Source organism: Aminobacter carboxidus, assembly GCF_014863355.1.
Lineage (GTDB): Bacteria > Pseudomonadota > Alphaproteobacteria > Rhizobiales > Rhizobiaceae > Aminobacter > Aminobacter carboxidus.
This window is the reverse complement of sequence record NZ_JACZEP010000017.1, coordinates 1-53,809: the sequence shown is the minus strand read 5'-3', so window position 1 is coordinate 53,809 and position 53,809 is coordinate 1. Positions and strand designations below refer to the sequence as shown.

Genomic DNA, 53,809 nt, shown 5'->3' with positions numbered 1-53,809 from the left:
GGAAAGACCAGATCTCGGCGGTCTATGAAGGCCTGACCAACAAGGAATTCTCTCATCGTCTGAAGGACCTGACTTGGAACCGCGTCAAATCGTGGTTTTATGGCGAAGCCCGTCGGGCCGACTATCACGAAGTTCTCGCGCTGCAGGAACTGCGCGCGATCCAGGAGGCCAGACGTGCCAAGCTTAAACTCGCCGCCACGGCGAACATTCTGGCAGCTCATCTTGCCGCGGAAGGCGCGCCGCTGGATGGCCACCAAATGCGTGCTCTGGGCCGACTCGCTGGCGCACTGGATCTATCCGGAACTGGCGGAGACGCCAGATGACGGCTTGGATCTACATGGACAGGAAGGCGAAGGAAGCCGCCGTCCAGCCTCTTCTGGCGAAGGGTCTCACCTATAGCGCCATTGCGGAACGCCTTGGTGCGACGTCCAGGAGCGCCATCGGCACCATTGCGGCATCGTTGCGCGCCAAGGGCGCGTTGAAACTGAAGCCACGGACTCCGGGCCCGGAGCCAAAGGCGGCGCGTGCCAAACGTGCCGGCAAGGCTCCAGCAAAAGGAACACCACGGGCCACAGCGCCGAAGCGGGACAAGGTCCTGCGGAAAAGCGCCGCCGGTACCGTCGAGGCCGCCCCAATGCGCGGCCCCAACAATCCCCACCCCTTCGATTTCAAGGCCCGAGCCGAGCAGCGGGCCGCTTCGCCTGGTGTCGTCATCGCCACCAAGAACGCCTTCGATCCGATTCCCGGCGTGCTCCCAGTCCATTTCGCGGTGAACACCGGCTGCAAGTGGCCGGTCGACGGGATCGAAGGCAAAGGCCTGCTGTGCTGCGGCGCCGATAAAGAGCCCGAACGCAGCTACTGCGGCGCACATCAACGGCTTTCCCATGCCGAATACAGCCAACGCCAGCGCGCCGAGCTCCGCTCGGCTGAAAGGAAGTTCGCGTGACCGCGATTCATGAACGTCCAAACCGGGCATCTTCCAAAGAAGCGGCCTCTTTCGTCGAGGAGTTCGATCGCCTCGAGCAGATCCGAGAGGAAAAGCTCCGGCTCCTCGACGCCGATTTCAAGGTGAAGAAGCGGGCGATCCAGAAGGAAGTCGATGCCGATCAGAAGACGCTGCTCGCCGACGCCAAGAAGCAGGGCGTCAACAAGGGCATCATCCGAGCGATTACCGACGCCCAGAAGATCAAGCGCAAGGCCGAAGCCATGCTTGAACGCGCCGAGGGCAAGGTCGACGATCTCGAGGATGACGACCGCGAGTTCGCAGTCGATATCCGGACCGCCCTTGGTGACGACTTCGCCAACTTCGGGCTCGGCGCCGCGGCAGTTGCCCGCGAGGAAGCCGACCCTGAGAAGCAGGACGAGACCACGGCCGCGGTGGTCAACGCCGTTAAGAATTCGATGAGCGACGAAGACTGGGACAAGGCTGCGCTGCAGCCGAACTGATCCGCGCGAGCGGACCGAGAAGGGGCGGCGGTTTTAACGACGCCATGGGTGCTGCTGGCAAAGCCGAGAAACGTCAACGTGCAGCGCCCTGACCGGGTCCCAAAACCCGGTCGCCCCGATCAACGGAGTGGCCGCTTGTAGGTAGCAGCCGACCGTCCAAACGACTGGAAACCTTCTGACCAGGCCGGGAAAGCAGCGGCCATCAATTTACGAGGCTATGATGACGACCCCGCGCATTCTTGCAATCGATGCCGCCGCGCATTTCGGCTGGGCATATGGTCCGATCGGCGAGACCCCTAGATCAGGTTCACAGTTCTTCGCGAAGTCCGGCGCCGGCGCCAGTTACGCCAACGTCATGTTGGGCGCGATGCGGTGGACAACCGAATTCCTGACCACTTATCCGGCGGATTATGTGGTCGTCGAACGGGCCCTCCCCGACACCGGCGTCAAGCACACCACCAATTACGAAACCTCGGAAATGAAAAACGGGCTGATCGGCGTCATCGTTGCGACGTCGCGTCTGCTCGGGGTTCGTAACCGCGACCTGGTCGTCAAGGAAGAACGTGGGGAGCATCGCCTTTGGCTCTCCACGGTCCGCTCAAAGTTCCTGCCGAAGAAGCCCAAGGATGACGTCGCCAAACCTTTGGTGCGTCAGAAGTGCATCGATCTCAGCTGGGTGACCCCGGAAGAGGCCGAGGCCGACAAGGGCTTCGATCGCACCGATGCGCTGGCGATCTGGTACTGCGGTTGCCTCCTCGTCGATCCGAAGAATGCACCGCCTGTCGATCCGCTGTTCCTGGCCGCAGAGCGACGGAAGCGTGAGGCCGAGCGTCTCGCCGATCGCTATGCGAAGCCAGCAATCCCGGAGCGGTTCTGATGGATTGGGATCCTCGTCCAGGGATGCTTGTCATCTGCGTCGATGACGCCAAGCAAAACGCGCTTGGCGTCAAGGAGATCGTCCGAGGGCATGTCTACACGGTTCGCGCAGTCACCGAGCCCGACGTTCTCCTGTTGACGATTTTCGGCCGGCCACTCGACGAGCTCGGAATATTGCTCGTCGAGGTCCTCCGTCCCTCCAACGACCCCGAACTCGGTGAGATCCCCTTCGGAGCGTATCGGTTCAGGCCGGTCGATGAGAAGCGCCTCGCGGTCCTCAGAAAGGCTCAGGCTCCAACCGATGAGGTCTTGGCATGACCCGTCCGCTTGGCGGCCGAGTCCGCCGCACCAACAATCTCCCACCCGCGCTCTGCATCATGCTGTTCGTGGCATCGGTCGCGTTCATCACGTTCGTGATCTTCGGTGGTGCGAGATGAAACGCGTCATCGTCCTCGCGCCATCACGTGACATCGAGCATTCGCTGCGCTCCGCTGCCGAAGATGCCGGCTTCGAATCCGACGGCCAGCCACTCCCACCAGAATTTTGCTCCGCGCTCTACCGGGATCCCGATGCCATCGGTGTGATCCGAGCCACCTATTCAAGCTTCGCGGCATTGACCTGTCGGAATTACCGCAAAGCTGGTGTCCGCAACATCCTGTTCGTGTTGCTCGACAAGCAGGAGGCACATCCCGGTCCGATGTCGCTGATCTTGAGATGCGGCGCCGACGACGTCCAGCCGGCGCCGATCGACCGCAACGAGTTCATGGCCCGCCTCAAGATGCTGGCGCGGCGCGGCGTCTACAACGACCACCTCATCATCCAGATGCCTGGCTGCGTCCTCGATGCCGAAACCGGGAACGTCGAGGGCGGCGGCAAGAAGCAGCACCTCACCACTACGGAAGCCAGGGTGATGATGGCGCTGGCCCGGGAGCCCGAACGCGCGCTGTCAAAGGACGAGCTCATGGACCGCCTCTACGGCGGCGAGGACGAGCCGGAACGGAAGATCATCGATGTCCTGATCTGCAAGTTGAGACGGAAGCTCGTCGAGATGAACGGCGGCCTGGATGTCGTCGAGACCGTCTGGGGCCGCGGCTACCGGTTCGTGCCCAAGGGTTTCGAACCGCGGTACCGGAAAAATGTGAGGGCGCCACGATGACAAGTTTCAAGATCTCGATCGGCATCAGCAACGTGTGTGCGCTGCCTTTCGCCGTCAGCTACGAACGTGACTTGGCCTGGGGGGACACCAGCGTGGCTTTCCATGCCGGACCGCTCGTCATCGCTTTCACATGGCAATGGCCATGAGGGAGGTCCGCGACATCCTCGCAGAGGCGATGCGCCGCGAACGCCTCGGCTTGATCCGGCCGCTCTGGGAAGACTGGATTCGGTTCGACAACGATGGTGGCTGCGAGCAAGTCAGGCTCCGTGCCGACCATTTGATCCGCCTTCTCTCCGAGCTCGGCATCACACTCGTCCAGACCGGGGAGCCGCAGTCGACGACGCGACCCGACAACCCAGTATTCTGGCGGTGGAAGATCAACGGGCAGAACGCGGAGCGCATCGCCCGGGCCGGTGCCAACGGCATCGAGGTAGCCAAGCTCGACGCCGGCACCGAGACTGTCCAGCTCACCTTTGGTCTCGCCGAAGCTCACGATCTCGCGAACCGCGGTCTCTCCGGCGATCGCGACCTCATCAAAGAAACCGGCGTCATCACCAAGTTGTCCGCCGCGCTCGAGGCCTACCGCGTCGGCGCCGCCATCCTCGCCGCCCCGGAGATTCGCGATGCGCAGTGAGCTCGCAGCTGTTGGTCTTGCCTGGGAACAAATGATCGACGGCTTGGCATCATCGCAGGTCGGCGCGCTGCGCGCCATGGCCGACCGGATGGCCACCGAGCTCGACGATGAAGCTCGTGATGACATCGAGGGCGCCAAAGATTGGCGGGACCTCACCGCAACCCGATCAGCAAGGGAGGTTTCTGATGCTGCATGCTGAAATCAGACAAACACCGGAGCGTCCGATTAGCCGGGCGTTCGGGCTCGTGTTTCCGAAACCTGAGGATATGGCCAAGTTGAGCCCAGCCGATCGGCGTCTTGGCTCTCTGCTTGCCGCGGAAAGCGGCGTCGGCAACGTCACCATCCCTGATCGTGAAACCGCACCGGCAGGCCAAGCCAAATCCGCAGATGTCGTGATGGGCGCTACCGAACTCGGCGAGATCATCGGAATCGATCTCGCCCGACTTCTCGATGGTCGCATGCTGGTGCAGGGAACCTCGGGGGCCGGCAAATCCTGGACGCTTCGCCGGCTGATCGAACAAACCCACGGCCGGGTCCAGCAGATCATCATCGACCCCGAAGGAGAGTTCAAATCCATCGCGGAACGCTACGGCCATTTTCATGTCGAAGCGCATAAGCTCGACACCGCCGCGCTCGCGCTGCTCGGCGCTCGGATCCGGGCCCATCGGCTATCCGTCCTCATCGACATGTCCGAGTTGGATCGAGAAGGCCAGTTGCAGGCGATCGCTGCATTCTTTGAATCCCTGATCAATGCGCCGCGCGCCCACTGGCATCCCTGCCTTGTGTTTGTCGACGAGGCTCATCTCTTCGCTCCCTTCGGCGGACAGTCAACCGCGGCGACGTCGGTCCGAAAGGCAGCCATTGGTGCCGTCACAGATTTGATGAGCCGAGGCCGCAAGCGTGGTCTCTGCGGGATCCTGGCGACGCAACGCCTGGCTCGCATGGCGAAGTCTGTCGTTTCCGAGATGCACAACTTCGTCGTCGGATTGAACACCCTCGATCTCGACATCCGACGTGCCGCCGAAACGATTGGTTGGGATGCCAGCAAGGCATTCGATAGGTTGCCCATGCTGGAACCCGGCGACTTCGTTGCCGTCGGGCCGGCATTTTCGAGATCCCCTGCAGTGCTCCGCGTCGGCGGCGTCGAAACCCACCATCGCGGCGCCAGACCAGCGCTCAGTGCTCCAGACGATATCGACGCAGAGGAGGCCGCGCAGCTGCTCGACCTCGAGGCGCTTATGGAGGCCTCCGCCGAGGATGACGAAATCCGGGACGAGAACGCGCTGATCCCAAGCCTCAAGGCGATCCGGGCATTCATCCGCGATCCCGCGTTTGCCGTTGCTGGCAGGATCTATGCGGAGTTGAAGGCGATCGCACCCAGCGGCGCCCGTGTATCGGACATGCCAGCGGGACTGCAGAGCACCGCCGAAGATATCGCCGCGGGCCTCGCCTTGCTGGACCAGTTCGGTGCTCTCGAATTCATGGGTGACGGCGAGGATCGCGCCGCCCGTATCGAGAAAGGCATGCTGGCATGTCTTTGACACCGGTTTCATTCGCGCGGCCGACAATTCCAGAGCCCCGGCTTTCCAAGCCGTACGTTCCCGGCAAGCACAGCAGCCGTTTTTGGACTGACGCCGAACGCGAGATCATTCGCGAGCATTTTCCAAAGGGTGGTTGTGCGGCTTGCCTAGCCCATCTCGGTTCTCACCGCACACCGAGCGGTGTCTACCAGGTCGCGCACAAGATGGGTCTCAGTGCTCCCGCTGGAACCGGGTCCGACAAGTCAACGGTGAGGTCCGCGAAGATCGATGTGCCTGCCGGCTTCGATGACGCACTGCGGGCCTTCTATCAAAACGGCGACGGCAAGAAGCGTGGGGAATGCAACGCCTTTGCAGACAAGTGGCAGCTCCCACGCTGGTGGGTAACGAAGCGCGCGACCGCGCTGTGTCTTGTGATGCCGCACAAGAAGGAACCGCAATGGACTGCGGCCGAGCTCGCGCTGATGTCGAAAGTGCCGTTGCATAATCCCGAAAGATGCGCCGAAATCTTCCGGGAACATGGCTTCAAACGATCACCGACGTCGATCATCGTGAAAGCCAAACGCCTCAGTTTGTCCCGCCGTGCGACCCGCGAAGAGCTCTCGGCCACGCAAGCGGCGAAGCTGCTCGGCATCGACGGGAAAACGATGACCCGCTGGATCATCGAATGGGGTCTGCCGGCAACAAAACGTGTCGACAAAAGGTTGCCCCAGCAGGGCGGCAGTTCCTGGGACATCAAGCCCGCAGACCTCCGCCGCTTCATCATCGACCACCTCGAGCACATCGATCTCCGCAAGGTCGAGAAGTTCGCGTTCGTTGCGCTTGTCGCCGACGAGCTCCCCACCGACGAAAGGAACCCGAAATGACCGGTACAATCAGCATGACCGTGGATCTCGTCGACTTGATGCCCGACGATGCCATCAACGCCCGCCGCACCCGCAATGACGAAGGCATCGACGAGCTCAAGGCTTCGATCCGTGCCCATGGCGTCGCGCAATCGCTACGCGTCCGCCGTGGTGACGACGGCAAATACAAGATCATCGCCGGCAGCCGCCGGCACCGCGTGCTCTGCGAGCTCGCCGTCGACGGCGATAGCGCCGCCGGTGTCCCGGTCGACGATTGCTTCCAGGTCCCGGTCCTGATCGGTGAGGACGACGACACCACCGCCCGCGAGATCAGCCAGGCCGAGAACTTCATCCGCCTCCCCCAGCATGAGGCCGATACCTACGAAACCTTCCGCGAGCTCGCCGACCGCGGTCTCGACGAAGGGCAGATTGCCAGCCGTTTCGGCATCGATCCCAAGCGGGTGAAGCGGATGCTGGCGTTGGGGAGGCTGTCGCCAGTGATCCTTGATGCCTGGCGCTCAGGCATATTCAACGAGCGCGGGAGCGGCGTCGAGACCGTTCGCGCCTTTACATTGGCGCCGTCGATCGCGGAGCAGGAGCGCGTCTTCAACAAGCTGACGAAGGATCGCAATCTGCACAGCCATGCAGTCATGCGCGCGTTCGGCGGCGCCGACGACGATATCAAGAAGTGGGTCAAGATCGCCGGCCTCGACGCCTACAAGGCGGCCGGCGGCGCGGTAACCACTGATCTATTCGGTGATGACCACATCGTGGCCGACAAAGCCCTGATGCATCGTGTCGCTGAAGAATCGATCAAGGCAAAGCTTGACGGGCTGAAGGCAGAAGGCTGGTCCTGGGTCAGCACCAACTCCGACCTAGGCTATTACTGGGAGCACAGTTGGAAGCGCGAGAAACCCGGCGACGGCCAGGCGACGGCTGACGAAAAGAAGCTGATCAAGAAACTTGAAAAGGCGGTGGCCAAGGGAACCGACGGCACTGCCGGTGAACTCGCTCGCCTTCAAACCGCGATCGCCGGCCGGCAGTGGACGCCTGATCAGCTCGCCAAAGCCGGTAGCGTCGTCAAGATCGGCTATCATGGTGACGTCGAGATCGTGCGCGGCGTCGTGAAACCGCAAGCGGAGAAGAAGGCGTCATCAGCGTCCGACGAGCCGAAGGAGAAGGGTCCGCCGACGATCTCGAATGCACTGCATCAGCGTCTGAGCGCGCAGGCCACGCTGGCGGTGCGCCAGGCGCTACAGCAAGAGCCGCGCGTAGGTTTGGTTGCGCTGCTCGCCGGCTTCATCACGCATCGTCATCTGCACACCGACAGTCCGGTCCGCGTCTATCATGAAGGGTTTGCCAAGGTGCGCGGCGAGGACAAGGAGACATTTGCCAGCGTGTTCTCGCGTCTGTCCGTGATGTCGGACCAGGAGCTGTTTCAGGTGGCGGCCGGGTGCGCCGGCGACGCCGTGCACATGGAAAGACCTCACAACGGCAAGCTGCCCTTCGATAGCAACGCGGCGCCGCTCGCCGCTTCGATCCAGCCCGACCTACTGACCACCGCGTTGCGCGCGACGTTCGACGCACCTGATTACTTCGGTGGCGCATCGAAGCCCTTCGTGATCGAGGCCATCCGCGAAGCCATCAATGACGACGAGGCCCGCAAGGCCGAGAAGCTGAAGAAGGCCGAGCTCGTCGAGTTCGCGCTTGCGAACGTCCCGCAGACAGGCTGGCTTCCACCCGAGCTGCGCGCCCCGACCTACTCCGGTCCGGGTAAGCGGCCGGCCATCGTTGCCCCAACCCTCGATGACGATCCCGACTTCGCCGAGATCACCGAGGAAGAGGTCGCCTGATCATCATGCCAGTGCCAGTTGAGTTTTCGGGTTCCGATGCGGTGAGATCATCCCACTTTCGGAAAGGCATCCGCTTCGATCTCGAAGATGCGATGTACGTTGCCGAGCATCTGGACTGTCACCGTGACGACAGCATCCGGTGGAAACGGCACAGCCTTGTCGGCCATCCAGCCGGCTTCAGTGCCCGCCTTTTGTCGGAGCAAGAGAAGGTCGATCCTGGCGAATCCAGGCCTTTGCTGGCGGTCTTCCCACCCCTTAATTTGGAGTGGCAGCGAATTGCTTTCGATCTCGCCCTTCTCATTTTCTGCACTGAAGAATGCGACTTGGTCTTCCATGTTGGCGGGTTTGGACTTGGTGGAGACGACAATCTCCCGGACGAAAACCGCACGTCTGTTCCAGTTTACTATGCGGATTACGAGCGTGTCCTTTTCCTTGAGGTGCTCGATGACATCGAGCGAAGGGTCATCGTCGCCGAGCACGAACGACGTCTGTTTCTTCTGCTCCTCGTTCTGCCGGTAGAGGTAGATGAGAGTGGCGCCGCCGAAGAGGACTGCCAGCGTTCCAACGATTGTGCTGGCCCATTCGCGGAAGCAACTGAGGCTTCCTTCGCCGGCATGGCAGACGTCGTCGTAGTCGAGATGGTAGTTGAGATATCCGTAAAGGAGCAAAAGCCCGACCAGCGTCAAAAACGCAGGCACCGCCCAGTTTCCGTGTTTTTCCCACCCGCCCATGCCTCCAGCCATAGCATGTCGGAGGTGTCCCGGTGAAGGCGATCGCCCGCGGTAAGTCTACACCCCCGCGACCACCCGTATCCTCTGATCAGTATCGGAGGATATCGGCATGAACGAAGTCAACGCACGCGCGGTCCCGGTGAGGGGCGGCTTCGAAGGTCATTTCCGGAAGGTCCACAAAGCGGCATGGGAACCGGTGTGCATCAACGGCATCGCTCAGCTCTACCCCACCGAGTTCGAGGCCGAGGCGATGGCCTGGCGGGCACTTCGATCACATCTGCAGGGCGACATCGTCGGCAGTGGTGACAAAGCATCTCCGATGCGCTCCAAAGCCGAAGCTCAGTTCGGCGCGATCTTCAAGAAGGGTCGCAAGATCGAGGTGGAGCGGCGGTGAGCGAGAGAACACGATTCAGTTCAGTTGTGACCCCACGACATCAGGAGCGCATGCTCTGATGTCATCGGACTTCAATGTGCATATCGAGCCAGTCGCGCTCAAGATCCTGCCCGAATTCATCGGGGACCCCAACCGCGCGCTGTCGTCGAAGACGGAGCTGCGCTGGGGTAAAAACGGCAGCTTCTCCGTCGATCTCGTCAAGAACACATGGCACGACCACGAGGATCAGACCGGCGGCGGCGTTCTCGACCTCCTCCGCGCCTTCAAGGGCTTCGAGAAACCGGAAGCCGTCGAATGGTTGCAAGAGCAAGGCTATCTGGAACGCCGGGAGCGTCCGAACGGCGCCGCCGATGGGACATCACCACAGGGCAAGTTCGCCGGGTTCATGGACACCTGGCCAGTGGCGACATTCGAGTATTTCGATGATCGCGGCCGCCTCGCCTATGAGATTCTGAAATTCGCGAAGACGGCACCACGCCGGTACATGCAACGGCGTCCGCATCCATCGGGCAAGGGCTGGATCTGGGCACTGCAGGAAGGCCTCTACGGCAAGATCAAGTCGGGCGACTGGTTCAAGGCCAAGGAGGGCAAGCATTACGAAACCGAGGAACAGTTCCCGGAGGCCCCACGCTGGCTGTATCGCCGCGACGAGGTCCTCCAGGCGAAGGCCGAAGGAAAACCCGTCATCCTCGCCGAGGGTGAAAAAGACGTCGAAACCCTGCGGGCTTGGGGCTTCGTAGCGACCACTAATGCTGGTGGCGCCAAGTACTGGCAGGAGAGCTTCGACGAGGATCTCGATGGAGCCGACGTTATCATATGCGGCGACAACGACGACTCCTCGAGACAACGCACTCTGCTGCGTGGCGCCGGCCTGAAACCACGGGCGAAATCGGTCCGCGTCCTCGACCTTGCCCTGCACTGGAAAGATTGCCCACCGAAGGCGGATGTCACCGACTGGAAAGACCAGCACGGTGGCACCGCCGAAAAGTTTGCGGTTCTGCTCAAGAAGGCACCGCATTGGACCCCGGTGCGACCACGCGAGTTCGGGGCGTATTATCACGACGAGATCGACGGGCCCGGGCTCGAGTACGACTACGTCATCGACGGCTTGCTGACGGCCCGCGGTCGCTCGGTATTCGGGGGACCATCGGGATCAGGGAAATCATTCTTCGCCCTTCATGCCGCATACTGCATCGGTCGCGGCCAAGAATTCTTCGGCCACGCCGTCGAGCGTGGCGGCGTCATCTACCAGGCCGGCGAAGGTGGCCTCGGTATGAAGAAGCGTCAGAAGGCCTATCGGAAGCACTTCAAGGTCGACGACGACGAGGATATCCCCCTTGTTGTCCTACCAGCCAAGGTCGACCTCTTCGCCCGCGAAGGCGACACCGACAAGCTGATCGCTACCATCAAGGCCATAAAGATCACGATGTCGGTGCCGCTGCGCGTCGTCTTCATCGATACGTTGGCGACGGCCACGATCGGCGCCGACGAGAACTCCGGTAAGGACATGTCGGTGGTTCTCGCGAACATCGCCCGCATCGAGCACGAATGCGGCGTCCACGTCTGCTTGGTCCATCACATGAATGCGGATGGCAAAAAGCTGCGTGGCCATACCAGCATCCACGCCAACGTCGACACCGTCGTTGTGATCACCATGGATGACAACACCAGGATCCGTACCGCCCGGCTGGCGAAGCAGAAAGACGACGAAGACGGCTTGAAGATTCCGTTCACGCTTGCATCGGTTGAGGTCGGCGAGAACCCGAAGACCTCGAAACCGATCACCAGCTGTGTTGTCCTCACGGTCTCCGAAAAGGATGCCCTCAAGAAGGAGCAACAGCAGTTCGGCTACTCGGTGCGCCCCACCGAGGAAGCCCTGCTGATCCCGATGTTCCGAGCCATCAAGAAATACGGCCGGTTCGTCGCCGAGGAGAAGGATGGGCCACCGGAGGCCGTCGGGAAACATGTCGTCGACTTCGGGCACTTCCTCGACGTCGCCGTCGAGATGGATGCCAGCGAGAACGACAAGATCGCGGCTCGAGCAAAGATCCGTAAAGCGTTTGAACGCAACACCAGCTATTTGATCAAGCATCAGGTCATCGCGTTCAAGCGGACCTCGGAGAAGGCTGCATTGGTGTGGTGGACCGGGAAACCGATCAGGGGCTTCCCACACACGTTCCCCGATGACATGCGGAACCGGACAAATACAGGACAAAGCCCGGACATTTCCGAGACATTCTCGCCACCACCGATCTCGCCCGGTCTCGCCGATATGATCGATTCCGACCAGGAGATCCTGCTTTGAGCGATCTCCGTGTCGAGGCAATCGGGTTCCCTGGCTACTACTGCGCGGTCTATCGCCGTGACGGCATCCCGGACCGGTTGCTGGATGGTGCCGACGGTCGGCCCGAACAATTCCCTTCGGCCTGGGCCGCGGTGCAAGCCGGGAAAGCTGCCTTGGTGCAGAGGCGCGATGCCGATGCGCCGTTCGTGGGAGCTGATCCCCTTGGGGTCGAGACCTGGCTGGCCGATCGTGACGCCGCGATAGCAGCGGAGCGCCACAAGGTTTTCGGACCTGATCAGCCCCGTGATCGCGGTGGCCGTACATTCGTTGTGGAGCGGAGGCGGCGCCGATGACAGTTCACGACCTCTGCGCCGAATTTGGGATCAGGATCATTGATGGCCACCGCTACCCGGAGATCGGGGAAACCCGGGCCGTGGCCACACTGGAACGGATCCTGCGTCGGTACGGTGAAGGCCATCTCCGGCTGGTGCTGACCACCCTTGCCGAAACCGCGAACAACAAGGTGTTGCTCGACGAGGTCGGGTTGTGGATGGCGTCGGATCTCATCAGGGCTTGCGCCGGCATCGTCGAAAACCGCGCCGATGACTGGTTGCAGACCTGGGATGCGATGCCCGTCGGCGAGCTCCAATTCATCTGCCAGGACCTCCGCGGGTTCGTCCCGCAACGCACCGCGCTCGGCGGCATGGTCTACGAGCGAATATTTAGAAGATTCGGGCAGAATGCCGGCCAGTTCGATCTCTTCGACGACAGGCGGACGAAGTGAGTACGACCGGAATGAACATCGGAGATATCGCGGAGCACTTCATACGCGCCGCCGAGATCGATCGGGCGACCCGCGAGCATGTGGGCCCGGCGCTGGTCCGCTCGTTGCCGCTGCCATATGTGCATAGCCGTGCCGACAAGAACGGCTGGGGTAAGGAAGATGGTGACCAGCTCGTCGATGGCGCCGATCCCCTCGCCGAGGAGCGCAAGGCGTTCTGGGAGCGGATCGGGGTGTTGCCGTCGGCGCATGAGATCACGGAGCTCGAGGCGATCCATGACTGGCTGACATCGGTTGGCAACGACAAGGAACGTCGTGCTCTGCTGGCCTGGGCCCGTTCGAAGGTTGGTGGCAAATCCTTCCGGAGCTGGTGTTTTAAGACAGAGGGCATCCATCCCAACACCGGTCGCGACAGGAAAAACCGGGCTTTGGAGCAAATCGCGGCCATTCTGGCGCGCAAGGGTTCCCACAATAGCGAAACCGGCGATTCCGGGGAGTTGCTTCGCACCCATGAAATCGACGATGTTTCGCATACGATCGCGGAAGATGCGGGCGAACGGGACACCCTGAATTCCTGGCTCGCCGATGGCGCCTTCGCGAAGGTTCTTTCACCCGAATTCGACGACTTCTCCTGGGCCGCCAAACGCAACGAGCGCCGGCGCCAACGGGAGAAGCAGAAACGGAAGAAAGCCTAGTCGCAGTATCTGAACCTTTCATTCAACTACTGTTGTTGTTCAGACATCCTCTATCGCCGTATTGTCCTCTCAATTGGAGGGGGAATCATGGCGGAAGACCACTTGGACAGGGAAACAGCTATTTCGGCGGAACTGACCGAAAGAGGTGTCAAGGCGAGTGCAAAGAGCAGGTTTGTAGCAGCCTTCGATAGGCTTTGCGGGAATTTTATCGACCTTGCGAACGCGCCGATTGAAGCGAAGACAGCTGAATCGCGCGCACTTTCAGCTGCCCGTGTGCGTGAAATCGAGGCCCTGACCCAAGTTGGCATCGAAAAGATGAAAGTGGATCCTGATTTCGCGGATCGGGCAATGCGTACCCGCCTGGGCACAGTATTCGCCAGGCAAGAAAACAAGGATGCCGTTGTCCAACAAGCTCTAGAAGACTTGCGCCATAAGCCGCCGACCGAGCAAGAGGCCACGTCCGGAACTGAAAAGCTGGATGAAACTTTTCTGAATCGCTTTGAACGCTACGCGGAAGACGCATCAACCGATGAGCTACGGGCGCGCTGGGGTCGCATCTTAGCGACAGAAGTCAGAAAACCAGGTACTGTTTCCAACAAAGTCCTGCGCATCGTCGACGAAATGGATTCGGTGACTGCAACGCTATTTGAAACCCTTTGTAGGTCTCGGATCGCCGATATTATCCCGTCATGCTTAGTGCCCGCTCTGGACGTAGCTGAGTTGCAGAAACTACTTTCAGCTGACCTGATGATGGATCCGGGCACATTCGGTCTCCGGCGGCGACTGGTAAGCAAGAACAGCACAGCCGGCGCTGAAATTTGGTATGGAAACCTGGGTGATTACGCCATCGCAATACTTAAGACTGCAACAATAACATTGGGTAGTCCTTTCGAGACCGATCTGTTAGCCGAGGACGACGGCGCAATATCATACATGGCGTATTTTCTTACAGACGCAGGAAAGGCGATTTCGGCAATTCTTGACGACAACCAACGATCAACTATCGATCGGTTGGAGGTAGCTTTGAGGGCGATAGTGAGCCCGCCGGAGTCCATCATAAAGTACGAGCTAAGAGGTGACACTTACCAGCGCATCACATGACTATCGCTGTGCGCCTTTGGCCAACAACTCATTGAGCTCAAGGACAAGTTCTCTGAGGTGATCTGGGAGCAGCCCGGCCTCGGACTTACTACGTGCAAGGGTGAGAAGCGCCATCTCGGCGGCGCGGCGATGAATGGGGCGCCAGTTCACTCGCGATGCCACCAGGTCTTCGTATGTGCGCAGCGGGACGTTCATGGCCTCGGCCATTTCAGGCTGGGTGAGCTTGAACATCTTGCGCGTGTTCTCGATGTCGTCGGGGCCGACCGCTGTGCGGGTGGTCATTGAAGCCTCCTCTGGTGTGGTCTATATTCAGGAACCGGAGAGAGGTGCTAGCTCTCCCCGGCCCCCGGAGTTACCGGCTAATGGAGATTGTCAGTCTCCACTTGCCGATCCGGACTTGGAAGGTGAGCTTTGCGCTCATGGGTTCCTCCTAGTCCTGCCGAAGCGGGATTGCTTCGGTGATTTGTTATCCCACGAAAACCGTGGGAGTGCAAATGAAAACCACGAAAACCGTGGTAAAAATTGAAGCCGCTCGGACTTCATCCGGGCGGCTTTTCATTTGTCAGGACGGTGGACGGACGAGGCTATGGCCCGTGAGCGCGCCGGCAAGGCGTGGGAGCACTCGAAAGCGATTTTACAGTCGTTGCGAGTGCCTATACCACCGAATCCGGCGCCAAGTCGGGGTGGGAAGCGAGCGGTCCAGCCGTCCTGATCAGTCGCTGTGCAGGCAGTGATCGCATAGCGGAACCGAGGTATTCCCGCCGCTACCGGGACCGAACGTGCAGCCACAATGGATGCACTGGAACTTGAAGTTCTGGTGCGTTTCGGCGGTCCTTGCGCGCCGCCTTCGGGCATGCTCGGCCTCGACTTCTTCCTTGGTGAACCCCGACTTCGACGACATGAGCCACGCCTCCCATTGACGCCGTCATCCTTCCATCACTTGCGTCGCAGGTTCAAATCCTGCATCCGCAATTAGTTAACCGCTTCTCATCCTTTCCGTTTTCATGATGTGCCGACGTGCGCATGCAGGACGGTGGGATGACAGAGCAACTTGACTGGCAAAACGAAGCGGTCTGGGCCGCGATCGACGAGATCGCTGCCGCAAGCCAGATGTCGGCATCCCGTCTAGCGATAGTCTCGGGGTTCGATTCCACCGCCTTCAACAAATCGAAGCGCGTCATTCGCGGCCAAAAACGGTGGCCGTCGATGGAAGTCATCGCGGCTGTGCTCCGGACTGCTGGCATGACCTATGCTGAGTTCGGCGCCCTGGTCGACAAGAGGATGGGGCGGCGCTGATATTTTCCCGAGAAGTTGGATGGGGCGCTGACGCCCCATCCGTGACTGATGTTACTTGCGTGCCGACGAGAACAGGCCGCCGTTAAGAAGGGTAGCCAACCCACCCTCTTCAGGATTCAGCTTCGGCCAATCCTTAAGGAACTGGCCGAGGCCGCCCCCCAGGCTTGCATTCAGCCTATGGTGAAGAGGACGAAGGTTGAAGATCTCGTCGGATCCACCAGCAGCCCTGGGGATGATGTGGTCTTTCTCCCATCCGTGGATCGATGCCCTGTCGCCGTAGTCGTGCCAGCAGATACGATTGCCGAAGCAATCGCACCTCCAGATGGCAGGGTCTTCACCGAGAATGAGTTCGCCCTTGCTCCAGACGGCAATCCGCTGGAGAAGGTCATGCAGGCTTGGTCTATTCATGGACGTTTCCTTTTTGGAAAGCGTCCTATCCGGGTTGCCCAGCATCTAGCCCTGATGCTACCGTCCCCGTTGTAAGCGGGAGGATTGGTAACAGCCAGTTCTTCGAGGCCAAGGCGATCCCGGAGAGGATCGCCATGGTCACTAAGAAGGCCCGGCCTTGGGTGGTGAGACACCCTTGGTTCGGGCCTTGCAATTCGGACAATCCGAATCGCCATTAGAATCTACCAGCAATCGGGACTAAGGCGAGGCAGCCTACGCAATCGTTACCATTGTTCACATCCGTCCACAGGCCGCGAGCCGTCGACGAAAAGTGCGCTTGCGTGGCAGAATCACAGATCTCGTCAAGCCGAAATCGCCTTTTCAGGATCGGACAAACCCAGGACATTTCCCGGACATTCCCGGCCGATTTGACAGCGCCTCGAAAAAGGTTTCGGGTCTCTCGCGACCCCTTCCCTCGCGTAGACGCCAAGGTTTGATATCGCCTGCCTCCGGGCGGCCTCAAGGCCGACCCGGCATCGAGGAAGCGCTCTACGATCTAAAGGTCAGTGCTAGGAAGAAATGGATCATGGCAAAGCTCCGCATGATCGCTCCAACGCTGCGCACCATGGACACCCGTACGGTTCGTCCTCCAGCGAAGACGGCTGACGCCTTCTATCTCTCCACAGAATGGCGTGCGCTGATGTCGTCCCTCATCGCTACTCGTGGTCGGATCTGTGAGGACCCGCATTGCAACGGCAGAACCCACAAGCCAGGCATGCGCGTCTTCGGTGATCACATCGTTGAGCTCCAAGACGGCGGCGCCCCGCTTGATCCCAAGAACGTGTTGTTGAGATGCGGGGCATCGCACACCAAGAAGACTGCGGCTGCTCGGGCTAAACGGATGAAGCAGACCTTTTGACGGTCGTCGCTAGGAACTTGATTTTGAACTGTGTCATGACGCTTCTGGGTACAGTGAATCTCAGCACAACGGCTGCTTGCTCGACCAGCTGACCGCTTTCTTTGATCATCACTACGCCGAGTCGACGAATTGAATCCTTCACATGCCCCGGCAATCTACTGAGATCTGACTTGTGACTGGCCGTGCCGTCCTTGTTGATGACGCAGACATCGTTGTTCCTCAGCATAACATGTAGGTGGTCTTGTTGATTTGGTGCGACAGCGCGATCAAAGCGAGCGTGATAGCCTTTCTTAAATGAGTAGGTATGGCCCTCTTCAATGAGGCCCTGCGCAAGAGCTGCGGCTCGTTCATCGCCTTCGGCGTACCAAGCCACCAGTGACTTCGGCCGTGCCTGCTGGTCCTTGTCCAAAAACTCTTTGAAGCTATCGATCATGTCATCTCCCCCGTGAGGGCCGAACCATCGCCCATAAGGGAGGGGGGGTGTCAATCTCTGGCACTTCCGGGGCCCCCAACCGCATGGGGGTCATTCGCACAATTTTTTCGAGGGCCCGGAAAAACGGGCCGGTTTGGCTGAAACGGCCAAAATAACCCATCCTTTCGGAGTGCATGCACATGGCTGGACGTGGTCGGCCGCCGTTCAAGCCGACGCCGGCGCTTCGTCGCAAGGTGGAAGAGCTGGTGTCGTGCGGGATGTCGAAGGACGAGTGCGCCCGCGCGATCGGCTGCTCGACACCAACGCTCGAAAAGTACTTCGAAGAGGAGCTCGCCAATGGCGTCGCCAAGAAGCGGGCTGAGGTCATCGGTCTCCTCTATCGCGAAGCCAAGAAGGGCAACGTAACCGCTCAGAAGAAGCTGGAGGAGATGACTCGCGTCGCCTCCGCCGCCGAAGCCGTTGGTGCCAGGTCGGGTACGAAGCCGGTCCCGCAGGAGCGGGCGCCGAAGCTGGGCAAGAAGGAGGAACGTCAGGCCGCAGCTGGTCGTGTCGGCGGCAAATATGCGCCACCGGAGCCGCCAAAACTGGTCGTCGATAACCGGTGAAGCACTGGGATACGTCCTGCGTCGATTGGGAACGCAGGATCATTGCCGGCGAGACGCTGATCCCGTTTGAGCCGCTATTCCCCGATGAGGCCGAGGCCGCCCTTGCCGTCTTCAAGTCCCTCAAGATCGTCGACGCCCCTCATGTCGTAGATCCCTTAACCGGTGAAACCCGCGCTCCAACGTTCGGAGAGGCCTGCGAGGAATGGGTTTTCGACTTCGTCAGGGCGGTGTTCGGGGCTTACGACCCGGTCAACGCCAAACGGCTGATCCGCGAATTCTTCCTGCTGATCAGCAAGAAAAACGCGAAGTCGACGATCGCCGCCGGCATCATGTTGACCGCGCTGATCAGGAACTGGCGGCATTCCGCGGAATTGCTGATTCTGGCGCCGACGCTGGAGATCGCAAACAACTCGTACAAGCCGGCCGCCGATATGGTGCGCGCCGATCCTGAGCTGATGGATCTGCTGCAGATCCAGGACAACTTCCGCCAGATCACGCACCGCCTCACTAAGGCGGTGCTCAAGGTTGTCGCTGCCGATACCGACACCGTCGGCGGCAAGAAGGCCGCCTTCGTCCTCGTCGACGAGCTCTGGATCTTCGGCAAACGCCTCGGCGCCGATGCCATGTTACGCGAAGCCACCGGCGGCCTGGTGTCGAGACCGGAAGGGTTCGTCATCTATCTGACGACGCATTCCGATGCGCCGCCGGCCGGCGTCTTCAAGGCCAAGCTGGACTATTACCGCGACGTCCGCGACGGCAAGATCGTGGATCCGAAGAGCCTCGGCGTCCTCTACGAGTTCCCGGCGCACATCCTGAAAGCCCAAGGGTACCTCGATCCGAAGAATTTCGGTATCACGAACCCGAATATGAACCGGTCGGTGAGCCAAGAATGGCTCGAGGACGAACTCAAGAAGGCGAGCTCGCCTGATACGCGCCGGACATTTCTGGCGAAGCATCTCAATGTCGAGATCGGCATGAACCTCAGGGCCAACCGTTGGCCCGGCGCCGATCACTGGGAGCGCGCTGTCGATCCAGAGCTCGCCGCGATCTATGCGCGGTCACCGTTCGAGGCGTTATATGCGCTGCTCGATCGCTGCGAATGCGTGGTTTGCGGCGCCGACGGCGGCGGCCTCGACGATCTCTACGGCTTCAACGTGCTCGGCCGGGAACCCGACGAGATCGAAGTCGAGTTCGAGATCCTCGGCCGCAAGGTCGTCCAGAAGATGAAGCGCTGGCTGTCGTGGAGCCATGCCTGGTGCCACAACGGTGTGCTGACGCGCAGGCAGTCCATAGCGACGCAGTTGCTGGGCTTCGAGAAAGCCGGCGAACTCACCATCGTCGGTGATGATCTGATCGACCTCGGCTCAATCGTCGAGATTATTGGCATGGTGAAGGAACGCGGGCTGCTGGGCGGTGTTGGCGTCGATCCTGCGGGGCTCGGCGAGCTCGTCGAACTTCTTGCCGCCAAGGATGTCACCGAAGAAAACGGCCTGCTTCACGGCGTCCCCCAAGGTTTCGGCATGATGAATGCCATCAAGACCTCGGAGCGGCGTCTCGCCAAAGGTCTCCTCCGTCATTGCGGCGGTCTGTTGATGCCATGGGCGGTGTCGAATTTGCAGATCGAGCCCACGGCGACGGCGATCCGGGCGACTAAGCAGAACGCCGGCGATGCCAAGATCGACCCTGTCATGGCGCTTTTCGATTCAGCCACCGTAATGGTCAAAAACCCTGAGCCGATGGACGGCGACGTCCTCCCCGAAGACTACGACATTCCAGTATGGGCGTGAAAACATGGTCGATGAGCCGAAAAATCGAGGTGGCGACGTCGCCGACATCGCGCGCCTTGTCGTCGCGCTCGTTGGTTCCGCCCTCGTCGGGGTCGGCGGCTGGCTGCATTATCCCCCGCTTGGCTTTGCGGCTTCCGGCTTGATGCTCTTCACCATTGCCGTGCTGGGCACGGTCAGGGCGCGTTGACATGAAGCTTTGGTCAAGTCTGCTCGGTGGGCCGTCAGCGTCCGATCAGGAGCGATATCGCGATGTGACCGAGGAAGAATTCCTCAATGGGATCTTCGGCGGTTTTGTCAGCGCCACCGGGCTCCGGATCACGACTGGCGATGCACTCACGGTTCCGGGCATCTCGGCATGCATCCAAGTTCTGTCGGAAGATTTGGCCAAGGTCCCCCTTATCCTTTACCGCAAGATGAGCAACGGGACGCGGATCAAAGCCGAGAGCCATCCGCTGTACGCACGATTGAAAGAATCGCCGGCGCCATGGTTGAGCTCCTTCGCTTGGCGGCGCGCCCTCGTTGCGAACGCACTCTCCTACGGCAAGGGCCATTCCAGGGTCTGGCGCAACGAACGAGGATCAGTAGAAAGGATCACGCTGCTCAAGCATGGCCAGACCACAACCCGGTGGGCCGATGACACAGAACCGTTCTTCGATATCCAGGGCAAGAACGGCTATGAACGCGATCTATCCTGGCAGGATGTGATCCACGCGCCTTACAGGGGCTCCACCGCCAACGGAATGTGGGGCGGTGTCGACGGCATCTCTCCGATCGACCAACATCCGGAAACCATTGCCCTCGCGCTCGCCGCGGAACGGTTTGCTGCTCGATTTTTCGCCAATGGTGCTCGCCCCTCGATCGCGCTCGAGATGGACAAGAAGCTACCGAACGATGCGGTGGCCAAACGCATCAGGACGGGCATCGAGCGCGCCTATTCCGGTCTCGACAACTCGTTCAAGGTGGCGATCCTCGAGCTGGGCATGAAGCTGAAGGAATTCAGCACAAACCCGCAGGACAGCCAGCTGAACGAGACGCGCAAGGAGCAGGCCGTCCAGTGCTGCACGATGTATGGGGTGCCGCCGCACAAGATCGGGATCCTCGACCGGGCCACCAACAACAATATCGAGCACCAGGGCATCGATTATGTCACCGGGCCGGTGTCTTCGCTTGCGGAGGCTATTCAATCCGCCCTCGAAATCGCCTGCCTCTCGGTCGATGAGCGCGAGGAATACTACATCGAGTTCAATCTCGATGGCTTGATGCGAGGCGACATCCATAGCCGGTATCGAGCCTATGCGATTGGCAGACAATGGGGCTGGTTGAACGCAGATGACATCCGTGGTCGCGAAAACATGGACGATCTGCCCGACGGACAGGGCAAAACGTACCTAACGCCCATGAATATGACACCGGCCGACAAAAACACGGCCGATGACATCGATGAACCCGAGGATCCGTCTCGGAAATCCATGATTGTCCGCCCGACCCCCAAGGACATCAGCCGCTTCGGCGCCATCAACTGAGGATCTCAAGATGAATCGTGCACTGCAGGCGCTCACGGCGGACCCGTGGGCCATCGTTCCCGGCTGGTTGCCGCTCATTGCGGCTCTGGCGCAGCGCAACCACGGCGCCCCGGAGGTCGCCGGTGCCGGCGATTGGCAGAAACGCGACTATGATCTCATGGCAGGACCTGGGGCCCAGCGTCTTCCCGGTGCCCAGCGCGCCTATCTAATCGACGGGGTCGCAGTCCTGCCCGTGGTGGGGCCCATCTTTCCCCGGGCCAACATGATGACAGAAATGTCAGGCGCGACATCGGTCACGATGTTGCAGAACGACCATCGGACCGCTCTGGCAAACCCGGACGTCGGCGCCATTATGCTGATGATCGACAGCCCGGGTGGCGCCGTATCCGGCATCAGTGCCTTCGCCGATACAGTCGCGGCCGGCAGCAAAAAGAAGCAGACCGTCGCTTTCGTTTCAGGACAGGCATGTTCCGCCGCGTACTGGATCGGGAGCGCGGCCCCCGAAATTGTCATCGATAAGACCGGCCTGGTCGGCTCGCTCGGCGTCGTCATCGGGATGTCGAAGCAGGTCGCGGCGGATCGTGACGGCTATCTCGATCTCGAAATCGTCAGTTCGAATGCGCCGAACAAGCGCCCGGATCCAACCGCGGAAGAAGGGCTTGCCGAGATCCGTGGCACGCTTGACGCCATCGAAAAGCAGTTCGTGACGGCTGTCGCCCGTGGACGAAATGTCTCCGCCGAAAAGGTCCTCAGCGATTTCGGCAGGGGTGGCGTCAAAGTCGGATCCGATGCGGTTGCGGCCGGCATGGCCGACCGTGTGCAGAGCTACGACGCGACCCTGACCGCGATGCGGCGCGCTGTCGCCAACCAGCGGAAGCTGGCCAACCTCAAGCAGTGAATTCGGCGGCGAAGGCCGACGACGAGCGGGCGCTTCGGCGCCCTTTTTCATGGACAGAATAGGAGATCCCGATGTCCAAAGACCTAGCGAGCCTTCGCCAGAACCGGGCGACGGCATATGATGCCCTGATTGCTCTCGGAACCCCTGAAGCCGAAGCCGATCAGACCGCCTTCGACGCAGCGGCGACCAATGTCGAGAATCTCGATCGGCAGATCAAGTCGATGGAACGTGCCCAGGCGCTGAAGGGCTCAACCGCGGTTCCTGCCGCTCCTCGCCAGGATCCTTCGGAGGCTGGCAGCTTCGATTCCTTCGGCGAGCAGCTGCTTGCCGTGGCCCGCGCTGGCAACGGTGGCGAACGCGATCCCCGCCTCGTCTGGCAGAGCATTGGCGCGGCGAGCGGCCAGAACGAAGGCAGCGGCCCCGACGGCGGCTTCCTTGTGCAGCAGGATTTCACCTCCGAACTGCTCAAGAAGGCCTACGAGAGGTCGGATCTCGCCAGTCGTACCCGGAAAATTCCGCTCGGCCCGAACTCCAATGGCCTCAGGATGAATGCGGTCAAGGAAACCAGCCGCGCCAATGGTTCCCGTTTCGGCGGCATCCAGGCGTTCTGGACCGGCGAAGGTGCACAGAAGACCGCTTCGCAGCTGCAGTTCCGGCAGATGGATCTGCGCCTGCACAAGCTCACCGGCCTGCTCTACGCCACCGACGAGAACCTCGAAGACGCCACCTCCCTCGAGGCAATCATCAACGAGGCCTTCGAGGAAGAATTCGCGTTCAAGATCGACTGGGCGGTCTTCGAAGGCACCGGTGCCGGCATGCCGCTCGGCGTGACGAAATCGCCTGCGCTCGTCACCGTCTCCAAGGAAGGCAGTCAGGTCGCCGACAGCCTTGTCGCTGAGAACATCCTCAAGATGTGGGCTCGCCTCTGGGTCCGCAGCCGGAAGAACGCGATCTGGACGATCAATCAGCAGTTGGAGCCCCAGCTGTACCAGATGAACGTCAAGATCAAGAATGTCGCTGGTACCGAGAATGTCGGCGGCATCGCCCTGCCCCCCGTCGTCTACGTGCCGCCGGGTGGCCAGAACAACAACAACGACTATGGCCTGTTGATGGGTCGCCCGGTCATCCCCACCGAGTTCAACTCGGCCCCAGGCGACAAGGGTGACATCGTTCTTATGGATCTGAAGGAATACCTGATGATCGACAAGGGCGCCGCCAAGAAGGCCACCTCGATCCACGTCAAGTTCATCACTGACGAGACTGCCTTCAGGTTCGTCGTCCGTATCGACGGACAGCCGGTCTGGGAATCGCCTCTGACCCCGTTCAAGGGGAGCGACACCCTCAGCCCCTACGTCACGCTCGAGGCCCGCTAACCGCTCCTCCGGGCTGCCGGCATCACGCCGGCGGCCCTTTCCCCCGATCAACTCAATCTGGAGTGAACTCCAATGTTCAACGCTCTTCTTAGCGAGCAGACCTCCGTGGTCGGTGTCATCGACCCCGATGCCAACGCGGCAGGCACGCTCACCACCGGCTGGATCGACATGGCGACCTATGGCGGTCTTCTCGCAATCATCATGGCCGGCGACCTCGGCACCAGCGCCACGATCGACGCCAAGCTGCAGCAGGCGTCTGACAGTTCGGGTACCGGCGCCAAGGACGTCACCGGCAAGGCAATTACCCAGCTGACGCAGGCCGGCACCGACAAGTCGAACAAGCAGGCGCTCATCAATATGCGCGCCGAGGAGCTCGATCGTTCCAACGGCTTCACCCATGTCCGTCTCTCGATGACTACGGCCACTGCCACCAGCGATTCCGGCGCCATCGTTCTCGGCATGCGCGCCCGATATTCGCCGGCCGCCCAGGCTGCCTCTGTAATCGAGACGGTCGAGTAACACCTCGATCCGGGCGTCCCATTCTCGGGGCGCCCTAACCCTTATGGAGACAGACGATGGACAAGATTGGTGTCATCTTTATCGCGCTCGCGGTTCTTGACGACAACAGAGCAGGGACGCCCCTCGAGGAGCGCTACGACGAAGGCAAGTCGTACGATCTCGATCCCCACACCGCAGTTCGGTGGGTCAAGCGCGACAAAGCGCAGTTTGCGACCGCGGCCGACGCCGAAGCCGCGCATGCCGTTATCGGATGGTCGCGCGCCGGCTCGATCTATTCCGAACCTGGGGGCGGTGACGAAGAGCCCGACCAGGCCAACGGAACCGACGAGCCGGGGGACGACGGCACCGATTTCGGCAAGATGACCAGAGCCGAGCTCGAGGCATTCGCCTCCGAAAAGTCGATCGATATCTCAACCGCCAAGAACAAGCCGGCTGCGATTGAGATCATCGTCGCGGCACTCACGGCGTCGATCTGACATGCGCTCCAGCCTGTCCATTACCACGCCGGCTACGAGCCTGGCGCTGCTCACGATCGAAGAGTTGCGCTCGGCCGCCGGCGTGACCGGTGCCGGACAGGATACCGCTCTAACCTCGCTTGGGCTCCAGGTCGCTGCGTCGATCATGACGGAATGTGGCATCGCCATCGGATCTGGTGGCGAGCCCACCCTCTGGCAGGAAACGTTGACCGAAACATTTCGCAAGGTCCGCTGCGACGAGCTCGTGTTGTCGCGACGGCACAACATCGAGATCGTTTCCGTTACCGCCGACGCAGTTCTGATGGATGCGGCGGAATACGAGGCTGATCCTGAGTCCGGCGTCTTCACGAAGCTCTGCGGCGACCTGCCTGTCCGTTGGTGTGCCACGAAAGTTGCCGTCGTCTACAAGGCAGGATTTGGCGAAGTGCCGGGAGATCTGAAGCAGGCGGCCATGGATTTTGTTCGCCTCGCATGGCTTGAATCCAAACGCGACCCCGCGCTTAAGAGCGAAGTCGTCGACGTCCCTGATGTGCTGAAGACCGAAAAGACATGGTGGGTTGGCTCGGTCCCTGGCCAGTCCAGCGAAGGGGCGGTTCCAGATGTCGTGTCGGGCCAGCTCGCACGCTACCGCAACATCGCAATCGCGTAGTCGCCCATGACCCCGGCTGAAATGATCGCGGAACTCGACGCCGCGCTGCTCGCGGCTGGCTCCACGGTCAAGCTGCGTAAGACCAACACCGCGGTTGGCCAGGTCACGGTTCGGGCGCGCGTGCGCTTTTACAAGCCCGACGAGATCGCCGGGATCATCCAGCAGGGTGATAGCAAGGTCGTGCTGTCACCAACCGGGCTCGAAGTCTTCGGGGTGCCACCACAAAACGGGTTCGTTGTTGTTGATGGGGCCCCGCGCCGGATCATCGCGCCGAATCCGATCACGATCGACGACACGCTTGTCCGAATCGAACTGCAGGTGCGGGGCTGATGGCTCGCAATACCAGCATCGGCCAGCAGTTCCGGATCGCGACGCAGGCCACGCTCGAGGAGACCCGGAAGCAGATCATCAAGGTTGCCAAACGCGAGCATGCACGCGTCATGCAGACCGATCCGCTCCCGACGTCATTCCAGCGGTTCGTCGACGGCCGGCTTGGCGCCGCCGAGGAGAGCGTCGAGGCGGACGGCATCATCCATTACGTCTATCCGCGCCTCGACATCGTGGCACAGTTCGCGATGGAAACCCTTTTCGACCGATCGCCGGTCCTCAGCGGCGAGTACCGTATCGCGCACCAGCTATTCTTGAATGGCGCCGCAGTGGCGAACCTGAAGGGCTGGCACCCAGGCGACGAGGTCTCGATCAGCAACCCGCTGCCGTACAGCCGCAAGATCGAGGTCGGGGCGATGACGATGCGGGTGCCCGGCACCTCGCGTGTCTATCAGGAGGCCGCCAAGATCGTGCAGGGCCGCTTCGGCAACATGGCCAGTGTCGTCTTCACTTTCCGGGCCGTCGTCGGAGGCGCCGTGCGCGGCTCGAAAGCCCGGGACCTCCGGTATCCCGTCCTCGTAATCACGGAACGCTGACATGGCGGACTACGCAGGTGCCAAGGCCGCGATCCGCGCGCGGCTCGAGGCAAACTGGTCGACGACTCGGATCACTTTCCAGAACGAGCAGCCGGCGCTTCCATGGCCACCGGTAGATGTCGACGGCGTTCTGCAGCCGTGGATCCAACTTGAGGTCGTCGGGCTCGGAAGCGGGATCTGGACTTTCGGAACCCCAGGCAATCGTGGCTGGCGGTATCCCGGCACGATCTACGTCCATGTCTTCGCCCCGGTTGGTAGCGGCGAGGCCACCGCCAATCAGTACGCTGTGGCCATCGGTGAAATCTTCCGAGCCGCGAAATTCTACGACGACGGTGCCGGATCCTACATCCGCACTCTTTCACCGCAGGTCGACGACGGCGACAGCGGATCCGATGACGGGAACTGGTTCCGCGTCACTGCGACCGTCGACTTCACGTACTGGCATCGCGGCTGATCCGCACCTCCAAGGAGCCCCAACATCATGTCATATTCAGAGAATTGGAACGGCTACGCGGCCTCCAAGGTCCAGGCAGGACTTGGCCAGCAGGCCAGCGGTGGATCCGCGAAGGTCATCCGTCAGACCGGCGGCCAAGGCGGCCGGCTGTCGAAAGCCCCGATCGAAAGCCAGGAGGTCCGTCGCGACGGTCTGTCGACGCGGGGCCGTCACGGCCTCCAGAAGTCCAACGGCCAGTATTCGAGCGAGCTTTCCATCGGCGGCTTCGATGACATCTTCGAAGCAGTGATGCGCGGGACCTGGGGCACCGCCAATCTCGCGATCACCGAGGCCAGCGCGGGACTGACCAGCATCACCACCGGCGCCAATACTATCGTTGCCTCCGCTGGCTCCTGGATCACCGCTGGCCTGAAGGTCGGCGACGTCTTCGTTCTCACCGGCCATTCCTCGGCCGGCAACAACAGCCGCAATCTCCGGATCACCGGTCTGACGGCAAGCACGATCACCGTGGCGGAGACCCTGACCGTCAATGCCGTCGCCGATACCGCGTTCACGGTCACCCGCACCGGCCGTGTCCTCGTGAATCCGGGCGCCGGCGCGCTGGTGAAGCGCTATTTCACGATCGAGGAGCACGAATACGACCTCGACCAGTCCGAGCTGTTCACCGATGCGGTGTGGAGCTCGTTCCGGCTCTCCATGGGGCCAAACGGGCTGCTGCAGCTCGACACCTCATGGGTTGGCACCGGGCAGTTCGAAGCCCTGGCATCGGGTTCGTCGCCCCATTTCACGGCGCCGGTGACATCGACCGGCGAACCTCTCGCAGTCGTCGAAGCCGTTGTCCGCATGGGTGGTGTCGACTTCATCGACCTGACTTCGTTCGACCTTTCGGTCAACAACCAAGCGATGTCGCCTGATGTCATCAGCTCGTCGCCATACGCGCCAGATGTGTTCACCGGCTCCGAGACGGTCTCGATGAACCTGTCGATGCTCCGCAAGGATCTTCTAACCGTTGCCGACTTCATCGACGAGAACCCACTGTCGCTGCACGTCCTGGCACAGGAGAACGAAGCGGCACCAGCCAGTTTCGTTTCGATCCATGTCCCCAACTTCACGCTGGGCTCCGTCGACAAGTCGGCGCTCGCCAAGGCAGGCGGCCCACGTACCCAGACGATCTCGGTTCCGCCGGCACTCGTCGGCATCGACAACAGGGGCGGCGCCTACGACGCCACCCAGATCAAGATCCAGGTCAGCAACGCGACCTGATTGACTACTGAGTTCGCCTGATCGCGGCACACTGCCCGGACAACGTCCCCGGATATTTAGCGAATCCCCGCCGCAGCTCGCCCATCGCCTTTTTCACCTTCGTGGTGAGAACCGGGATCGTGAGGTCGTACTTCGCGGCGGTCTCGACCATCGCGGCATCCCACCTGGCCTTGGTGTTGATGCCGCAAATCTGCGGCGCCATTGCGAGCAGAGCGAGGGCGTCGACATCACCTCGAGGTGGGTTCTTTGCCTCGCCAGGCGAGCTTCCGAGGACGATCAGGGCCGTCAAAGCCGACATCAGCAATGATCTGCGGGCCATTTCGCGTGGTCTCCAACGGGTCGTTCAACCCTACAAGAAAGATAATCACCATGAAACCCAAGGAAAAGGCCATCCGTGACGCCGCTGAGGCGCTGCGCGCCGCCATCGTCGACGGCCAGGCATCTGGCCTCGCTGTGAGTTGGCCACCCCGCCGTGTCGCGGACCTCGCCTCGATCGAGATCAGCGAGACCGCCAGGGCCTTGCCTGGAGAGCCTTTGAACCTCACCGACGAAGAACGAGCCGCATTGCCACCGCTCGACCCGAATGCGTCGGACGATCCCGAGAACCGCATCGCCGTCGCGGGACGCGGGCGCCGCAAGCCCTAACCGAGATCCGGCCCCACAGCTGGACGAAGTCGCATGCGATGGGCGGGGCGGCATGTGGGTGTCGCCTCGCCACCCTTCCCACAAAGGATAACCACCATGACGAAAATTGAGACGAATGCTGGCTTCGTCGACCTCACCGGCATCGTTCCGGTGGATGTCATCCGGTACGAAGTTCTGAAGCCAGGCACCACGATGGGTTCCGGCTGGTTCATCGAAATCGCGGATGAAAGCCATCCAAACGCCGTCGCTTGGTCGAACGAACTCGCTCGCAAGAATCTGAAGCGCCGGGCCAACCTTGAGGCCCAGCAGCTCAATGGCAGGAAGATCAAGGCCGAGGAACGTGAGCCCGAGGAGCAGAAGCGAGAAAACATCGGTTGGATTGTCAGCCGCATCGTCGGCTGGACGCCGGTGAAGCTCGCATTTATCTCGCCGGATCCGATCATCTATTCGGAAGAAGCCGCCTACAAGGTGTTCCTGCACCCTAAGATGGGGTGGGCTTTGGGGCAGCTCGTCGATGTCATCGGTGACGAAAAGGCTTTTACGAAAGCCTTGCCGAAGCCCTAGAGGTCCACGCCAAGGCATACTTCGAAATCACCGCGCCGGATAAAGACGGCGTCTCGGCGCGGAGCCACATCGAGGGCCTCCTCGATCGAGCCCGTACTCCGGAGCGCCGGGAGCAGCTTGAGCAGGAGCTCGATCTCCCCCCGCTGCCATGGTGCCTCGTCTATCTCTGGGGCCGGTTCAACCGGCTGTCCAATCGTCGAGGCACCAACGGTTTTGGTCCCTCTCTCCTCACCTATACCGAGATCGAAGCATTCCAACGGCTGACCGGTTTCCGGTTCACGCCGTGGGAAATCGAGATGATCGAGATGCTCGATCACGAGTTCATGGCGGCGCGTGCCGCATCACAGTCGGAGCCGTAAGTGAACCAGGTCGTAACCGAACTCACTATCGATGCGCGCGGTGCGCAACAGGGTTCGGCGGAATACGTCCGAGCCATGGCTGTTGCCCAGGCAGCTGTCGATCGGTTGAGGGATCGTGAGGACAAGCTGGCCGCCGGCGCCGGCAAGGCCACCGACATGCTCATGGTGCAGTCGGCTTCGATCGGACGTGTTGCGCAATCATGGGATCGGCTCCGAGCCTCAATCGATCCGGTTACCCGGGCCGAGGTCGCAGCGGCGCGCGAGCTCGATCGTGCGATGCTGACAGCGGATTCCGCGGTGAAACGCGGGGTTACGAACCAGCAGGATGCGGCGCGGGTGATCTCGGCGCTGCGCCAGAAACAGATCGTGGATCTCGACGCGGTTCGGCAGGCCCAGCAGCGGCTCAACTCGACGATTGCTGATACACCAATCGTTGCCGCCAATCAGAACAGGCGTGGCTCCGTCAACCAGTTCAACACCTCGAACGTTGCGGCCCAGTTCCAGGACATCGCGGTCACCTCGGCGATGGGGATGTCGCCGCTGCAAATCGCGTTGCAGCAAGGTACCCAGCTTTCAGCCGTTCTGGGACAGCAGGGCGCCGCTGGCGCGGCACGCACTCTTGGTGCCGCCCTGCTTTCCATTGTCAGCCCGGTTTCGCTGATCACCATTGGTCTCGTCGGTGCTGCGGCCGCGGCGATCCAGTACTTCTCGACGTCGAAGGCCGAAACGAAATCGCTCGATGACGTCCTCAAAGAACACGAGAAAGCCATCGGCCGGGTCCGAGACCTCTGGGGCGAAGCCGCCGACGAGCGGAGCAAGTACGGCCGCGAAAGCACCGGTTCGGTCACATTCGGGCTCGAGAACAACCTCACCGAGCTGGTGAAGCGGCTCCGCGAAGCCAACAAGACAACGATGTTCGGCGGTGGCGGGATCGGCGAAGCCGTGACGTCGGCTATCAACAAGAACCTCGATCTTACCGGTTTCGGCGCCCGCGAATTTCGCGGCACCACACTGTTCAAGACCCTGCAGATCGACTTCGAGGCCTTGCAGAAGGCAACGATCCAGGGCCGCCCCGACGTGCTCGGGCTCATCAAGCATCTTGAGGAGATCGGGCAGACCTCGTCGAACGCCGGCATCAAGGCGATCGCTGCCGATGCTATTGCGGCGCTGGCACCATTCAAGGATCTCGCCGAAGCGATCCAGGCCGCCGATCGCGAGTTGAAGCGGCTCTTCAACGATCGTGGCCCCAACGGAATGTTGTTGTCGCGCGGGCAGACCAACCGCGACGACATGGGCAACTTCGCGCTGTTCGAAGCCCAGGAGGCCATTACGGCGGCTCGCCGTCGTGCCGCTGCCGAGGCGCAGCTACAGAGCTTGCTGGCGAGGTCCCCGGCCGAAAAGGCGGGAGCAGCACGCGCCGCCGCCGGGGCGCAGTACAACGACAACGAAAGCGCGGCGGCGCGGGCGGATCGGATCGATATCGCCGGCAAGCTCGCGCTCGCTGAAGCCGAAAAGGGGCTAGCCGAGGCGCGCCGGGAACGCGCACGCTCGCTCGAAGAGACCCTCGCATCGCAGCAGCTCGAAATCAGCCTGATCGGCCAGACCGTCGGCGAGGTCGCCCGGCTCCGTATGGAGTACGATCTGACTTCGAAGCTGCGCGAAGAAGCCGCGCGCAACGGCGTCGAGGCCGACCAGAAAGAGATCGAACTCATCAAGCAGAAAGCGGCGGAATACGGCCGCTATGCCGATGAGATCGCACGCACTAACCTTATGCGTGAGATCCAGTTCGAGCGAGAGCAGCTGTTCCGCACATCTGGCGACCAGGCAATTGCGTCGCGCCTGCGTGGTGCCGGTCTGCCCGTAGATCTCAACTCCGACGTCGCCAACGCGATCCGTGAGAACCAGCGCATCGATGCGCTGCGCGCCGGCATTCGCGGCTTCTTTGATGATTTCCAAGCCGGCCTGATGCAGGGCGATTCCTTCGGAAAAGCTCTCGGCAACGCGATCCTCAACGCCCTCAACAAGGCATTGGACAGCGTCATCGACAAACTCGTGAACTCGCTCGTCAATTCTATCGTGGGCGGTGTCGGCGGTGCCTCAGGCGGCTCCGGCTCCGGTATCGTTGGCGCCATCCTCGGTGCCATCGGCCTCGGTGGAAAATCAGGCGGCGGAGGTTCAGGCGCGGATCCTTGGGGTGCCCTACGCGACGTCACCTCGAGCTCGAATGTCTCTCGCTTGTTCTCGCCGGCGAATTCGAATGTCGCCGGCGGTGGTGTCGCCGGCCAGGTCTGGAACTTCTTTGCCGGCAAGGGCCTCCAGCCCCATCAGATCGCCGGCATCATGGGGAACGTGAAGGCTGAATCTGCCTTCAATCCGCTTGCGGTAGGCGACGGCGGCAACGCCTTCGGCCTGTTCCAGCACAACGATCGTTCCTCGGCACTATTCAATGCCATCGGCGGCAAGGGAAATTTGGGCGACGTCCAGAGCCAGCTCAAATTTGCTTGGAAGGAACTCCAGACCACGGAGAGCCGGTCGCTCAGCGCCTTGATGAACAGCAAGGATGTCAAGGGCGCCACCGCGGCGTTTGCTGGTTTCGAGCGGCCGCGCGGTTTCTCGTGGCAGAACCCGGAGGGCGCCCATAACTTCTCGGGCCGTCTCGAGGGTGCGGAGCAGGCCCTGCAGAAGTTCGGGGGCACCGCTGATAAGGCGACTTCGGGCATGATGCGCACCGGGGTCGCCGGCAACCAGGCCGCCCAAGGCCTTCAGCAGACCACTGGTAGCCTCGCCGGACTTTCGCAGCAGATCCAGACCTTCATGTCGTCGGCACAGGGTGGTGGGTCGTCGTGGTTCCAGAACCTCGCCGGCATGTTTGGTGGCGCCGGCGGCGCCTTCAATTTCATGAGTGGGATCTCGCCCCTGGCTACCGCCGACATCCTGTCGGGGTCGTGGGGGCTGTTCCATGAAGGCGGCGTCGCCGGCTACGCGACTAGCTTCCGTTCAGGGGTCGATCCGCGCGTCTTCATAGGCGCCCCTCGCTACCATAACGGGGGTATCGCCGGCGACGAGGTCCCCGCGATCCTCCGCCGAGGCGAACCTGTCTTCAAGTCGTTTGAACATGCCCGCCAGGTCGTCGGGGGCGGCAACAAGGTGAACATCAACATCAACAACATCGCCGGCGCCCAAGTCGAAGCCCAGACCCAGGAGAACGCCGATGGAACGACCTCGATCGACATCCTCGTCGACCGCGTCGTTGCCGACAAACTGTCCCGTCGCGGCACCGCGGCGAACTCGACGCTGCGCAGCCAGTTCGGGGCGCGCGAAACCCTGAAGAGGCGGTAATGGTCGACGTGTGGCCGGCGACACTGCCGCAGTATCTTCTGGCCGACGGCTATTCGGAGGCCCAAGGCGATGGCAGGCTTCGGACCCAACCCGATGTTGGACCACCAAAGGTGCGGCTGCGTTCGTCGGCGATGCCGGGGCCACTGCAGGGCCGCATGATGATGTCCGGGGCCCAACGGGCGATCCTCGACAACTTCGTGAAAACGACGCTGATCAAGGGGACGTTGCCGTTCACCTTTCCGGATCCGTTGACCCGTGATCCGATCCTTGTTCGTTTTGCCGCCAACCTGCCGGTATGGACGAGCCCAGGCGGTGACACCTTCGTGGCCTCGCTCGACCTCGAGGTGATGCCTTGAGCCGCGTCGTCTCGATGACGATGCGGCAGGCCATGAACGCGCAGGAGACCGGCGAGATCATGGTCGGACTACTCACGATCACGCATCCCTCGTTTCCGACGCCACTGCTCCTCAGCAGCGATCCGACGGAACGGCTTTCGGATGAACCGCTGACCTATGGGACCTCGAGTCGGGGCGATACCTACACGTTTTGCCCGATGGTGGTGTCGTTGCCCGATGATCTCGGGGAACGCGCGCCAACGGCTCGCCTGATGATTGAAAACGTCAGCCGGCAGATCGTGGAGAAGATCAGGGGTATCGCGAACCCAGGCCTCGGAAAGCTCGAGCTCGTCTTGGCTTCGTCCCCAGACGACGTCGAGATCGGTTACCCCGATTTCGAGATCGTGCGTGCCCAATACAACGCTAACGTCATCACGCTCGAGCTCTCAATCGACGCGCTGACCGACGAGCCCTATCCAGCCGAAACGTTCAACCCCAGCGGCTTCCCAGGATTGTTCTGATCACATGAATCTCGATGATTTCGTCGGACTGCCCTGGCTGGACCGGGGCCGCGATCGCAGCGGTGTCGACTGCTGGGGCCTCCTCGCTATGGTCTACGCGGAGCGTTTTGGCATCGTGCTGCCGAGCTTTCGCGACGACTACATGACCGCAGCCGATGGCGCCGCCGTTGCCGAGTTGATCGAAGGTCGCCGGGAATGCTGGACCGAAATCCCTGACGGCGACGAGGTGCCCGGCGATGCCTTGCTGATGTCGATCGGCGGGCGTCCCCGCCATATCGGCGTCATCATCGGCGGTTCGAGGGTTCTCCATATCGAGCGCGGTGCGGGCTCGATCATCGAGAACTATCGGTCGTTCCGGTTGCGCCGGCGCGTCCTCGGCTTCTTCCGGTACCAGGCCGCCGCATGACCATGATGCCGGTACCCGCCGCGCTGATCGGCGAGATCCTTGGCACCAACGATGACATCCGCGTCGTCGCCGCCCTGCACCCGCTGCGTATCGAACGGGTCGAACTCCGGGCGTCGGCGGGCGCAACGATCGCAGAGATCGTCGATACTGTCGTCGCCCACAGGGACTGCAGGTCCGTCGCCTCCGATTTCGTGGTCCATCTCGCCGGCCATCCGGTCGAGGCCGTGAACTGGCATCTGGTCCGACCGAAGCCCGGGACGACGGTTACGCTGCGGCCCGTCGTGCAGGGCTTCTTCGCCCCGATTTTTGCAGCGCTGTCGGCGGCGTTCGCCGGTTTTACCGCATTCATCGGCGGTCTCGGCTTCATCGGCAAGCTGATCATGGCCGGACTCAGCTTTGGCGTGAAGTTGCTGCTCAACGCGCTGTTTGCGCCGAGGCCACCGCAGCTATCGCAGCCCAAGCAAAGCTATTCGCTTACGGGATCCCGCAATCAGGCCGCCCCCTATGAACCCGTCCCGGTGATCCTCGGCAAGCATAGAGTGACCCCGTATTATGGAGCCCTGCCCTACACTGAATCGAACGGGGAAACGCAGTATCTGCGGCTGCTGTTCGTCTGGGGGTACGGGCCGCTTCAGGTCGAAGACATCAAGATCGGGGAAACCCTGCTATCCTCATTCGATGAGGTCGAGGTCGAGACCCGCAACGGATATGTCGGCGACGCCCCGATCACGCTCTATCCGCGCCAGGTCGTCGAGGAGCCGCTATCCGTCGATCTCAAGCACGCCGACGGCTGGCAGAGCCGCACCACCGCGGAGAACGTCAACGAGATCTCGCTCGACTTCGTCTTCCCGAACGGCGTCGGTGCCACCGATGATCGCGGCCGCCAGCAATACTATACGGTCACCCTCGCCGCCCGGTACCGGCTCGTTGATACGGTCCCATGGACCGACATGCCAGGTGTCACCGTCAACGCGAAATCGCAGGATACGATCCGGAAGAATTCGAAAGTTTCCGGGCTCGTCGCCGGCCAGTACGAGGTCGAAGTCCAGAAGGTCAACGGCGACTATCCCGATGACCCCGGTTATCGCGTCATCGAAACCGTGGTCTGGACCGCGCTGCGCGGCTTCCGCACCGGGGCGCCGCTGACGTTCTCGAAGCCGTTGTGCATCACTGCGATCAAGATCAAGGCGACCTCGCAGCTCAACGGATCATTGGACACGCTGAACGGTGTTGTCACCTCGCTGGTGAAGTCCTGGAATGGTGTGGCTTGGATTGACAACCAGCCATCCAGGAACCCGGCCGACCACTTCCGGCACGTGCTGCAGGGCGCCGCGAACGCGCGAACTGTCGCCGACGCTGCGATTGACCTCGTCGCCTTACAGAACTGGCATACATACTGCGTCGCCAACAAATGGACGTTCGATCATCCCCGCGTCGCCGCCGCATCGGTGTTCGATACCCTCGCCGATATCTGCGCCGCCGGCAGAGCGGTGCCGATCTTCAAGGATGGCCTCTGGTCGGTTGTCTGGGATGAACTCGATACCCCCATCGTCCAGATGTTTACGCCCCGCAACAGCTGGGGTTTCGAGGCCACCCACGAATTCAGGGAACTGCCGCACGCTTGGCGGATCCGCTTCATCAACGAAAAGGCGAAGTGGAAGGAAGACGAGCGCATCGTTTACGACGACGGCTACACCGCCGCCAACGCGACCAGGTTCGAAGGCATCGAGTTCCCAGGGGTCACGCATCCCGACCTGATATGGAAACATGGCCGCTTCCATATCGCTCAGCTCCGTCTCCGGCCCGAGACCTATACCCTCAACGTCGATTTCGAGAACCTGCTCTGCACCCGTGCTGACCGGGTCCGCGTCGCCCATGATGTCATGCTGGTCGGCATCATCAGCGGCCGCGTCAAGTCGATAGATGTCGGCGCCCAATCCATTGGGATCGACGAGCTCGTCACGCTTGAAAGCGACAAACTCTACCAGATTCGCATCAGGCTGGCCGATGGCACGTTCTTGGTGCGATCGCTGCTGCCCGGTGCATCAGGCGAGACCACTACACTTCTGCTCGACGGGACCGGTGATCTGCCGGCTACGGGCGATCTCTTCACGTTCGGCGAAGCCGGGCGCGAAACCGGGGTCTACCGCGTCCTCGCCATCGAACCCCAAGAGGACATGACGGCGAGGATCACCCTCGTCGATGATGCACCTGGGATCTCTCAGGCCGACACCGGCGTCATACCGGCGTTCGAAAGCAACATCACGACGCCGTTCGATCCGTTCACACAACCACCCTCGAACTTCTTCCAGATCGAAGGCGAAGCCGAGGGATCGCTGGCGTCGGTTCATCTGTTCTGGACGGCGCCGACACTCGGCCGCGTCCAGTCCTATGAGATCGAGTACCGGAACGAAAGCGAGGTTACACCGCAATGGCGTGCCGCCCCTGTCGTTCTGGCGCCTCTGACAACGACACGGATCACCGGGCTGGCCCCCGGCCTCTATTCCTTCAGGATCCGCTGCCGGTTCATCACGGGCGATCCGTCGCGTTTCAACAACTCCGGCGCCATCGCGATCGACACCCTGCTCAACGCGCCGCCGGACGTCACCAACTTCAGGATCAGCGTCCTCGGGGATCTCGCCACACTGAGTTGGGCGCCGGTCGTTGGTCCCGCGATCACTTATGAGATCAGGTTCGTTTCCATAGACGGCCTCACCGTGGAGTGGAATTCGGCGACGCCGCTTATCCCGTCGGTCTCGGGTACCAGTGTCCAGGTGCCGACGATGATCGGCACCTATCTGATCAAGGCGGCATATCCGACTGGCGTCAGAAGCGCCAACGCGGCGCTTGTGCAAACCGGTGTGTCCGAAATCGCTGGACTCAACGTCGTCGAGGTTCTCACCGAGGAACCGGCCTTTGCCGGCGTGAAAACCAATGTCGAGGTATCAGGCGGGGTGCTTCGGCTTCTCGCCGCCAACGTGATCTCGAAATGGGAAACGCTGAGTTCCGTTGTTTCAATGGCTGAAGGCGATGGCGATCCTGACTCGGTAGGTGTGGCAGTCTCGGGTTCCTACGAGTTCGCCGAAATCCTTGACCTTGGCGACGTCTTCACCAGTCGGGTAACAGCGCTGATCGATGCCACGGGTGAGAACCTGTCGAACGTGATGGCTGGCTGGACAACGCTTGCGGACGTCACCGCACTCGACGATTCCGAACCTGAGGAATGGGAAGTCACGCTCGAGGTGTCCGATACCAGCGTCGATCCCATCCTGGACCTGTGGAGCCCCTGGCGCGCCTTTACCGTTGGCGACATTACCACCCGGGCATTCAGGTTCCGGTTGTTGCTCGAAGGCAAGGCCGCTGAAGACGGTGCCGCAGATTTCAGTTTCATAACGCCGGCCGTCCGTACCTTGCGGGTGCAGATCGACATGCCGGATCGTGTCATCGCGGGTGACGATCTCGTCGTTCCAGCCATTGGCCTCGACGTCGCTTTCAACCCGCCCTTCCGGGCTCTGCACGGCATCGGAACCAATGACCAGGATATGGCCACCGGCGACCGCAAGGCGATCACCGCCAAGGGGCCATCCGGGTTCCACATCCAATATTTCAACTCAGTGGGCACACCTGTGCAGCGAACCATGGACTACGTCGCCAAGGGCTACGGGAGCATCATTCTATGAGCCAATCTGATTTCGGAACGATCAACCCGACCACGAAGAGCGGAACCGCACTGGCGACCGACCTAATGGGGTGGCGAGATGCAGTACACAGTGGCAACAAGGGGCCGACGGCGCCATCGTATGTGACCGCCGGCCTCCGCTGGGTTGACGATACGCTCGATCCGATCTGGCTGTACAAGTTCTATGACGGCACCAATTGGATCACTGTATTCGCCATCGACACCACCACCAACCAGACGTGGGCCGTCAACTCCGGCGAGAAGATGAGCTTCCTGCTTGCCGGTGGCGCTGCGAACGCTTTGACGCTGACGTTGGCTGTCGCAATGACGGCCTATGTTGACCTCGACGTCGTCACATTCGAGGCCGCATCGAACAATACAGCAGCGGCAACTCTCAACATCTCCAGCATCGGTGCAAAGGCAATCCGAAAGATGGTCGGCGGGGCCGACGTGGCTCTTGCGGCCGGAGATATTCTAGACGGCGGCCGCTACATCTTGAATTACGACACCGCTGCGAACTCTGCAGCCGGTGCATGGATCCTCGTCAATCCGTCGTTCCTTGTGCTGAAACAGGCCACCACGGCTACGCCGACCGGTGAGGGCCAGGTCGAGTGGGACACCGACGACAACGTGTTGGCGATCGGTGACGGTGCAGGAACTCAGCTGTTCGTGCCGATCCCGGCAAGCACGGCAGCCGGCGACACCGAATATTTCACTGCTGCCAAGGCCAAGGCCAGATTGGCGAAGGGAACAGCCGGCCAGAAGTATCAGATGAATGCTGGAGCAACTGCTCCGGAATGGGCTGACGGGATCGCGGGTGGCACCAACATCGCCACGACTTCCGGCACCGCGATCGATGTAACCAGCATTCCCACCAATGCAAAAAAGATAACGATCAATTTCAGCGGCGTCTCAACGAATGGTACGTCGCTTGTGATTGTCCAGCTTGGGGATAGCGGCGGTATCGAAACGTCGGGCTATGGTGGTTGCACAAGCGGTATAACCAATGCCGTTATCACGAATGCTCATTCGACGGGCTTCATCGTTCACACGAACAACTCTGCTGCCGCGACTATCCATGGCAGCATCGAACTGACCCGCGAAGATTTGGCAACCAACACTTGGGCTGCATCCATAACCACCGGGCTCAGCGATGCTGCTTACGTATCAGTTGGTGGCGGATCAAAGGCGCTTTCGGCGCCGCTTGATCGGGTTCGTATCACGACTGTTGCCGGCACTAACACATTCGACGCCGGATCCCTTAACGTCACCTACGAGGTATGAACCGTGCTCAGAACCATCGACTTGCTGTCCGGAGATGAAATTCAAGATAGCGATTGGCAAGCACCGCCGGCTCCCGCGCCGATCGAATCCGACTATACGGCGGCCATTGTCGCGTTGCTTGACGTAAAGGCCCGTGAGCGCCGGTACGATGGGGCGGTATCTCTTTCGACCTACGTCGGCAGTACCAATGCGCAGTGGGCTGTTGAGGCCCTCGCGTTCGTCGCTTGGCGTGACGCGGTCTGGACCTATGCCTACTCCGAGCTCGAAAAGGTCGAGGGCGGACAGCGTCCGCAGCCGACAGTAGCTGAGTTTATTGCCGATCTGCCGGCTCTCGACTGGCCGTGAGAAAGCGCCTTAGCTGTTAGGCAGGATAGCAAATGGGATGACTGCGCGACGCTGGCCCATCACTTTTGAGACCAGTCGCTTCGTTTCGCGCACGAGCTTCTGGAGAAATGACTGGCGTGTCTTGAGGCGCTTTGCGCCTCGGGCGTCCTGCCTTCCCTGTTCAAGCGTGCTGGCTATCTTACCACTTCCGGGCAGAAACATGTCTTGAATGCAAATAGCTGGTGAAAGCTGCCAGCAAGTCGCTTTGTGCAAGTCAAAAATAAAGTCATCTACCGGTCTATCGATCTGATCTGCGGAAGCCGCCAACAGCGCGGCGTGCTGCCGAGAGATGATGTAACCAGCGGATCCGTTGTGGAAGCTCTGTAACTTGACCAGGCCGTGGCCTGCGAAGTCGAATTTCCGCTCTCCGACACGAACCGGATTAAGCGTGGTCTCAAGTTTGATCAGATCCACATCCGGCGGAATCCAAGATGTCTCGGTCAGGAAGAACGCAGCATTAGGGGAGAGGTGCACGTCGTCTTCAAAGATTGCGGCATAGGGTTCGGCACCTAAGGCAATCTGCTTCCAGACAGCGACATGGCTCAGGAAACAGGCGATCTCTCCTCGTGACCAGCCAGCGTTCCCCGACGCGCGACTGACTGCTTCGTCAGACAGCTGATCCTTATTTACTGCGGCATAGCGTTCAAAACAAAGTCCCACCCTTCGGAACGCGTCTGTCATCCATGCTAGTCGCGCAGTATCTCGATCAAGATTGATGACATAGCGCCGCATCAACCCCAATCCAGGGAGATATGAGATAGCTGCTCTGCTGCGATCCGGTCTCGAATTCGGTCTAAGCGCCCTGACAGATGCGGAAATAGACGGTCGTGCGTTTCGACCAACATGCTGCCAATGTTACGATAAATGCCTGACTCGAATAGCACTTCCAAACATTCGACCTCTGCACCCTCGATGTCCATCTTTATCACCGAAACGGGCTCGCGCAGGTCTCGGAGAAATTGCACCAAGTCAATCACTTCCACCTCAAGCTGGCTGCCACTAGCATGCTCGTGGGTCTCAAGCAGCGACGACGACTGTGTCTTGCCAACATTGGCGATATCGGGCCGCTGATAAAACATAGCTGTTCGCGCAGAAGCACCGACGGCCTTCGGGATGATCGTGACCCGATCGTTGCCGCTAAATCGCTCGGTGAGGACCCGTCGCGCCACCGGATCAGGCTCGAAAGCGATCACGCGCATCCCGTAACCAAGCGCACGGTTGGTCACATCGCCAACATTGGCACCGAGATCGATGAACAGTCCGCCACGAGGTGAAGAATTCATCAGCTTGTAGAAAGTGAATTCCGCCTTCCGCGTCGGGTTCGGCGGCCGCCTCCACCGCCGATATAGATACCAACGCAACATGAACTCCGGATAGCTTTCGCTAAACATTCCCACCCCAACCCCAAGTCAAACCCAAGGTTGGTGTTATCGCCTATACACTTTGGTTGCAATTGCTACGTTTCAACCGTCTTCGAATTTCGCACGCCTGACCCGCACCCTGCGGGAATGACGGCGCACGCCCAAAGAGGAACTTGCCATGTATGTCCGCTATCTCCTGATGGCGCCGCTTTCGCTCGCCTTCAATTTGTTCGTGATGATCACCGCGCCGATCTGGGCGGGATGGGCTGCAGTCGCCAACCTCCAGCGGCTGCCCGGCGTCTTTGCCTCCGTCCACACCCACGACGACGACATCTATGGCTTCGTCGACAAGCCGTCGACGGTCTGGGGTCGTTTCAAGACGGCGTGCTGGTGGCTCTGGCGAAACCCGGGTTATGGGTTCGACGCCTACGTTCTCGGTTTCGACACCGCCGGCGTGCTGATCGTTTCCGACAGCGGCGTCGTCGATTTCGATCGCGGCCGAACCGTCTCTCGCCTCGTCGTCATGCAGGCTGCTAACGGGCGCCGCTACTTCTCGTATCGGCGCGACCAGATGCTGCCTGGCAACCGCTTCATCAAGATCTGGGTGGGCTGGCATTGGAGCGCCAACGACGGCCGCCGGCACATGATCAAGGCGATGTTCAATCCGTTCCGCACCGTCTCGCCATGAGAGCGCTTGTCGTCATCTTCGTTCTGCTGCTGCCGGCCTGCCAGTCCGTCCACCACGTCGACCCCGACGCCGAGCGCGCCGCGATCTGCGGGATGCTGACCTGCGGCCACTGAGGCCGCCTGCCACCCCACCAACACTGAAGGGAACTGCCATGACGCTGCCCGCGCAATACGCGTGGCTCGCTCGCGAGACCGCGCCCAAAATGCTTGTCGCCGCTCTGTCGCTGTACGGGACGCTGGAGACCGCCGGCGCGAAGAACAACCCGCAGATTCTGGCGTGGGCGGATGAAGTCGGAAAGGCGTACCCGACCGCTTACAACAAGTGGGCGGCCGACTTCTATGAACACGACTCTATCCCGTGGTGCGGTCTGGGCATGGCGATCGCGGCCACCCGCGCCGGCCGGGAACCTGTCGCCAGCTACCTCTCCGCGCTCGCGTGGGCGAACGGTGGAGCCGGCTGGGTGAAGGTGCCTGTCGCCGACGCCATGCTTGGCGACATCCTGGTGTTCAAGCGCACAGGCGGCGGTCACGTCGCGATGTATGTCGGCGAGGATAACACCCACTTCCACATGCTTGGTGCCAACCAGGACGACGCCTTCAACATCCGTCGCAAGCCCAAGGCGCAATGTGTCGGCGTGATCCGGCCTGCCTACATCAACCGCCCCGCGAACGTCCGCAAGGTGCGCCTGGCGGCTGCCGGCACTCTTTCCCAGAACGAGGCCTGACATGGCGAAGCCACAGACCGGGGAGCCGTCATGGAAATGGCGGCGGATCATCATCTATGCCGTGCTGGTCTGGGCTTGTTGCCAGCTGTTCCTGCTCATCGATGCCGAGGACACCCGCCTCAACGAAACCCTCGCTTGGGGCTGGCAGGTCGTCGTGATGGTGCTGATCACCGGCTACACCGGGTTTGCGACCGCGCAGGATATCGCGGCGATCCTGACGACGAGAACAGCCCGACCCTACTCTGAACCGCCTCAGGCCCCAACGCCGGCGCCGGAACAGACCGTCGTTGTTGTCCAGCCTGATCCCACCCCGAAAGGGGGTGAAGAATGATCACCACGATCCGCGACGCCATCTCCGCGCTCGCCGGCGCGGCTGCTGCAGTCCTCGTCATGCTGGTGATCTATGAGGGGATCCCGCTGGGCCCCCTCCGCGGCATCCCCATCCTTGGTACCGCGCTCGAGGTCGTCACCGACGGCCGCGTCGATAGGGAACGCAAGGCCGCGCTTGCCGGGTATGTCCAGGAGGCCAAGCTCATCGCCGCCGAGGCCGAGCTCGCCGAAACCCGGCGGCAGCTCGCCGCCGGCCGTGCGGCCACAGAAGGATTCGCGGAGCTGCTCGCGGCGGCGCAAGCCCGCGAGGCCGAGCTCGATGTCACCAACCAGCAGAAGGAAGCCGAGTATGAGGCACAGCTTGCTGCTTCGGGTCGCGCTTGTCGTCTCGATGCCGATGATCTCCGGTTTCTCATGCGCTGATCACGCGCTGAGACAGGCCGCTGAAACGACGGGCCGGGCCAACGCCGGCGTCATCCTCCCGAACCCTCCTGCCGATTGCGGCGCCAGGGAGCCCTATGCGGCACGCGGTATCGGCGTCGAGGCCCGGATTGTGATCCGGAGGTCAGACGACGCCCTGGACCGCGCCAACGACCGTGGCGCCCGCTGCAACGGCTGGTACCTCAAGGTGAAGTCCGGATACGAGGCGGGGCGCCCCTGATGACGACGAATCTCGATGACATCTCGGAGGCGATCGGCAGATTGCGAGCCGAAGTCCAGAACCTCAGCCAACAAATGGCGCATAGCAACAAGCGCGCCGACAACCATCGGTCCGCTATTCACCGGCGGGTAGACGACCTGGTCCGCGACGTCGGCGACCTCAGTTCCAGCCTTGTCGGGGTCAAGCACGATGTCGCTGAGGTGCGCGAAGACCTCGGCGACGCCAAGAAGGTCACCGACGAGGTCAAACAATGGAAGCAGCGCGGCATCGGCGCCTTGTTCGTCACCGGCATCGCCAGCGCATCCCTGTCCGGAATGATCGTTGGGTTCGCGGTCTACTGGTGGGATGCCTTCATGAAATTGCTGCGTACGCAGTGAAATAAACAACTTATTGCAACTCAGACGGTACCGTCACTGGGTAACGGACCGGAGGTGGCATCATGACGCCAGATGTTCCTCACCACGAGCTCGCCATGTTCGTTGAGACGATATTCCCGAACATCCGCCGGGGCTAAGAAGGTCTCCAACTTGGTCATATAGGCGGCCAATGCCTGTTCCTGGCTGTCAGGTATTATTGATGAGATGGCAGTCCCTACATCCGTCAAGACATAGACAGGCACTCCTACCCCATCCGGCAATTTCTTTATGGGCACAAGTTCGCCTTTAGGAATGGGAGTATCTTTAGCTATACCTACGACTGCGATTTCAACGCTCGTTAGCCAGAGAGCTGTCCCGCCTTCGTCGACCTTCTCAGTGAAGGTTCGCTGCTGTCCTCCAATCCCAGGGTCAACAAGCAGCCCGGAGGAAACTAGCCTTGTTTCGTCTGCAAAGGACAATTTCCCAGAAAGGCACCTGATGACAACGCCACCCAGGCGGTTGCGGCAAAAGGCTTCGAACAGCTCAGCAGTTGGCGCATCGAGTTCGTCTACAGTACGAAGCACTTTCGTGGAGAAGGTGCCAGGCTTTCTGATTTCAGAGGCGAGTACCTTTGCCCATTTCGCTCTCAGCACTTCCTCACTTGCATCTTCGGCATATCGCTCGAAGCGGTTCAGAAATGCGTCATCAAGTTTGTCGTCTCCGGCCGTTGCCTGCTGTTCTGAAGGCGGGTTCTGCCGCAGATCCTCGAGTGCCAATTCGAGCACTGCTTCCTTATTTTCCTGACGACGTATGATTGTCGGCAAAAAACTGTCTATCGCCCTATCAGCAAATCCAGGGTCATGTTTCAGCCGTTCAACGCCGAGGTCGCCTACCGCCTTGATCAACTTGATCTTCGCGTCCGAAATCGCTTTTGCCTCAGCATTTTGAGCCTCAACCGCCAAGCTCTTGCTGTTGAATGTGGTTCCCAGGAATCGGTCCAATCCCGAGGCAAAACGTGATTTGATCTTCGCTGTAAAGCCTGTAGGCGTCAGCTCAACTGATACACCGATTTCTTCATTTGTATTTTCGTCACCCAATATCTATCCCCCGTTTGCCGACGGTGATCATAGGTCGAAGGTGATTTGGCCAGCAATACCCATGCGACCGCCCCGTCACCGAAAGGTGGCGGGGCCTTTTTTCGTTTAGGCAATAGGTCCGGTCACGTCGCCGTCGCCGGAACTTCCATGCCCAATGCCAAGGCGATGCAGATCGCGCCTATCAAGAATAAGACCAAAGAAAGCAGCAACACCCAAAAGCCAATCCCGTGATAGAGATTAGCCATGTTGAGATTGCCAACTCGGTCGGCTTCCCTTTCACTCTTGTCGACATAGCGGGTTGAGAGGAAGCCAAGGAACCAGCAAAAGGCTGCTAAGGCTGCTCCTATGGTCCAAAAAAGCGAAGCCCAGCTAACGTCATCGGCGAGCCCTTGCCCGCGTAGCTCACCTGCCTGCGTCAGCAAGATGCCTACGGCACCAGAGTTTAGGGCAAGGCACGTCTTTATCGCCTCGTGTGCGTACGTCTGAGATATCTCTCGATAGTCGGCCATCATCCCCCCTGGCAGGCCCTTTTTGCGTTCTAGAGCACTCTCACCACTCTAAAATCGGTTGCGAGTTCAGTTGGCCTCCTCTTCCTCAGCCCTTACCGGCAGATATCCGCCGTGCTCCAGCCATTCTCGGATCATGATCCGCAACAGGTCTTGCTTGGTCTTCTTGAGATCGGCCGCGAGCGCATAGACCGCCTCGTTGACATCCTCATCGAGCACGATGCCCTCTGTGTTGCGCAATCTAAGAGCTGCCCGTCGCAGCATAATCTGCAGATCGGCGCGGCTGATGTCCGCGATCCGGTCTGCTGCATTGTCGAGCTCGTCAGCGAAGTCCATGCGATGGGTCATTTGCGCTAACCTAGCATACAAATGGCGTCCAATATCTTCGACATGAGCTTGTCGCGTGCCTGTCGTTGCAATTGGTCCCTCGGCTCGGACGCCAGCAATTCGTCGATCGACAATCGCTTGTAGGGTGGACGTCCAGTCCCGACGTAGACATGCCGTTTGTCCATATTGAAGACCAGCTTCCACCTTGTCGTCTCATCCTCGGCCAGGATGCTCGAGATAGGCTTCATGTTCGACACTCCTTTCGAAACAAAGACTGCCGAATGCCGATGGGCTTCGCTATCGCAAGATTTGACTATTGACGTCCGCTCCCCCCTCTGCATCTCCCGCAGGCCTTCGTGGAACGACATTCAAGGCCGAGGCGTTCTTTTAATGGAGCGCAGGGCAACGACCCGAAGTCAGGCGCTCTAGCAGCGAGGCCTGCCGAGGTCGCCCTCCGGCAGGCCTTCGCTTTCAATCCATAAGCAGCACTAAGTCCGGATACAATTTCTTGAGATTTGGCAGCGCCCTTGCCTGCCAGGCGATATTGCTATTGCCCCGAACCACCAATCGAACCTCAGGGTGATTTCGGGCCTCAATCACCAACTTTGCCAGAATATTCCTGCCTTGTGAGTTGAGGAATTCGAGGTCGGACAGATGTACCGTGATAGTTGGTGGCCGGGAGTTCAGAAGGTCCCGCACCAGGGCCGACATCTCCGGAGCGGCCTTGTTCTCTAGGCGCATGACCCCACTGAAATATAGATCGTTTCCCTCGACCCAAACACTGTATTCGTCGGTATTGATAACCATATACGCCACCCTCAATGCGTCAGGTCATCTTTAACGTAATCCCACCATATTGGTTGCTCTGATCCACCGATAGGTTTGATGGGCGCGACCTTGAGCTTTGGCGCCTCGGAACGAGTGGGAACTTACTTGACGGTAGGAAATTGTCTTGGCGGAGCGCGTGCCCCCTCAGCCGCGCTCCAAGCAGCGGACCTGTCGTTTCCAGCCGGTAGCGGCAGGTCTCCCTGAATCCAATAAGGTGAGGCGTCGGGAACCAAAGCGCCTGGGTTGAGTTCTGAGAATGCACAGCACGTAGCCGTTCGTCCTTAAGGCTATGATCCCGCATTTCGAAGGCCCGCCTGCGCGTGTGCGCGGCGGGCCTCTTTTTATTGCGGCGTCAGCACCTCTGTCACAGAGGCGTGCCGCAGCATTTCTTTGCCCCGTCGTGGCAAATGCTTCGCGGTCACCCGCAGTATCGGCTGCACCGCAACCGCGACCTTGTTGGCCTTGCCAATGGAGGCTGCGAACTTGGGGGCCTGCAGGAACTCCAGCGCTTCCCATAGCTGCTCGCGTTGTTTGGCTCCCACAGCCGGCACCGCCCGGCCGACATACTGGAGATCAGCCCCGGCCAACAGCAACGTCGGAGCCTGGCCGCGCGAGCGCTCGTAGCCGACAACGAGATATTCCCCGAAATGATAGACCTTGGTCTTTTGCCAGTCGGTGCTGTCGCCGGCGCGATAGGTACTTGCCCGCCGTTTGGAGACAATCCCCTCGATCTCCATCTCGGCGACCTTGGCGAATAGGTCGGCGCCGGAACCTTCGAAAGAATCGCTGAAGCGCACTTCGTGATGACTGGAACCGACGATGTCGAACAGTCGTTCCCGCCGCTCCTGGCAAGGTACCTTGCGCAGATCGACGCCATCGAGCCGGAGGAGATCGAACGCGAAGAATACGAGATCCGTGCCTTTCCAGCGGATCGCGCCTGCAACGGCATGGAAATCAGGTCGGCCGTCCGTATCCAGGACGACTATCTCGCCATCGATCACGGCATCCCGGCCCCCAGCGAGCGAGTCGGCGGCGGCAAGGACTGGTCTGTATTTCGCGGACCAGTCGTGTCCGTTGCGGCTGAAGGCGCGCGGGGTCGCGCCGAGATGGAGCTGGGTCCGGTAGCCGTCGTACTTGATTTCATGCGTCCACTGGGCGCCTTCGGGAGGCTTGTCGACCTCGATCGGAAAGCAGAACGGAATGAACGGGCCGGCCGCCATCAGCGGCGCGGCCTTTTGCTGGTCTGCCCCAACGAAATCTCCTGAGCCAGCATCAGCGCCGTCCCGATCTGAAAGGACAGCGTATCTTCGTTGATTTCGTCCGCCGAGCGTTTGGCCTCGGAGAGCAGCTTCATGATCTCGTCGATCTTGGACATCGCAACCCCGCCGTCCATCGTCAGCGCGGCATCTTACCAGCGATGTAGATGCGGTTGTGCTGTTTGTTCCGGCACCGGGTGCAGATCAAGAACCGACTAGCAAATCGCAGCAGTCGGTTCTGGGCTCGTTTGTCCAGCCTGGCGCGGTTGAACGGCCCTTGGTGCCCGCAGCAGGCACACCTGCCACCCAGGATCCACCACCCCGCGATATCGTCGAGGGTGATCTCGTAATAGGCCTTCCCCACGAGGGCCGTGACTTCCATTTCCATAGCGGCCTCCTAAGTGTGTGAGGTCGCCGCACGGCAGGCATTTATTCCTCTTCGCGCCCCAAACGCAAGCCAAACGCAAGTGTAGGTAGGGCGAAAAGGTTCGGGAAATTGCGGGGAAATACGTGGAAACGCGTTGCCCTAACCATGGGCTAAGTACCTGGAAAACCTGAACTCCGACACCCCGCGTCTGGGCACCACTTCCTCCCTTTGCTTGTACACTGTAGATTTTGACCGTTTTCAACGTCGCGATCCATCGCCGAGAATACTTTGGAATGCGTTGTTGCTTGCCAAGAATCACGGCCACCTCGCAGCAATTCGCAGCGCCTGCGCAAGCCCGAGGCCCGCGACCAACCGATTGCAACCGGGAGGAATAGGCAGAAGGCCGCCGAGCTGTGGCAGCGCCACCTCGGCACCTGAGAGGATGGCGGCCACAAGCATCAGGCGCTCGCTTCCGGCGCAGCCCGGCACGGCGCGCCCAAGTTGCGAAACCCCAGGCTACCGTTACACAACGCGCGGCGAGTTCGGCTAGATGTCAAGCGGTACGGCCTTGAACTGTGGGGTTGTCGCTTACTCGCAGCTACCGCGATTGCGATTGTCTGCGGTTTGGTCTAGCGAAACAGGGATTACTGCGACATTGCCATAGAGATGGGTGACAACCATTGCCGCCGTCAAACTGCTGGCGGCTTCCACAGCAGCATGGATGTCCATCAAGTGACTGTACGGCTCGACGTCGACAAAATGCGGCACAAACCCATTGCGCCAGCAGGCACCACTGGCGTAGCCGCCAGCATTGGCCACCAGCAGGACTTCTCGCCCCTGCGGCTTCGTCAAGGCAACAACTGCTGCCAAAGCGAGTTCCAAAGCGCCTTTGTTGCCATTGAGCCACCAGCCCGAGCGAAGAGTTGAGAGCACTTCTTGCTTTATCTCCACCTGATAGCGCTCATGCAACCGACGCAGGTCATTCATCGCAAAATTAGTCAATCTGCAGCCTCTGCTCCAGTTACGCCAAATTTGCTGAGAATTTCTCACGATCCATCGATGTCACCGACTGCATCCTTGTTGCAAGCGGAAATCATGCCGCCCGCTTCCTGGTCGCGGGTCCGCTCAATACTGTCCTTACCAGCCTCATCTACATTGTTGGTCTTACGGTCGTTCCACCAAGCGTTTCGTACGCAGTGGCTTGGCTAGCTGGTCTTGCATTCGTGATGGTGTTTTATCCCGACCGTGTTTTCCTAGGCGGTCGAACCGCCATTGGAGATCGACTGGGCTTGCAAGCCTTCAACTTCTCGATCGCGCTCTTGGCAACGCCGTGACAGCATTTTTCATCACGCTAGGCCTAACTACCATCCTAAATTTCTCAGTTTCTCGATGGATTCTTCGAAGATCATGACGATGCGGATTTAGCTCGCTCTCAATAATGAGCCACGTCTGGGGCCGCACAGCTCTTTCGAAGAAGACTTGTTCCAGTTTGTACATTTCCCCCGTTTACTTCCCGATCCGGGGAGAAAACACTGGGAATCCGCCAATATCTTGCCGAATTACATCTTGGACCTCCCCAGATTTACATCGAATTCACCATTCAACGGCAATTTCGCGTCCCGGGGGAACTTCTTGAGGAGGAAGCGGGATGGAGACGTCGCAACGCGGCTGGGTCGAGCCCGGGTCTGAGCACCGGCAGCTCGCGCATGGATTGATGCACAAGACCAAGGCGTCCTACGTCGCCGCGCTGATCCTGATCGGCTCGCTCGCCACCGCCAGCTTCTTCCTGCTCAGCTCGGTCATTTCGGCCAACATCCAGAAGACGGCGCTGATCGAGCTCGGCGCCCGCCAGCAATTGCTGTCGCAACGGATTTTGCTGACCGCGACAGAGGCCTATACCGCCGACGCACAATGGCTGCGCACCCAGGCGCGCCAGAACCTTGAGGCCGCACTCAAGACCTTCCTGGCCAACGAGAAGCTGCTGCGCGAGGGGTCGCCTGACGTGCGCTCGCCGCTGCACCAGATGGCGTTGTCCGAAGACGCACAAAAGCTCTTCGACGAGGCCCCCGGCCAGATCGATGCCTCGACGCGAATCCTCACGCACACGGTCAACTCGTTCCTCGACCTGCTTCCCGCCTCCGTGTCAGCCCCGATGCCCGACGATGCCGCCGCCCATTTCAGCGCGCTCAGGCTCTATGTTGCCGAAAAAGTCCGACGCGAATACGAGACGCTGACGCGACTGTTTTCATCCGAAGCGGCCGAAAAGGGGGCTGCGGTCGAGAAGATCCACCTGACCGTCTTCGTGCTGACCCTGCTCTTGCTGCTGGCCGAGGCCGTCCTGATCTTCAGGCCGCTGGTGCGTCGGGTGGTGTCCTGCACCAGCGAATTGCTCAAGGCGCGCGACCAGATGAATTTCGCCGCCAACCACGACGCGCTGACCGGCCTCTACAACCGCGCCTTCCTCAACGACTACATGGAAACCGCCCTTGCCACCGCCAAGCGCAAGGGCGAGATGATGGCCGTCATCCATCTCGACCTCGACCACTTCAAGACCATCAACGATACAATGGGCCATGCCGCGGGCGACGCCGTGCTGATCGAGACAGCGATGCGGCTGGTGACCAATGTGCGCGATTCGGACGTTTGCGTGCGCCTGGGCGGTGACGAGTTCACCGTGATCCTAAATGACGTCGGTTCCGAAGCAGACGCCATCGATGTGGTGGCGCGGATCGTCACCGGCATCAAGCAGCCGCTGGAATTTGCCGGAACCTCGCTGAAGCCAAGCGCCAGCGCCGGCATTGCCTTGTTCCGCGATGGCAATGGCACGGTCAGCGAGCTGATCGTCAACGCCGACCTGGCGCTCTATCTCGCCAAGGCCGAAGGCCGGGGCGGCTACCAGCTTTTCGCAACGACGCTGCGTGACAAGTTCGAGGAAAAGGCAAATCTCGAGCGCGAACTGCGCGACGCCGTCGCCAGCGAGGCCTTCGCCGTTCATTTTCAGCCCCAGGTTTCGTTGCAGGGCGGCAAGGTCATCGGCATTGAGGCACTGGTGCGGTGGGAAGCCCGTGGCAGGAATGTGGCCCCAGGTGAGTTCCTGCCGGTGGCGGAAAAGGCCGGGCTGATGCCGGCCATCGGCCGCATCGTCTTTGCCAAGGCGATCCGGACCGGCGCTGAATGGCGTCGTGCCGGCATCGACTTCGGCCGGCTCTCGCTCAACGTCTCGGCACAGGAGCTGCGCGAGGCGGATTTCGCCGGCCACCTGCTCGACCTGCTTAAGCTGGAGGGGCTGCCGACGCGGCTGCTGGCGCTCGAAATCGTCGAGTCGGTGATGCTTGACGACGAGAACTCCGGCATCGGACTGACATTGAAGCGCCTGCGCAAGGCCGGGATCCGCCTCGAGCTCGACGATTTCGGCACCGGCTACGCCTCGCTGTCGCATATCAGCGCCAACGAAGTCGACAGGCTGAAGATCGACCGCCGCTTCGTCCGCGACATTCACAAGAACCCGGCCAACTCCAAGATCGTCAAGGCGATCATCGAACTGGCGCGCGGCTTGGGCATCTCGATCGTTGCCGAGGGTGCGGAGACCGACGTGGAGCTGTCATGGCTGCATGATCTCGGCTGCCCCGCGGTGCAGGGCTACGGCATCGCCTTTCCGATGCCGGGCAGCCAGGCCGAGGCGTGGCTTACGACCCACAGTGCGGGACCGCAGCGAACGGATGCCAGCCACGTCGCGTAACCGAAGGCAGTCGGTCCGGGGCTGTTGATCCAGATCAAGGCGCTGTCCCTGCAAGAGGGGTCATATCGGGGCATGTCGAGATTGGAGAAATGACATGCCGACCGAAACCATCATCATCGTCGCCGCTGTGCTTTCCGCCTTTGGCTTTTTCGCAGCAGCGCTCGCCTATGCCAGCCTGACGTCGGAGCCGGTGCGCGGCAAGAGGTGACTGCCCAGGTGACGGCTTGGGCAGGCCTCGCTAGAGCCGGACGTCGCCCAATGTCACCTGTGCAACGCCGACATAAGGGTTGGCGTGCAGAGCCAGGATCCACAGGCTGACACCTGCGGTGACGGCAAAGATCAGGATCGCCTTCCTGCCCGCATGTGGCCTGTCAGCGTGGACCGCGCCGACGACGATCGCCGACAGCATCGTCAAAAACAGCACCAGATACCATTTGAGCTGATTGACCGAGCTCGTACCGATGGCGAGACGCGAATTGCGGGCATCCTGCAGCTCGTCAAAATCCTGCACCATCTGGGCGATGACTGGATCGGGATGGCCGGCCTTCGCCAGACCGATCAGGACAAGGCGGATGCTTTGCAGGGCCTGCTCGACCACGAGTTCGGGCGCGCGGTTTCCGTTCTGCCACTCCGCGGAGACAACCGCATCCTTGTAGGCCTTGAGGCCTGCCAGGAGCTCGGTGGAGGCGAGCGCCTCGGGCTTTGCCATGCCGGCAAGCCGCATCATCGAGGATCTCTCTTCGCTCGCCACCTGGCTGGCGCGGGAATTGACCGACCAGACGTCGGCAGCGGTGAAACCCAGCGACAAGGCCCAGGCCGTGGTGATGGTGCCGACGAAGGCTGCGACCGGCATCGTCAGCGGATTGCCCGCCGCCTGCCTGGCGAAAACAGCCAGGAACGCCGTACCAAGGAAAAAGGCTACTGCCCCTACAACGATAAAGGGCAACGTCATGACCAGCGGCGACCAAGCAAATATGTCCACGATGCCCCTCGCCTAACGCGCGCCACCATCCGTGAACCTGAATAAGCCAAATCAGCCGCGGCTACCAACAGAAAGCCCCGCGTTTGCGGGGCTTTTGCGTTGTGTGCCGTCGTTGCGGCGATGGTGCGGTACCGCTTACGACCTCGGGCGTTCCTTCTTGGGATCATAATGGGCGAAAGGCACGATCCTGGCCGGCAGGCGCTTTTGCTGGCCGTCGAGCTTGCCGACCTCGACCTCGGTGCCTGTATTGGCATGGTGCGCCTCGACGCGGGCAAGCGCGATGTTCTTGTTAAGCACCGGCGAGCGCATCGACGAGGTGACGATGCCGATCTGGGCACGGCCGATATGGACGCAGTCGCCATGCCCGACAGCGACGTTTGAGTCGATGTCGAGGCCGACAAGCTTGTGGATCGGGTTGTCCTTGCGCCGGATCAACGCCTCGCGGCCGATGAAGTCGTCGGTCTTGGTCTTGAGCGGCACGGTGAAACCGATGCCGGCTTCAAACGGGTCGGTCTGGTCGGAGAACTCGTAATTGGCAAAGATCAGGCCGGCCTCGATGCGCACCATGTCGAGCGCGGCAAAACCCATCGGCTTCAGCCCATGCGGCTGGCCGGCTGCCCAGACCGCGTCGAAGACCGTTTCGGCATCGCGCGGATGGCACCAGACCTCGTAGCCGAGTTCGCCGGTGTAGCCGGTGCGCGACACCACGATCGGAACGCCAGTGGCATCGCCGATGCGGCCGATGGTGAAGCGGAACCATTCGAGTTCGCTGAGTGCCGGCTGGTGCGGCGGCGTCCAGACGATCTCCTTGAGGATATCGCGGCTGTTGGGGCCCTGCACCGCGATGTTGTGCATCTGGTCGGTCGAGGAGCGGACAAGCACCTTGAGGCCGAGCTTCTCCGCCTGCTCGCGCAGCCAGACACCGGAATAGTCGTCACCGCAGATCCAGCGGAAATTGTCTTTGCCGAGCCTGAGCAGCGTGCCGTCGTCGACCATGCCGCCATGCTCGTAGCACATGGCGGTATAGACGACCTGGCCGATGCCGAGCTTCTTGACGTCGCGGGTCAGCGTGTACTGCATCAGCGCTTCGGCATCGGGGCCCGTCACCTCGAACTTGCGCAGCGCCGACAGATCCATCACCACCGCCTTTGTGCGGCAGGCCCAGTATTCCTCGATGGCGCCCTCTTTGGCGAATTCCTGCGGCAGCCAGAAGCCCTTGTATTCGATGAAGT

At 60.9% G+C, this 53,809-nt stretch carries 66 protein-coding genes (1 of these 66 cut by a window edge); 49 read left to right on the top strand and 17 right to left on the bottom strand.

The genetic code is table 11. From position 1 onward, the window contains the following. The 12 genes from IHE39_RS28010 to IHE39_RS27960 all read left to right on the top strand — a co-directional run. Positions 1 to 323 carry the 3' portion of a hypothetical protein gene (locus IHE39_RS28010; RefSeq protein ID WP_192568818.1) on the top strand. Its footprint begins 151 nt before the window's first position, so the window shows 323 of its 474 coding nt (coding positions 152-474); its start codon lies off the left edge, out of view; the stop codon is at positions 321 to 323. Further along, a complete protein-coding gene (locus tag IHE39_RS28005; RefSeq protein WP_192568817.1) occupies positions 320 to 946 on the top strand; it encodes a GcrA family cell cycle regulator in 627 nt (208 codons plus the stop codon). The genes IHE39_RS28010 and IHE39_RS28005 overlap by 4 nt, the downstream gene beginning before the upstream one ends. Next, positions 943 to 1,446, top strand: coding sequence for a hypothetical protein (locus IHE39_RS28000; protein ID WP_192568816.1), 504 nt, complete (start codon positions 943 to 945; stop codon positions 1,444 to 1,446). The genes IHE39_RS28005 and IHE39_RS28000 overlap by 4 nt, the downstream gene beginning before the upstream one ends. 220 nt (positions 1,447 to 1,666) lie before the next feature. Further along, a complete protein-coding gene (locus tag IHE39_RS27995) occupies positions 1,667 to 2,323 on the top strand; it encodes a hypothetical protein (RefSeq protein ID WP_192568815.1) in 657 nt (218 codons plus the stop codon). Positions 2,324 to 2,346: 23 nt separating this feature from the next. Next, positions 2,347 to 2,640: a hypothetical protein gene (locus IHE39_RS27990; protein ID WP_192568814.1), complete on the top strand. Its 294-nt coding sequence runs from the start codon at positions 2,347 to 2,349 to the stop codon at positions 2,638 to 2,640. Further along, the gene (locus tag IHE39_RS31015; protein ID WP_281399417.1) at positions 2,637 to 2,759 is read left to right on the top strand and encodes a hypothetical protein; all 123 of its coding nucleotides are present in this window, start codon (positions 2,637 to 2,639) and stop codon (positions 2,757 to 2,759) included. Before IHE39_RS27990 ends, IHE39_RS31015 begins: the two co-directional genes overlap by 4 nt. Next, positions 2,756 to 3,478: a winged helix-turn-helix transcriptional regulator gene (locus IHE39_RS30480; protein WP_210327709.1), complete on the top strand. Its 723-nt coding sequence runs from the start codon at positions 2,756 to 2,758 to the stop codon at positions 3,476 to 3,478. Before IHE39_RS31015 ends, IHE39_RS30480 begins: the two co-directional genes overlap by 4 nt. Before the next feature lie 142 nt (positions 3,479 to 3,620). After that, on the top strand, positions 3,621 to 4,112 hold the full coding sequence (locus IHE39_RS27980; RefSeq protein WP_192568813.1) for a hypothetical protein: 492 nt from the start codon (positions 3,621 to 3,623) through the stop codon (positions 4,110 to 4,112). Further along, positions 4,102 to 4,311 carry a hypothetical protein gene (locus IHE39_RS27975; RefSeq protein WP_192568812.1) on the top strand — a complete coding sequence of 70 codons (210 nt, stop codon included), beginning with the start codon at positions 4,102 to 4,104 and terminating at the stop codon, positions 4,309 to 4,311. Before IHE39_RS27980 ends, IHE39_RS27975 begins: the two co-directional genes overlap by 11 nt. Next, complete coding sequence (locus tag IHE39_RS27970) at positions 4,298 to 5,653, top strand: helicase HerA domain-containing protein (RefSeq protein WP_192568811.1); 1,356 nt, start codon at positions 4,298 to 4,300, stop codon at positions 5,651 to 5,653. Before IHE39_RS27975 ends, IHE39_RS27970 begins: the two co-directional genes overlap by 14 nt. Next, positions 5,644 to 6,516: a helix-turn-helix domain-containing protein gene (locus IHE39_RS27965; RefSeq protein WP_192568810.1), complete on the top strand. Its 873-nt coding sequence runs from the start codon at positions 5,644 to 5,646 to the stop codon at positions 6,514 to 6,516. The genes IHE39_RS27970 and IHE39_RS27965 overlap by 10 nt, the downstream gene beginning before the upstream one ends. Beyond that, on the top strand, positions 6,513 to 8,348 hold the full coding sequence (locus tag IHE39_RS27960; RefSeq protein WP_192568809.1) for a ParB/RepB/Spo0J family partition protein: 1,836 nt from the start codon (positions 6,513 to 6,515) through the stop codon (positions 8,346 to 8,348). The genes IHE39_RS27965 and IHE39_RS27960 overlap by 4 nt, the downstream gene beginning before the upstream one ends. Positions 8,349 to 8,395: 47 nt before the next feature. On the opposite strand, the gene IHE39_RS27955 is transcribed toward IHE39_RS27960, so the two are convergent. Beyond that, the gene (locus IHE39_RS27955; protein ID WP_192568808.1) at positions 8,396 to 9,079 is read right to left on the bottom strand and encodes a hypothetical protein; all 684 of its coding nucleotides are present in this window, start codon (positions 9,077 to 9,079) and stop codon (positions 8,396 to 8,398) included. 109 nt (positions 9,080 to 9,188) lie between these two features. Here IHE39_RS27955 and IHE39_RS27950 point away from each other — a divergent pair, with 109 nt between their 5' ends. From IHE39_RS27950 to IHE39_RS27925, 6 genes are all read left to right on the top strand, one after another. Then, positions 9,189 to 9,473, top strand: a complete 285-nt coding sequence (locus IHE39_RS27950) for a hypothetical protein (protein ID WP_192568807.1) — start codon at positions 9,189 to 9,191, stop codon at positions 9,471 to 9,473. Between the two features lie 58 nt (positions 9,474 to 9,531). Then, complete coding sequence (locus IHE39_RS27945) at positions 9,532 to 11,778, top strand: AAA family ATPase (protein ID WP_192568806.1); 2,247 nt, start codon at positions 9,532 to 9,534, stop codon at positions 11,776 to 11,778. Next, positions 11,775 to 12,110 carry a hypothetical protein gene (locus tag IHE39_RS27940; RefSeq protein ID WP_192568805.1) on the top strand — a complete coding sequence of 112 codons (336 nt, stop codon included), beginning with the start codon at positions 11,775 to 11,777 and terminating at the stop codon, positions 12,108 to 12,110. The genes IHE39_RS27945 and IHE39_RS27940 overlap by 4 nt, the downstream gene beginning before the upstream one ends. Next, positions 12,107 to 12,541, top strand: coding sequence for a hypothetical protein (locus IHE39_RS27935; RefSeq protein WP_192568804.1), 435 nt, complete (start codon positions 12,107 to 12,109; stop codon positions 12,539 to 12,541). Before IHE39_RS27940 ends, IHE39_RS27935 begins: the two co-directional genes overlap by 4 nt. An 11-nt stretch (positions 12,542 to 12,552) precedes the next feature. Continuing rightward, a complete protein-coding gene (locus IHE39_RS27930) occupies positions 12,553 to 13,233 on the top strand; it encodes a hypothetical protein (protein WP_192568803.1) in 681 nt (226 codons plus the stop codon). 87 nt (positions 13,234 to 13,320) lie between these two features. Beyond that, entirely contained in the window at positions 13,321 to 14,334 is a 1,014-nt protein-coding gene (locus tag IHE39_RS27925) for a DUF2806 domain-containing protein (RefSeq protein WP_192568802.1), read from the top strand. Here the strand turns inward: IHE39_RS27925 and IHE39_RS27920 are convergent, their stop codons facing one another. Next, positions 14,335 to 14,616 carry an XRE family transcriptional regulator gene (locus IHE39_RS27920; protein ID WP_192568801.1) on the bottom strand — a complete coding sequence of 94 codons (282 nt, stop codon included), beginning with the start codon at positions 14,614 to 14,616 and terminating at the stop codon, positions 14,335 to 14,337. It abuts the gene before it with no gap. A 735-nt stretch (positions 14,617 to 15,351) separates the two neighbouring features. On the opposite strand from IHE39_RS27920, the gene IHE39_RS27915 reads away from it, so the two are divergent. Then, positions 15,352 to 15,630, top strand: coding sequence for a hypothetical protein (locus IHE39_RS27915; protein ID WP_192568800.1), 279 nt, complete (start codon positions 15,352 to 15,354; stop codon positions 15,628 to 15,630). A gap of 51 nt (positions 15,631 to 15,681) precedes the next feature. Here the strand turns inward: IHE39_RS27915 and IHE39_RS27910 are convergent, their stop codons facing one another. Next, positions 15,682 to 16,038, bottom strand: a complete 357-nt coding sequence (locus IHE39_RS27910) for an HNH endonuclease (RefSeq protein ID WP_192568799.1) — start codon at positions 16,036 to 16,038, stop codon at positions 15,682 to 15,684. A 565-nt stretch (positions 16,039 to 16,603) separates the two neighbouring features. Here IHE39_RS27910 and IHE39_RS27905 point away from each other — a divergent pair. Continuing rightward, positions 16,604 to 16,936 carry an HNH endonuclease gene (locus IHE39_RS27905; protein WP_192568798.1) on the top strand — a complete coding sequence of 111 codons (333 nt, stop codon included), beginning with the start codon at positions 16,604 to 16,606 and terminating at the stop codon, positions 16,934 to 16,936. On the opposite strand, the gene IHE39_RS27900 is transcribed toward IHE39_RS27905, so the two are convergent. Next, positions 16,911 to 17,369: a hypothetical protein gene (locus IHE39_RS27900; protein ID WP_192568797.1), complete on the bottom strand. Its 459-nt coding sequence runs from the start codon at positions 17,367 to 17,369 to the stop codon at positions 16,911 to 16,913. The genes IHE39_RS27905 and IHE39_RS27900 overlap by 26 nt on opposite strands. A gap of 179 nt (positions 17,370 to 17,548) precedes the next feature. On the opposite strand from IHE39_RS27900, the gene IHE39_RS27895 reads away from it, so the two are divergent. The 13 genes from IHE39_RS27895 (at position 17,549) to IHE39_RS27835 (ending at position 27,839) form a co-directional block, all read left to right on the top strand. Next, the gene (locus tag IHE39_RS27895; protein ID WP_192568796.1) at positions 17,549 to 17,974 is read left to right on the top strand and encodes a hypothetical protein; all 426 of its coding nucleotides are present in this window, start codon (positions 17,549 to 17,551) and stop codon (positions 17,972 to 17,974) included. Next, positions 17,971 to 19,761, top strand: a complete 1,791-nt coding sequence (locus IHE39_RS27890; RefSeq protein ID WP_192568795.1) for a terminase large subunit domain-containing protein — start codon at positions 17,971 to 17,973, stop codon at positions 19,759 to 19,761. The genes IHE39_RS27895 and IHE39_RS27890 overlap by 4 nt, the downstream gene beginning before the upstream one ends. A gap of 4 nt (positions 19,762 to 19,765) precedes the next feature. Beyond that, positions 19,766 to 19,948 carry a hypothetical protein gene (locus tag IHE39_RS27885; RefSeq protein WP_192568794.1) on the top strand — a complete coding sequence of 61 codons (183 nt, stop codon included), beginning with the start codon at positions 19,766 to 19,768 and terminating at the stop codon, positions 19,946 to 19,948. A gap of 1 nt (position 19,949) precedes the next feature. Further along, positions 19,950 to 21,284 (top strand): phage portal protein, encoded by a 1,335-nt coding sequence (locus tag IHE39_RS27880; RefSeq protein ID WP_192568793.1) that lies wholly within the window; start codon positions 19,950 to 19,952, stop codon positions 21,282 to 21,284. Positions 21,285 to 21,294: 10 nt separating this feature from the next. Then, positions 21,295 to 22,182, top strand: coding sequence for a S49 family peptidase (locus IHE39_RS27875; protein ID WP_192568792.1), 888 nt, complete (start codon positions 21,295 to 21,297; stop codon positions 22,180 to 22,182). 71 nt (positions 22,183 to 22,253) lie between these two features. Continuing rightward, on the top strand, positions 22,254 to 23,555 hold the full coding sequence (locus IHE39_RS27870; protein WP_192568791.1) for a phage major capsid protein: 1,302 nt from the start codon (positions 22,254 to 22,256) through the stop codon (positions 23,553 to 23,555). A 72-nt stretch (positions 23,556 to 23,627) separates the two neighbouring features. Continuing rightward, on the top strand, positions 23,628 to 24,074 hold the full coding sequence (locus tag IHE39_RS27865) for a hypothetical protein (protein WP_192568790.1): 447 nt from the start codon (positions 23,628 to 23,630) through the stop codon (positions 24,072 to 24,074). A 56-nt stretch (positions 24,075 to 24,130) separates the two neighbouring features. After that, entirely contained in the window at positions 24,131 to 24,550 is a 420-nt protein-coding gene (locus tag IHE39_RS27860; RefSeq protein ID WP_192568789.1) for a hypothetical protein, read from the top strand. 1 nt (position 24,551) lies between these two features. After that, complete coding sequence (locus IHE39_RS27855) at positions 24,552 to 25,199, top strand: hypothetical protein (RefSeq protein ID WP_192568788.1); 648 nt, start codon at positions 24,552 to 24,554, stop codon at positions 25,197 to 25,199. A gap of 6 nt (positions 25,200 to 25,205) precedes the next feature. After that, positions 25,206 to 25,529 (top strand): hypothetical protein, encoded by a 324-nt coding sequence (locus IHE39_RS27850; protein WP_192568787.1) that lies wholly within the window; start codon positions 25,206 to 25,208, stop codon positions 25,527 to 25,529. Next, entirely contained in the window at positions 25,529 to 26,122 is a 594-nt protein-coding gene (locus IHE39_RS27845; RefSeq protein WP_192568786.1) for a hypothetical protein, read from the top strand. The genes IHE39_RS27850 and IHE39_RS27845 overlap by 1 nt, the downstream gene beginning before the upstream one ends. A 1-nt stretch (position 26,123) precedes the next feature. Further along, positions 26,124 to 26,576, top strand: a complete 453-nt coding sequence (locus tag IHE39_RS27840) for a phage tail terminator-like protein (RefSeq protein ID WP_192568785.1) — start codon at positions 26,124 to 26,126, stop codon at positions 26,574 to 26,576. Positions 26,577 to 26,603: 27 nt separating this feature from the next. Continuing rightward, positions 26,604 to 27,839 carry a phage tail tube protein gene (locus IHE39_RS27835; RefSeq protein ID WP_192568784.1) on the top strand — a complete coding sequence of 412 codons (1,236 nt, stop codon included), beginning with the start codon at positions 26,604 to 26,606 and terminating at the stop codon, positions 27,837 to 27,839. Positions 27,840 to 27,843: 4 nt separating this feature from the next. Here IHE39_RS27835 and IHE39_RS27830 read toward each other — a convergent pair whose 3' ends face one another. Beyond that, positions 27,844 to 28,158: a hypothetical protein gene (locus IHE39_RS27830; protein ID WP_192568783.1), complete on the bottom strand. Its 315-nt coding sequence runs from the start codon at positions 28,156 to 28,158 to the stop codon at positions 27,844 to 27,846. Between the two features lie 50 nt (positions 28,159 to 28,208). Between IHE39_RS27830 and IHE39_RS27825 the strand changes: the two genes are divergently transcribed. The 10 genes from IHE39_RS27825 to IHE39_RS27785 all read left to right on the top strand — a co-directional run bounded on the left by IHE39_RS27825 (position 28,209) and on the right by IHE39_RS27785 (position 39,316). Then, a complete protein-coding gene (locus tag IHE39_RS27825) occupies positions 28,209 to 28,484 on the top strand; it encodes a hypothetical protein (RefSeq protein ID WP_192568782.1) in 276 nt (91 codons plus the stop codon). A 96-nt stretch (positions 28,485 to 28,580) separates the two neighbouring features. Beyond that, positions 28,581 to 29,048 (top strand): hypothetical protein, encoded by a 468-nt coding sequence (locus IHE39_RS27820; RefSeq protein WP_192568781.1) that lies wholly within the window; start codon positions 28,581 to 28,583, stop codon positions 29,046 to 29,048. Between the two features lie 26 nt (positions 29,049 to 29,074). Beyond that, positions 29,075 to 29,407, top strand: coding sequence for a phage tail assembly chaperone (locus IHE39_RS31260; RefSeq protein ID WP_434781349.1), 333 nt, complete (start codon positions 29,075 to 29,077; stop codon positions 29,405 to 29,407). Next, a complete protein-coding gene (locus IHE39_RS27815; protein ID WP_192568780.1) occupies positions 29,408 to 32,746 on the top strand; it encodes a phage tail tip lysozyme in 3,339 nt (1,112 codons plus the stop codon). Continuing rightward, positions 32,746 to 33,102, top strand: coding sequence for a hypothetical protein (locus IHE39_RS27810; RefSeq protein WP_192568779.1), 357 nt, complete (start codon positions 32,746 to 32,748; stop codon positions 33,100 to 33,102). Before IHE39_RS27815 ends, IHE39_RS27810 begins: the two co-directional genes overlap by 1 nt. Then, positions 33,099 to 33,602 carry a DUF1833 family protein gene (locus IHE39_RS27805; RefSeq protein WP_192568778.1) on the top strand — a complete coding sequence of 168 codons (504 nt, stop codon included), beginning with the start codon at positions 33,099 to 33,101 and terminating at the stop codon, positions 33,600 to 33,602. Before IHE39_RS27810 ends, IHE39_RS27805 begins: the two co-directional genes overlap by 4 nt. A gap of 4 nt (positions 33,603 to 33,606) precedes the next feature. Next, entirely contained in the window at positions 33,607 to 34,008 is a 402-nt protein-coding gene (locus IHE39_RS27800) for a C40 family peptidase (RefSeq protein WP_192568777.1), read from the top strand. Further along, complete coding sequence (locus tag IHE39_RS27795; RefSeq protein WP_192568776.1) at positions 34,005 to 37,688, top strand: host specificity factor TipJ family phage tail protein; 3,684 nt, start codon at positions 34,005 to 34,007, stop codon at positions 37,686 to 37,688. Before IHE39_RS27800 ends, IHE39_RS27795 begins: the two co-directional genes overlap by 4 nt. After that, complete coding sequence (locus IHE39_RS27790) at positions 37,685 to 38,971, top strand: hypothetical protein (protein ID WP_192568775.1); 1,287 nt, start codon at positions 37,685 to 37,687, stop codon at positions 38,969 to 38,971. The genes IHE39_RS27795 and IHE39_RS27790 overlap by 4 nt, the downstream gene beginning before the upstream one ends. A gap of 3 nt (positions 38,972 to 38,974) precedes the next feature. After that, on the top strand, positions 38,975 to 39,316 hold the full coding sequence (locus IHE39_RS27785; RefSeq protein WP_343070137.1) for a hypothetical protein: 342 nt from the start codon (positions 38,975 to 38,977) through the stop codon (positions 39,314 to 39,316). Between the two features lie 9 nt (positions 39,317 to 39,325). Here IHE39_RS27785 and IHE39_RS27780 read toward each other — a convergent pair whose 3' ends face one another. Further along, positions 39,326 to 40,087, bottom strand: a complete 762-nt coding sequence (locus tag IHE39_RS27780) for a glycosyltransferase family 25 protein (protein ID WP_192568774.1) — start codon at positions 40,085 to 40,087, stop codon at positions 39,326 to 39,328. Then, the gene (locus tag IHE39_RS27775; protein ID WP_192568773.1) at positions 40,087 to 40,746 is read right to left on the bottom strand and encodes an FkbM family methyltransferase; all 660 of its coding nucleotides are present in this window, start codon (positions 40,744 to 40,746) and stop codon (positions 40,087 to 40,089) included. The genes IHE39_RS27780 and IHE39_RS27775 overlap by 1 nt, the downstream gene beginning before the upstream one ends. 148 nt (positions 40,747 to 40,894) lie before the next feature. On the opposite strand from IHE39_RS27775, the gene IHE39_RS27770 reads away from it, so the two are divergent. From IHE39_RS27770 to IHE39_RS27750, 5 genes are all read left to right on the top strand, one after another. Beyond that, positions 40,895 to 41,404 (top strand): DUF7338 family protein, encoded by a 510-nt coding sequence (locus tag IHE39_RS27770; RefSeq protein WP_192568772.1) that lies wholly within the window; start codon positions 40,895 to 40,897, stop codon positions 41,402 to 41,404. A gap of 151 nt (positions 41,405 to 41,555) precedes the next feature. Next, positions 41,556 to 42,128, top strand: a complete 573-nt coding sequence (locus IHE39_RS27765; protein ID WP_192568771.1) for a C40 family peptidase — start codon at positions 41,556 to 41,558, stop codon at positions 42,126 to 42,128. Position 42,129: 1 nt separating this feature from the next. Continuing rightward, a complete protein-coding gene (locus IHE39_RS27760; protein ID WP_192568770.1) occupies positions 42,130 to 42,459 on the top strand; it encodes a hypothetical protein in 330 nt (109 codons plus the stop codon). Beyond that, positions 42,456 to 42,881 (top strand): hypothetical protein, encoded by a 426-nt coding sequence (locus IHE39_RS27755; RefSeq protein ID WP_192568769.1) that lies wholly within the window; start codon positions 42,456 to 42,458, stop codon positions 42,879 to 42,881. The genes IHE39_RS27760 and IHE39_RS27755 overlap by 4 nt, the downstream gene beginning before the upstream one ends. Positions 42,882 to 43,118: 237 nt before the next feature. Further along, positions 43,119 to 43,496, top strand: coding sequence for a DUF1515 family protein (locus IHE39_RS27750; RefSeq protein ID WP_192568768.1), 378 nt, complete (start codon positions 43,119 to 43,121; stop codon positions 43,494 to 43,496). 20 nt (positions 43,497 to 43,516) lie between these two features. Here IHE39_RS27750 and IHE39_RS27745 read toward each other — a convergent pair whose 3' ends face one another. From IHE39_RS27745 to IHE39_RS27710, 8 genes are all read right to left on the bottom strand, one after another. After that, on the bottom strand, positions 43,517 to 44,572 hold the full coding sequence (locus tag IHE39_RS27745) for a DUF2806 domain-containing protein (RefSeq protein ID WP_192568767.1): 1,056 nt from the start codon (positions 44,570 to 44,572) through the stop codon (positions 43,517 to 43,519). A gap of 122 nt (positions 44,573 to 44,694) precedes the next feature. Beyond that, positions 44,695 to 44,994 (bottom strand): hypothetical protein, encoded by a 300-nt coding sequence (locus IHE39_RS27740; protein WP_192568766.1) that lies wholly within the window; start codon positions 44,992 to 44,994, stop codon positions 44,695 to 44,697. Positions 44,995 to 45,147: 153 nt separating this feature from the next. Next, positions 45,148 to 45,426, bottom strand: coding sequence for a hypothetical protein (locus tag IHE39_RS27735; RefSeq protein WP_246485662.1), 279 nt, complete (start codon positions 45,424 to 45,426; stop codon positions 45,148 to 45,150). Positions 45,427 to 45,876: 450 nt separating this feature from the next. Beyond that, positions 45,877 to 46,212 (bottom strand): slr1659 superfamily regulator, encoded by a 336-nt coding sequence (locus tag IHE39_RS27730; protein WP_192568765.1) that lies wholly within the window; start codon positions 46,210 to 46,212, stop codon positions 45,877 to 45,879. A gap of 362 nt (positions 46,213 to 46,574) precedes the next feature. Continuing rightward, on the bottom strand, positions 46,575 to 47,453 hold the full coding sequence (locus IHE39_RS27725; protein WP_192568764.1) for an ATP-dependent DNA ligase: 879 nt from the start codon (positions 47,451 to 47,453) through the stop codon (positions 46,575 to 46,577). Further along, complete coding sequence (locus tag IHE39_RS27720) at positions 47,453 to 47,608, bottom strand: hypothetical protein (protein WP_192568763.1); 156 nt, start codon at positions 47,606 to 47,608, stop codon at positions 47,453 to 47,455. The genes IHE39_RS27725 and IHE39_RS27720 overlap by 1 nt, the downstream gene beginning before the upstream one ends. 20 nt (positions 47,609 to 47,628) lie before the next feature. Continuing rightward, positions 47,629 to 47,877: a hypothetical protein gene (locus IHE39_RS27715; protein ID WP_192568762.1), complete on the bottom strand. Its 249-nt coding sequence runs from the start codon at positions 47,875 to 47,877 to the stop codon at positions 47,629 to 47,631. Positions 47,878 to 48,444: 567 nt separating this feature from the next. Continuing rightward, a complete protein-coding gene (locus IHE39_RS27710; protein WP_192568761.1) occupies positions 48,445 to 48,858 on the bottom strand; it encodes a DegT/DnrJ/EryC1/StrS family aminotransferase in 414 nt (137 codons plus the stop codon). Positions 48,859 to 49,504: 646 nt separating this feature from the next. Here IHE39_RS27710 and IHE39_RS27705 point away from each other — a divergent pair. Next, a complete protein-coding gene (locus IHE39_RS27705) occupies positions 49,505 to 51,595 on the top strand; it encodes a putative bifunctional diguanylate cyclase/phosphodiesterase (RefSeq protein ID WP_192568760.1) in 2,091 nt (696 codons plus the stop codon). Positions 51,596 to 51,833: 238 nt separating this feature from the next. On the opposite strand, the gene IHE39_RS27700 is transcribed toward IHE39_RS27705, so the two are convergent. Together IHE39_RS27700 and IHE39_RS27695 are read right to left on the bottom strand one after the other, a co-directional pair. Then, positions 51,834 to 52,577, bottom strand: coding sequence for a bestrophin-like domain (locus IHE39_RS27700; protein ID WP_312880902.1), 744 nt, complete (start codon positions 52,575 to 52,577; stop codon positions 51,834 to 51,836). Between the two features lie 135 nt (positions 52,578 to 52,712). Next, the coding region (locus IHE39_RS27695; protein ID WP_192568759.1) for an aminomethyl transferase family protein at positions 52,713 to 53,809 on the bottom strand (1,097 nt) is incomplete at its 5' end.

Coding starts and splice junctions, on each gene's coding strand:
- IHE39_RS27735 (WP_246485662.1), bottom strand. CDS start 45,426: ATGACCCATCGCATGGACTTCGCTGACGAGCTCGACAATGCAGCAGAC.
- IHE39_RS27920 (WP_192568801.1), bottom strand. CDS start 14,616: ATGACCACCCGCACAGCGGTCGGCCCCGACGACATCGAGAACACGCGC.
- IHE39_RS27875 (WP_192568792.1), top strand. CDS start 21,295: ATGAATCGTGCACTGCAGGCGCTCACGGCGGACCCGTGGGCCATCGTT.
- IHE39_RS27850 (WP_192568787.1), top strand. CDS start 25,206: ATGACCCCGGCTGAAATGATCGCGGAACTCGACGCCGCGCTGCTCGCG.
- IHE39_RS27835 (WP_192568784.1), top strand. CDS start 26,604: ATGTCATATTCAGAGAATTGGAACGGCTACGCGGCCTCCAAGGTCCAG.
- IHE39_RS27810 (WP_192568779.1), top strand. CDS start 32,746: ATGGTCGACGTGTGGCCGGCGACACTGCCGCAGTATCTTCTGGCCGAC.
- IHE39_RS27930 (WP_192568803.1), top strand. CDS start 12,553: ATGAACATCGGAGATATCGCGGAGCACTTCATACGCGCCGCCGAGATC.
- IHE39_RS27990 (WP_192568814.1), top strand. CDS start 2,347: ATGCTTGTCATCTGCGTCGATGACGCCAAGCAAAACGCGCTTGGCGTC.
- IHE39_RS27750 (WP_192568768.1), top strand. CDS start 43,119: ATGACGACGAATCTCGATGACATCTCGGAGGCGATCGGCAGATTGCGA.
- IHE39_RS27970 (WP_192568811.1), top strand. CDS start 4,298: ATGCTGCATGCTGAAATCAGACAAACACCGGAGCGTCCGATTAGCCGG.
- IHE39_RS27705 (WP_192568760.1), top strand. CDS start 49,505: ATGGAGACGTCGCAACGCGGCTGGGTCGAGCCCGGGTCTGAGCACCGG.
- IHE39_RS27965 (WP_192568810.1), top strand. CDS start 5,644: ATGTCTTTGACACCGGTTTCATTCGCGCGGCCGACAATTCCAGAGCCC.
- IHE39_RS27945 (WP_192568806.1), top strand. CDS start 9,532: ATGTCATCGGACTTCAATGTGCATATCGAGCCAGTCGCGCTCAAGATC.
- IHE39_RS27765 (WP_192568771.1), top strand. CDS start 41,556: ATGACGCTGCCCGCGCAATACGCGTGGCTCGCTCGCGAGACCGCGCCC.
- IHE39_RS27795 (WP_192568776.1), top strand. CDS start 34,005: ATGACCATGATGCCGGTACCCGCCGCGCTGATCGGCGAGATCCTTGGC.
- IHE39_RS27770 (WP_192568772.1), top strand. CDS start 40,895: ATGTATGTCCGCTATCTCCTGATGGCGCCGCTTTCGCTCGCCTTCAAT.
- IHE39_RS27780 (WP_192568774.1), bottom strand. CDS start 40,087: ATGCGGCGCTATGTCATCAATCTTGATCGAGATACTGCGCGACTAGCA.
- IHE39_RS27820 (WP_192568781.1), top strand. CDS start 28,581: ATGACGAAAATTGAGACGAATGCTGGCTTCGTCGACCTCACCGGCATC.
- IHE39_RS27840 (WP_192568785.1), top strand. CDS start 26,124: ATGGCGGACTACGCAGGTGCCAAGGCCGCGATCCGCGCGCGGCTCGAG.
- IHE39_RS27925 (WP_192568802.1), top strand. CDS start 13,321: ATGGCGGAAGACCACTTGGACAGGGAAACAGCTATTTCGGCGGAACTG.
- IHE39_RS27845 (WP_192568786.1), top strand. CDS start 25,529: ATGGCTCGCAATACCAGCATCGGCCAGCAGTTCCGGATCGCGACGCAG.
- IHE39_RS27790 (WP_192568775.1), top strand. CDS start 37,685: ATGAGCCAATCTGATTTCGGAACGATCAACCCGACCACGAAGAGCGGA.
- IHE39_RS27905 (WP_192568798.1), top strand. CDS start 16,604: ATGGCAAAGCTCCGCATGATCGCTCCAACGCTGCGCACCATGGACACC.
- IHE39_RS27880 (WP_192568793.1), top strand. CDS start 19,950: ATGAAGCTTTGGTCAAGTCTGCTCGGTGGGCCGTCAGCGTCCGATCAG.
- IHE39_RS27830 (WP_192568783.1), bottom strand. CDS start 28,158: ATGGCCCGCAGATCATTGCTGATGTCGGCTTTGACGGCCCTGATCGTC.
- IHE39_RS27775 (WP_192568773.1), bottom strand. CDS start 40,746: ATGTTTAGCGAAAGCTATCCGGAGTTCATGTTGCGTTGGTATCTATAT.
- IHE39_RS27825 (WP_192568782.1), top strand. CDS start 28,209: ATGAAACCCAAGGAAAAGGCCATCCGTGACGCCGCTGAGGCGCTGCGC.
- IHE39_RS27800 (WP_192568777.1), top strand. CDS start 33,607: ATGAATCTCGATGATTTCGTCGGACTGCCCTGGCTGGACCGGGGCCGC.
- IHE39_RS27980 (WP_192568813.1), top strand. CDS start 3,621: ATGAGGGAGGTCCGCGACATCCTCGCAGAGGCGATGCGCCGCGAACGC.
- IHE39_RS27715 (WP_192568762.1), bottom strand. CDS start 47,877: ATGGAAATGGAAGTCACGGCCCTCGTGGGGAAGGCCTATTACGAGATC.
- IHE39_RS27760 (WP_192568770.1), top strand. CDS start 42,130: ATGGCGAAGCCACAGACCGGGGAGCCGTCATGGAAATGGCGGCGGATC.
- IHE39_RS27885 (WP_192568794.1), top strand. CDS start 19,766: ATGGTCGATGAGCCGAAAAATCGAGGTGGCGACGTCGCCGACATCGCG.
- IHE39_RS27865 (WP_192568790.1), top strand. CDS start 23,628: ATGTTCAACGCTCTTCTTAGCGAGCAGACCTCCGTGGTCGGTGTCATC.
- IHE39_RS27860 (WP_192568789.1), top strand. CDS start 24,131: ATGGACAAGATTGGTGTCATCTTTATCGCGCTCGCGGTTCTTGACGAC.
- IHE39_RS27855 (WP_192568788.1), top strand. CDS start 24,552: ATGCGCTCCAGCCTGTCCATTACCACGCCGGCTACGAGCCTGGCGCTG.
- IHE39_RS27935 (WP_192568804.1), top strand. CDS start 12,107: ATGACAGTTCACGACCTCTGCGCCGAATTTGGGATCAGGATCATTGAT.
- IHE39_RS27975 (WP_192568812.1), top strand. CDS start 4,102: ATGCGCAGTGAGCTCGCAGCTGTTGGTCTTGCCTGGGAACAAATGATC.
- IHE39_RS27950 (WP_192568807.1), top strand. CDS start 9,189: ATGAACGAAGTCAACGCACGCGCGGTCCCGGTGAGGGGCGGCTTCGAA.
- IHE39_RS27725 (WP_192568764.1), bottom strand. CDS start 47,453: ATGGCGGCCGGCCCGTTCATTCCGTTCTGCTTTCCGATCGAGGTCGAC.
- IHE39_RS28005 (WP_192568817.1), top strand. CDS start 320: ATGACGGCTTGGATCTACATGGACAGGAAGGCGAAGGAAGCCGCCGTC.
- IHE39_RS27910 (WP_192568799.1), bottom strand. CDS start 16,038: ATGAATAGACCAAGCCTGCATGACCTTCTCCAGCGGATTGCCGTCTGG.
- IHE39_RS31015 (WP_281399417.1), top strand. CDS start 2,637: ATGACCCGTCCGCTTGGCGGCCGAGTCCGCCGCACCAACAATCTCCCA.
- IHE39_RS27955 (WP_192568808.1), bottom strand. CDS start 9,079: ATGGGCGGGTGGGAAAAACACGGAAACTGGGCGGTGCCTGCGTTTTTG.
- IHE39_RS27720 (WP_192568763.1), bottom strand. CDS start 47,608: ATGTCCAAGATCGACGAGATCATGAAGCTGCTCTCCGAGGCCAAACGC.
- IHE39_RS30480 (WP_210327709.1), top strand. CDS start 2,756: ATGAAACGCGTCATCGTCCTCGCGCCATCACGTGACATCGAGCATTCG.
- IHE39_RS27755 (WP_192568769.1), top strand. CDS start 42,456: ATGATCACCACGATCCGCGACGCCATCTCCGCGCTCGCCGGCGCGGCT.
- IHE39_RS27900 (WP_192568797.1), bottom strand. CDS start 17,369: ATGATCGATAGCTTCAAAGAGTTTTTGGACAAGGACCAGCAGGCACGG.
- IHE39_RS27895 (WP_192568796.1), top strand. CDS start 17,549: ATGGCTGGACGTGGTCGGCCGCCGTTCAAGCCGACGCCGGCGCTTCGT.
- IHE39_RS27870 (WP_192568791.1), top strand. CDS start 22,254: ATGTCCAAAGACCTAGCGAGCCTTCGCCAGAACCGGGCGACGGCATAT.
- IHE39_RS27730 (WP_192568765.1), bottom strand. CDS start 46,212: ATGGTTATCAATACCGACGAATACAGTGTTTGGGTCGAGGGAAACGAT.
- IHE39_RS27960 (WP_192568809.1), top strand. CDS start 6,513: ATGACCGGTACAATCAGCATGACCGTGGATCTCGTCGACTTGATGCCC.
- IHE39_RS27995 (WP_192568815.1), top strand. CDS start 1,667: ATGACGACCCCGCGCATTCTTGCAATCGATGCCGCCGCGCATTTCGGC.